We start from the raw sequence: 56,402 nt of genomic DNA on the forward strand, positions 1-56,402 counted from the left end.
GTCGGAGCGGATCGGGGTGCGGGAGGTCACACGCTGCGTCGAACCCGTCGCCGCAGACGGCCTCGGGGCTGGGGTGCCGGCTCCGGCTCGGAAGCCGCGGGCACGGCCGTGCGATCCCCGGAGAGCCAGCGCACCCAGGTGGTCCCCGGATCGCCTTCGAGCACCAGTGCGCGTGCCAGCAGGGTGAGCGGGATCGAGAGGATCGCGCCGAGGGGCCCGATGATGAACGTCCAGAAGATCACCGAGAAGAAACTGAGCGTGAGGCTGAGGTCGACCGCGTCGCTGACGAACTTCGGCTGCACGAGAACCTGGAGCACCACGTTCACGACGCAGTACACGACGACCACACCGAGGAGGAGCGGCCAGCCGCCGACCGCGTACGCGAGGATCGCCGGGGGGACGAGTCCGAGGACGAATCCGATGTTCGGGATGAAGTTCGTCACGAACGCGAGGATCGCCCAGACGACGGGTGCGGGAACGCCCATCCACCACAGCGCCAGGCCATCGATGACCGCGACGATGGCGCCGAAGGTGGCGTTGACGATGTAGTAGCGACGGATTCCGGAACTGAGGTGGGTGATGCGCGCGATCACCGCACCCTTCGAAGCGCCGAAGAGTTCGGGCGCCTGCCGGTATCGTGCCGCGTCGGCCGCCATGAAGATGATGTAGGCGCAGACGAAGAACAGCGCGGTCGCGACGCTGAGCACGGTGCCGCCGATGCTGCGCACGAGGCCGAGCAGAGTGGTGGGATCCAGCACGGAGGCTGCCGCATCCGAGGCCTGCTCGTCCAAGCCCAGGGCCTGCAGCCAGGCGATGAACTCGTCGGCGGTGTTCGCCAGGCCTCCTTCCGAGACGAGATCGCCGACCAGCCGTGCGAACTGCGTACCGGCGAGCCAGAGCAGGGCGCCCATCGCCAGAAGGATCAGGTAGGCGACGACGATGACGACGGTCGTGCTCGCCCACCGTGGCCATCCGCGGCGGTCGAGCGGGCGACGGAGCGGTTCGCAGATGATCACGATCACGATCGCGAGAGCCAGCGGTCCGAAGATGTCGCGCACGAAGTACACGCCCGCCAGCGTGACCACGCTCGCCGCGAGTACCAGGAGCACTCGAAGACTGGGGGAGAGCATCCGATCGGCGGAGCCCCCGGGCGGTGATGAGGTGGTCACGCGGCCAGCGTAGCCGTCGCTCGCGGGTGATCGCGCTCGCCTCGCGGATGGCACCGCCGACGGATGCCGGCGCTCAGTACGGCTCGGGAGGGACGAGGGGCGGCGTGCTCTGCTCCGGTGCCACCACGCTGCGCAGGCCAGCCGCTTCCAGTGCCTCGGCCACTGCGCGCACGGTGTCGGAGACGACCGTGGCGCCGTGCAGGGGGTGATGCCAGATCTGGAGCTCCAACATCCATCGGGTCGGGGAGACTGAGCTGATGCGCACGCCTGGGCGCTCGCGCGTGTGCACACCGTCGACGGTGGCCGCCGCGTCGGTGATGACCCCGATCACCTCGTCCAGGTCGAGGTCGTCGGACCGCGCGATCCTGACGTCCAGCGCGCTTCGACGCGCCCCGTGTCGGGAGTTGTTCACGAGCACGCCGGTGAGCAGCGCGGCATTCGGCACGTGCACCGTGCGCCCGTCCACCGTGGTGAGGATCACCGCGCGTCCGTTGAGCTCCTGCACCTTGCCGCGGATCTCCCCGTCCGGGCCGTCGATCGCGATCTCCTCGCCGATCTTCACCGACTGGCGGGACTGGATCAGGACGCCCGCGGCGAAGTTGTCCGCGACACCTCGCAGTACCAGGATCAGGACGACGACCGCGATGGCCGTCATCGCCAGCAGCGGCTGCACGTTCGCGCCGAGGAAGGCCAGGCCGACCCCGATGCCGACCAGGAGCAGTGCGTACTGGGTGAATCGCGCGGCGAGCTGCGCCACGGAGTCCGAGATGCCCGGTGTCCGGGTCGTGAGTTTGAGAACGCCTTTGCGCGCGAACCGTGACAGCAGCCACCCGACGAGCACCGACAGCACCGCCAGCCCGATCTGCAGGGCGGAGAGGCCGTCGGGGAAAAGGTCCTCCCAGGTCACGATCGCGGCTCCTTCAGGCTCGTCCGGGTCGTCCGCCTCATGCGACAAGGATGCGCCGACCCGGTCGCAGCGCGTGCGCCGCGGTCACCCCGCGCGGGTGAGCCCGTCGGTGCGGTGGCGTGCGACCGCCAGGACACTGGGCCCATGTCCACGACTCCGCCGACACCGGATCTGCTGACGGCCGCACGCTCGCGCGGAGCGACGAGGGAGCGTGCGCGGGAGGCCATCGGGCTCCAGATCTCGATCTTCGCCTTCATCCTCGCGGCACTCGTCGCCCTCCCCGTCTTCGGTCTGCGTTCGGCGCCGATCTCCGGCCCTGACTCGCTCGGCCAGTTCGCCGCACTGATGTCGGCGGTCACGGCGATCGTCGTCTTCGTGCTGGGGCGGATCATCGCGGCCGATCCCGCGCGGGAGAAGCGGCTCGGCGTGCTCGACATCATCGACATCGCGGCTTTCGCGTTCGCCCACGCCATGATCGCGCTGCTCGGATGGACGCTCGCGGCGACGATCATGGAGCAGGGACTCCTCGGAGCCGTGGTGTATCCGATACCCGTGCTGATGCTGGCCGGAGCCGCCGCGGCGCTCACCGCGTACGTGACCTACTACTCCGCGACCCACCTCGATCTGCAGCTGTTGGCGACGGTGCTCGCCGTGTTCCTCGTGCTCGGAGTCCTTGCGAGCATGCTCACCGCGAGCGATCCGCAGTGGTGGAAGGAGAATCTGAGTGCCCTCGGCATGACCGACGATCTTTCGGCGCGCGCCTTCAATCTGACGTTGATCGTCGCCGGCATCCTCGTGACGACGCTGGCCCGCTACGCCACGCGGGGCATCCCGACCACGCATCCACGCGGAGTGGTCGCCGTGCGGACGTGCCTCGTCATCGTGGGAATCTTCCTCGGCCTCGTCGGCGTGTTCCCCGTCGATCAGCACTTCGCGCTGCACACGGGCGTGGCCTCGGGCATGGTCGTCGCGTACGCCGTGCTCGTGGTCGCCATCCGGCGATGGATCCCCGGTGTCTCCCGCACGTTCGTCATCCTCGGCTACGTGTTCATCCTGCTGATCCTGCTGCTCTCGGTGTTCTTCGCCGTCGGCTACTACACGCTCACCGCGGTCGAGCTGGTGGCGGGGACGGTCGTCTTCAGCTGGATCATCCTGTTCATCCGTACGGCGGATGCGCTCAAGCGCGACGCGGAGCGAGAGGCTTCGGACGGCGACACTCGACGAAAGTCACCTTGAAGGGCTAACCGATACGCCAGTACCTTGGTGCCATGTCGCCCCCCGTACGCTCGACGACGCCGGGACCGACGGTGCGTTTCCGACCGCCGGCACCGCAACCAGGCGCCATCCGTCGCGAACGCGTGAGCGACGCGCTCGAGGCGGCAGCGGCGGCGGACTCGCTTGTCGTGGTCAGTGCCCCCAGCGGATTCGGCAAGACCACTGCCGTCGCTGACTGGGCTTCCGGGCTCGAGCAGGTCGCCTGGTTGGGCCTCAGCTCGTTCGACTGCGATCCGTCGCGGCTGACGCAGGGAGTCGTGCACGCCCTGCTGGTCGGGGCCGAGAGAGCAGGGCGGTCGCTCGCCATCTCTCGGGACCTGGACGACCCGAGTCACGCCTACCAGGAGATCTGCAGCGCCTTCGAGGGCGTCGACGACCGCGTGCACCTGATCATCGACGACGCGCAGCGCGCGGGGGAGGACTGGCGTCGGGGTCTCCTCGGCATGCTTGCGGAGCAGGGGCCGGACAACCTGCGGATCATCCTCGTCGGCACGACGCTGCTCGAGGTCACGCTCTCCCGGCATCGGATCACGCATCCGGACGCCTTCGTGGGCGCGGAGACCCTCAGCTTCACGGAGCCGGAGGTGGAGCGTCTGCAGGCGTCGGTGGCGAACGGTCTCGCCGCCGACACGATCTTCGAGGAGACCAGGGGCTGGCCGATTGCCGTCCGCCTGATGATGATCGGTGGAGCTCGACCGGACTCCGTGGCGCAGAGCGCGTCCGGCTTCCTCGGCGCCTACGTCCGCGAACATGTGCTCGGCGCATTGCCACCGGGCGTGGCCGACTTCGTGCTCGACGCGAGTGTCTGCGGAGAGCTGACCCCGGAGCTGGCCGCTGCGGTCACGGAGCGTCCCGACGCGGCCGAACTTCTCGAGACATGCGTGCGGCTCGGTCTCTTCCTCGACCGGTTCGACGGTTCGCACGGGGTCGTGTACCGCTGGCACACCTCGTTCGCACGACAGTGCGCGGAGATCGTACGGCTCGATGCCGCACGCGCCGCCGCCTGTCATCGCCGTGCAGCGAGCGCGCTCGAGGCGACCGATCCCATCGCGTCGGTCGCGCATTCGCTTCGTGCCGGGGAGTCCGTGACGGCGAGAGAAACGTTGCTGCGCCATTGGCTCGGTCTCGTCGTGGGGACGAGTGCCGCCGAGGTCGAGCGCACGTCGGTGGAGATGCTGCATCGAACCCCCGACGACGCGCAGGTCCTCCTCGTCCGCGCCTGCGCGAGTGACGTGTTGGGTGACCATCGTGTGGCCCGCGAGCTGTTCCGCCGCGCCGAGGCGACGGTGGCCCGGACGTGCGAGGGAGCGGAACCCCCGGTCCTGCTCATCGCCCGGCTGTTCATCGCGGATGAACGCACCGAGGTCGCGGAGGCGAGCGCCAGAGTGCGCCGGATGCTCCTCGAGGGGGATTCGACCGAACTCGGCGATCGCGCGGCGCTCAACTATCTCCTCGGCTGGACCGAGATTCGTCATCGCGGCAACCCGATGATTCCGCTGGAGTACTTCTCGGTCGCCGCCAGGGAGGCGCAGACCTCCGGTGACCGCGAACTGGCGAAGCGTTCGCTCGGGCATCTCGCATTCGGTCAGACGTGGGCCGGCCGTTTCACCGACGCACGGGTGTCCCTCGCCGCCGCGTACGACGTTGAAGACGCCACCCTTCCCTGGAGCACCTATGCCGGAGGGAGTGCAGCGACGGCCTCAGGCTATGTCGCGTACTGGTCGGGCGAGTTCGCCGAGGCGATCCGGGAGTTCGGCACGGTGATCGCCAACGGGGGTTCCGACCGATCCTTCACGAGCGTCGCGCGCATGATGACCGCATACGCTGCGGCGGAGACGGGCGACGTCGCTGCGTGCCGTCGCGCGGCGATCGGCATCCAGGACATTCCTCTCGAGGTGATCCACGGCATCTCCTGGCCGGCATTCCGGGAGTCGTCGGTCGCGCTGCTGGAGGAGACGGTCGGGCGTCAGGATCGAGCGATGCGGATCGCCAGGAAGTACATCCAGTGCCCGGATCTCCCCGTCGTCAACGTCGCGCTCGCGGGGGTCTTGCGTCGGGCCGGTGAATACTCCGCGGCGCTGGAGATGCTGCGCTCGCTTCGGCAGTTCAGCGAGATCTCCTACGTGAAGTCGGCGACACTGATCACGGCTGCGGTGCTGCGCCGGCAGGGTGGTCATCACGACGAGGCGCACGATCTGTGCGAGGCGGCGGTCGCCGTCGCCTCCGGCGAGAACATCCGGCTTCCCTTCGGGCCTCGCGAGACGGCGGTGCGCAAACTGCTGGGCGAACACGTCCACTTCGGCACGCAGTTCGAGGATTTCATCGGACGCTGCCTCGCGAACGATGCCGCCGGTTCGCTGGTGGAGACGCTCTCGGAGCGGGAGCGGGATGTCTTCCAGCAGCTGCAGACCGCGCGGACGCTGCACGAGATCGCTCGCGAGCTGGCGGTGTCGATCAACACGGTCAAGACGCACCAGAGGGCGATCTATCGCAAGCTCGGGGTGTCCTCGCGGCGCGAGGCCGTGCGCACCACGGTCTGAGCTCCCACGCACCCGGCGACGCGGGACGCTCAGTGGTGCTGCAGAGCCGTGGCGAGAATCGTGTTCGCGATCGCGGCCGGAATCGGTTGCATCGCCAGGATGCTGTTCCCTCGTCGATCGACGTCGCGGGAGAAGCGCTCGCTCCACGTCGGCTCGATGAGCATCAGCGCCGCGACGGTGCCGACGGGAAGGTGCGAGGCGAAGTGCCGCGCATCGTCGTCGCCGATCAGGCCGGGGGTGTCGAGTCCGAGGCCGGCGAGCGCGAACTCGTCGGCGTCGATCTCGATCAGCCGCCACTCGTCTCCATGCAGTCGATTGAGGATCAGGAAGTCCAGAAGGCGGATGGCTCCGCTCTCCACCTGTCGAAGCAGAGCCTCCAGGATGTTCGGGCTGAGGCGGCCGTCCTCGAGGCGCACGACGACGAACTCGACGTCGCCGAGCGCCTCCAGGGTCACACCGACCGCCTCAGGCACGATTTCAGCTCAGTGCGCGTGCCTTGATGGCAGCGAACTCGTCGGGGGTGATGGTGCCGGCGGCGAGGAGCTTCGACGCTTTGTCGATCTCATCGCTGGGACTGGAACCGGCGACGCTGCGGATGTAGGAGTCGGCAGCCTGCTGCTGCTCCTTGTACGCCGAAGCGCTGCGTTCGCCCATGCCCCTGCCGCGCGCGATCAGGTAGACGAGGGCCGTCAGGAAGGGGACGAAGATGAGGAAGATGATCCAGACGGCCTTCCACCAGCCGTTCAGGGCGTGGTCCCGGAACAGGTCCGCCACGATGTTGAAGAGCACCATCAGGTAGGAGATGAACACGAAGACCCAGAAGAACCACCAGATGATGTCCCAGAAGCTTGTCCAAATCGACACTTCGGACCCCTTTCGTTGAGTTACTGCGTACCGCGATAGTGACAGCGCGACCGGGAGGGCGGGGAGCTCGCTCACCCCTAGCGGGCGACCCTCGCACGGTCACCAGGAACGGGTTAGGCGGTGGGCGCTCCGTCGGAACCTCGCGCGTAACGTGCACCGTGTGGACGAGACGGAGCCGGTGACGCGCACGGAGCGGGAGAGGGGTCGCCCCCTGTCCCGCCTGCAGCTCATGCTCCCGGCGAAGCCGTTGCTGTCGGGGTTCACCGTCGCCGTGGGGGTCCTGCTCGCGATCGCCCTGGCGGCGACGATCGCCGGCGCCTCCACCGTTCTCATCTCGATCTTCCTGGGGATGTTCCTCGCGCTCGGACTGGATCCGGCCGTGCGCGCTCTCGAACGCCGGAGGATGAGCCGTGCGGCCGGTGTCGCGGTGGTCGCCGCCGTGTTCCTGGCCGTCGTCGCCGTGATCCTCCTCGTCCTCGTTCCGATGACGATCCGACAGGTCTCCGCGGCGATCGAGGCGGCACCCGAAACCATCGCGGCAATGCAGCAGAGCGAGTGGTATCTGGCACTGGAGGCGAACCTCGGTGTCGACCTCTCGGCCGTCGTCGCCGAGGGCATCCACTCGATCACCACGCTGTCCTCCTTCCTCGCGATCTCCGGAGGGGTGCTGAAAGCGGGTTTCGGCGTGATCGGAGCGGTGTCGAGCTTCATCATGGTGGTCGTCCTCACGCTGTACTTCGTGTCCTCCTTGCAGAGCATCAAGGGCGCCGTCGTCTCCCTGGTCCCGCTGTACCGGCGGGCTCGATTCGCCGACGTGCTGGAGGAGATCACGCGGTCGGTCGGGGGAGTGGTCGCCGGCGGCGTGACGCTCTCGATCATCAACGCGCTGGTCGTGCTCGTGATCCAGTTCGCGGTCGGCTCGTCCATCCCCGCGGTGATGGCGATCGTCGCGTTCTTCGTCACGCTGGTCCCGATGATCGGGTCTCTGGTCTTCCTGGTCATCGGCAGCGTCGCGACGCTGTTCGTCAGCCCGCTGGCCGCGCTGATCTTCGCGATCGCGTACCTCGTCTACATCCAGGTGGAGGCCTACGTCGTCACGCCACGTGTCATGGGCAAGGCGGCCGCGGTGCCCGGGGTGCTCGTGATCATCGGCGCGATGATCGGCGCCACCCTCCTCGGACTGCTCGGCGCGCTCGTGGCGATCCCGCTGACCGCGTCGATCCTGATCATCGTCCGCAAGGTGTGGATCCCGCGCCAGAACAGTCAGACCGAGCCGCCGGACGGCTGAGCGCTCACCCGGTTGGGGTGAGAAAGCGGACCTCCGCCTCGACAGCGATGCGAGCATGAGCGCACGGTCCGGTTCGTCACCGTGAGAAAGGACAATCCATGAATGACTTCCGATTCGGCCCCGCCGAGTTCTACCTCGTCGGGTTCGAAGGAGAGCGTCCCGACCCGGCGACGTTCCGGGCACTGACCGACCTCATCGACAGCGGTGTCGTCCGGTTGCTCGACTTCGTCGTGTTGTCGAAGTCGGCGAGTGGTGAGGTCGAGATCGTCGAGCTCGACGACGATGACGGCGATCTCGGGCTGGACGACTTCCAGCCGATCGCCGCAGGCCTCGCCGGTGAGGAGGACGTGGAGGCGCTCGCTGCCGCCCTCGATCCGGGGCAGTCCGCCGCCGTCGTCGTCCTGGAACTCACGTTCGCCCGCGCTCTGGCGCAGAGCCTCGCGGCCGCAGGCGGGCAGGTGCTCCGGAGCGAGCGCGTCCCCGCTCCGGTCGTGAACGCCATGATGGACATCCTCGATCAGGAAGGTTAAGACATGCCAATGAGAAGATTCGGCCGCCCCGGACTGATCGGGCTGGCAGCCAGGACAGCCGTCGTGGCAGGAACGGCGTCGGCCGTGGGCGGTGCCATGTCTCGGAACCAGCAGCAGCGGGCCCAGGGACAGTACGAGCAGCAGCAGTACGAAGCCGCCCAGCAACAGGCGCAGATCGATGCGGCTGCGCAGAACGCCGCCGCACAGTACGCCGCTGCACCTGCACCTGCACCTGCACCTGCAGCAGCGGCACCCCCGGCGGCGGCGCCCGACGACATGGTCGCGAAGCTGCAGCAGCTGGCAGCGCTCAAGGACTCGGGTGTCCTCTCGCAGGAGGAGTTCGTCGCGGCGAAGCAGAAGCTGCTGAGCTGACGATCGGGGCGTGCGCCGGACCCGGCACACGAAGGGGCGACACGGAGGAGGACGCCGCGTGAGCGAACTGGAGGATCTGCGCGCCCGCGTTTTTCTGCTTGAGCAGGAGAACGAGGCGCTCAAGAAATCGCCGGCGGAGAAGCAGCGCCGGCGCCCGGTGGCGAGAAGCATCGTCGCGGGGATCGTGCTCGCCGTCGCCGTGTTGATGGCACCGATCGCGGCGATGGGCACGTGGGCGCGCCTCCAGCTCGTCGATGCCGACAGGTTCGTGGCGACGTTCGCGCCTCTGGCCGAGGATCCCGACGTTCAGGATTTCGTCGCCGACCAGGTCAGTGCCGCCATCCACGAGCAGGTCGACCTCGACGCGGTCGTGGGCGAGGTCTTCGACGGCTTGCGGGAGCTGGACCTTCCCCCTCGCGCGTCCTCCGCCCTCAGTCTCCTGGAGGCGCCGGCGGCCAGCGGGCTCACGTCCCTCGTCGACAACGTGATCCATGACGTGGTCGCCTCCGACCAGTTCGCCGACATCTGGGCGCAGTCGCTGCGTTTCAGTCATGAGCGTGCCGTGGCGATCATGCAGAACAGTCCGGACACCGCGCTTCAGCTCGCAGACGACGGCGTGCTGTCGATCGATCTCGGTCTCGTGGTCGAGCGCGTCAAGGCGGTGCTGACGGAACGCGGCGTCGGATTCGCGGACCTGATCCCGCAGATCGATCGCTCGATCCCCATCGCGCAGGCCGATGCTCTGGTGCTGGTGCGGACGGTCTACCAGATCGCGGTCGCCGCGGGCTTCTGGCTGCCGTGGGTCGTGCTCGGCCTGGTGGTCGGGGGGATCCTGATCGCCCGGAACCGCCCGCGTGCGTTGTTCTGGACCAGCGCGGCGCTCGCCGTGGCGTTCCTGCTCCTGTCCGCGGGCATGGGGATCGGCCGGGTGTTCTTCATCGGTGCGGTCAGTCCGTCGATCATGACGGCTGCCGCGGCCGAGTCCCTCTTCGATCAGGTGACGTCCTTGCTCAGTTCGACGATCGCTGCGCTGGCCTTGGTCGGCGTCCTGGTAGCCGTGTGGGCCTGGATCGCCGGGTCGAGCCGCAGTGCCGTCGCGCTTCGGGGCGCGTCGGCGAGCGGGTTCGCCGCGGTACGGAACACCTGGGAACGGCGAGGCGTGTCCACGGGACGCTTCGGCCTTGCGATCGACCGATTCCACGGGCCGATCGTGATCGCCGGCATGGCCGTCGCGCTGCTCATCCTCATCATGACGAGACCGGTCTCGTTCGGTTCGGTGGTCGGAGTATCGGTCGGTCTCGTGGTCTTCCTCATCCTGGTCGAGCTGCTGCGTCGTCCCTCCACCGCGACGGACGTTCTCGGGGCAGAGGGCATCGACGAGGAAGTGGCCGCACCGGATGCCACCGTCTCGACGACCCCCTGAACAACCCCACCGAGAGTTCGGCCCGCAGGCTCAGGATGCCTGCGGGTCGCTCGTCGACGAGGGGAACACGGTCTCCCAGTCGTCCTTCACGCTGACCACGGTGTAGCCCTTGTCCGCAGCGTCCGCGAGCACCCTCTCGGCACCGGTGTCGTAGGGCGTGTCGCCGCGTTCCGGGTCGTCGTGGTGGACAAGGAGCGCGAATCCGGGCCGCGGTCCGCGGCGCGCGAAGTCCATCATCGCGGCGTCGCCGTTGGAGTTTCCGCCGACGAACAGGGGGCGCCGACCGATACGGGTCCAGATCCGGATGGGCTTCTCCGGGCCGTCATCGAAGAAGGCCAGGGACGGCGAGTAACGAACGGTCGCGTCCGTGTCGTCCCAGGCGAGGCCGAACGCCGATCCGACGACGCGTTCCGGTGGGATGCCGTAGTTCGCCTGCGTCATCGGGCGCATGAAGTCACGCTCGCCGCCCGACACGATGTAGCACGTGAAGCCGTGCTGCTCGAGGTAGCGGAGCAGTTCGACCATCGGCTGATAGACGGTCTCGGCGTAGGGACGCTTCAGGGTCGGGTGCTGTGCGACCTCGTAGAACTCGGCGACCGATCGGGCGTAGTCCTCGACGCTCATCCCATCGGTGAGTCCGACGAGAGCCTGGATGATGACCTTCAGGTCGGAGTCGTCTCCTCCGTAGTGCTTGTCGATCGCCGTGCCCAACCAACCGAAGTCGCCGCTCACCGCAGCGAGGTACGGCTGCCGCGCGGCCAACTCGGGATCGCGCTCAGCGGCGGCGCGCCACTGTTCCACCACGTAGTGCAGTTGCGTGATCATCGGCTTCTCGGACCACAGGGTGCCGTCGTTGTCGAACACGGCGACCCGTTCCTCGACCGGCACCGCCCCCGGGCCGTCGGCGACGGAGGCGACGAACGCCTCGATCTCGCGCCGTGTGCGGGTGTCGCGCCACGACGGCAGGGCGGCGTTCTCTGTCATCTCGGATCCTCACGTCTCGATCGATCGGCGGTTCGACGGCTCCATGCTGGCATCCCGCGAAAGCGTGAAGAGGCTGCCGGTCACCCCTGTCGGGTGAGACTCGGCGGTGCAGCGGGAGTCTCCTGCACTGTCGTGGGCGGAAGGGATGAGGTCGGACCGCTGAGCGCGCGGAGCGCGTACAGGATGGTCGCGAGGTCGACGAGTTCCTGGACCAGAGCCCCGGCCACCGCTGGAATCACGCCCGTCATCGCGACGAGCATGAGCCCGACGCTCAGTCCGATGCCGATCCAGATCGCCGTGAGCGCGACGCGCAGGGTGTGGCGGCCGATGGAGAGCGCGTCCACGACTTTCGCCAGAGAATCGACGAGGATCACGACATCGGCGGCGTCGCCGGCGGCCGTCGCTCCTTTCGCTCCCATGGCGATGCCGATGTCGGCGGCGGCGAGCACGGGCGCGTCGTTGACCCCGTCGCCGACCATCATCACCGGCCGCGGGTGGAGTTCGGCGGCCAGACGCACCTTCTCCGGAGGAAGCAGCTCCGCGTGGACCTCGGATATCCCCACCTGATGGGCGACGGATTCCGCCGTCGGACCCACGTCCCCGGTGAGCATCACGATCCGGTCGACGCTGTTCCCGCGCAGCCAGGAGACGACCGATCCCGCCTCCGGTCGCGGATGGTCGGCGAGCACGAGGACGCCGGCGAAGCGACCGTCGACGCACACATACGCGGCGGCCTGGCTCACGTCGAGCGTCGCGCGCACCGTATCGGGCGCGTGGGAGGAGACGTAGGCCGGTTTGCCGACCACCACCACCCGCCCGCCGATACGGGCGACCACACCGTTCGTCGCCTCCTCGCGCGCTTCGTCGGCGGAATGGAGGGGGAGACTGCGCTGCTCGGCCGCCCGTCGGATGCCCTCGGCGAGGACATGTGTCGAGTACTGCTCCGCCGAGGCGGCGAGCTGCAGGAGTTCGTCCGCATCGAAGCCGTTCGTCGGGCGCACGTCGACGAGCTCCGGTCTGCCCTGCGTGAGGGTGCCCGTCTTGTCGAAAGCGGCCGACCGCACGCGCGCGATCTGTTCGAGGACGGCACCGCCCTTCATGATGACTCCGGCCTTCGCCGCGCGCGACAGTCCGCCGAGGAAGGCGACGGGAGCCGCGATCAGGAGCGGGCACGGCGTGGCGAGCACGAGCACCTCGGCGAACCGTGTCGAGTCGCCGGAGATCGCCCATGCGGTGCCGGCGAGCACGAGCGACACCGCCGTGAACGGGATCGCGAAGCGGTCGGCCAAACGCACGACCGGAGCATGGGACGCCTCCGCTTCGTGCACGAGTGCGACGATCTGCTGGTACTGGCTGTCCGCGCTCGTGCGAACGGCTTGAATGCGCACAGCTCGGGTTCCGTTGATCGCCCCGGAGAGCACCTCTCCGCCGGCCTCGCGGGTCACGGGCATGCTCTCGCCGGTCAGCGAGGACTCATCGAAGGTCCCCGTTGTGGTCAGGAGGGTGCCGTCGACCGGGACGATCTCGGACGGTCGCACCAGGAGGACGTCGTCTACGGAGACCTGATCCACGGGAACATCCCGGACATCATCCGATTCCGTGGTCTCCGGATTCACGAGCACGTGGGCGATGCGCGGGGAGCGATCCAGCAGCGCGGACAGGTCGCGTTTCGCGCGGCGTCCGGCGAAGTCCTCGAGAGCCTCTCCTCCCGAGAGCATCAGCACGATGATGAGGGAGGCGATGTACTCGCCGACCGCGAGCGTGGCGACCATCGCGACCACCGCCAGGATGTCGAGTCCGACGTGACCGCGGAGCACGTCGCGCACCATCCCGACCAGCGTCCAGGCGACGAACACCGCCACATAGCCCGTCGCGATCCATCGGCCGAGGTCCGCCGTTCCGCTCGCGTGGAGGACCAGCACGCCGACGAACACGAGGACGGTGATCGTGATGGCCGGATAGCGCCACAGCAGGGGGAGAAACCTCATGCCTCAGCTTCCCGCGAATCGCTGCGCGGTGCCACTGATGGATTCATGTCGAGGGCTCGGCGTCGCGAGGAACGATTTAGCTAACTAAGCTAGCGATTATGGATCGATACGCGCGCTGGCGCTGGCTCGGACTCGTCTTCATCAGCATCGCGGTCTCGCTGATCATCGTCGACTCGACGATCGTCAACGTGGCCATTCCCGCGATCGTCGAGGATCTCGGTATCACCTCGACCGAGGTGCAGTGGGTGCAGGAGTCGTACACCCTCGTGTTCGCGTCGTTGCTGCTCGTGTTCGGCAGTCTCGCCGATCGCTTCGGACGGCGTCGGATGATGATCATCGGGGTCGTGGTCTTCGCGACCGCGTCGGTGTTCGCCGCCCTGTCACCGGGCGGTGGGATCCTGATTCTCTCCCGTCTGGTGCAGGGCGTCGGTGGGGCGATGATCCTGCCGACCACGCTCTCGATCATCAATGCGACGTTCCGCGGGAAGGAACGAGGCATCGCGTTCGCCGTCTGGGGGTCGACGATCGGAGGCATGGCAGCCGTCGGTCCTCTCCTGGGAGGATGGCTGACGACCGCCTACTCGTGGCGTTGGGCGTTCGGCATCAACATCCCCCTCGGCGTCATCATCGTGATCGGCGTGCTGCTGACGGTGGCGGAGTCCCGGGGGGATCGCGTCGCAAAGATCGATGTCGTCGGCGCGCTGTTGTCGATCGTGGCGATGGGCAGCCTCGTGTTCGGTCTCATCGAGGGGCGCTCCTACGGGTGGTGGCTCGTCGACACCCGGCCGCAGGTGGGCGAGTGGGTCTGGCCGTGGGAGTTGTCGCCGATTCCGCTGTTCTTCGCCATGGCCGTGCTCGCCGTGGTCGCGTTCATCCTGTGGGGCCGATACCGCGAACGCACGGGACGCTCGACGCTCCTGGCTTTGCGGCTGTTCTCCATCCCCTCTTTCCGCAACGGGAACATCGCGGCCGCCGTCGTGTCCTTGGGTGAGTTCGGCATCATCCTCGCGCTCCCGCTCTGGCTGCAGTTCGTCCTCGGGTTCGAGGCCGTGCAGACCGGACTGCTCCTGCTCGCGCTGGCGGGCGGATCGTTCCTGGCCAGCGGCGTGGCAGGTGCGTCGAGCGGGAGGATCGCGCCCGTGTGGGTCGTGCGCGTCGGACTCCTCGCGGAGATCGTCGGTGTCGCCGGGGTGGGTTTCGTGATCGGACCCGACGCCACGTGGGGACCGCTCGTCCCGTTCCTGTTCGTTTACGGGCTCGGGGTGGGGCTCGCCACCGCCCAGTTGACCGGGGTCGTGCTCGCCGACGTGCCGGTCGCGGATAGCGGGGCCGCATCGGGCACGCAGTCCACATCCCGGCAGATCGGTGCCGCGCTCGGTGTGGCGGTGCTCGGCACCGTGCTCTTCAGCAGTACCGCGGGCATCCTCGCCTCGTCGCTCGACGAGCGAGGGATCCCCGCCGCGCAGCGGGACCAGATCGTGTCCGCCGTGGTCGACAGCGCCGGGGCGGCGATCAGTGGGCTCGAGTCGAACCCCGCAACCGCGAGTGCCGCGGAGGATGCGAAGGTCGCCTTCTCCGAAGGGACTCGATATGCGGCATGGACGGCGGCGGGCTTCCTTGCCCTCGGACTGTTCGCCACCGTGTCCCTCGGATCGACAGCGGTGCGCAGCCGTCCGGAAGAAGAGAAGGTCTGACGGTCCCGACCTCGCTTGCTATGAGCCCGAGTTCTTCTCGGATGGCGCCTGCGCGCGCAACCGTTCGTGTCGGAGCCGAGACGCGTTTCCGAGACATGCTGCGCCCGTGAGTCCGACACCAACGACCGTCCACCACAGCGTCGGAGCAGCGATTCCGGAGAGGATCAGGATGGCGACGAACGTCGAGTACGCGGCGCAGAACACTCCGAGGCCCGTCGCCCGTCGCTCGCCGCCGCGTGAAGTGCCCATCGCTCCACCCTCGCACGATGAGGAGGGTTGTCCAAGGGGGGCATCACGTCATACGTGATCGTGACGGGGTCGCGGTCGACCGAGTAGTGCTTCTCGCCCCAGCCTCGACGTGAGCAGGCCGCTGCCGTGGCGGCCATCGAAAGCGGTCAAAGAATGTGGCGATCCTGCTCGAGCGCGTGAGGAGGCTGAAGAGGCCGTAGCCGATCATGCCGCCCAGGACATTCGTCATCCAGTCGTTGATGTCTGCGAGGTGACCACCCATGGCGAGTCGAGCGATAGCCATCTGGGCCAGCTCGATCGCGAGGCTCGCACCGGCAACGATTGCCAGCACGTTCCACCACCTCGGACGCGTGGACAACAGTGGAATGAGTCCTCCGAGCGGAATGAACACCACGATGTTGATGAGCGCGTCCTCGAGCCCGTAGTCCACGAAGGGTACGAGGTAGAGCGGCAACGGGCGCGGTCCGTCATAGAACCCCGTCCCGATGCGCAGGAAGATCGGGAATACCGTGTTGGCGAGCACTCCTCCCGCGTAGATCGCGAGAGCACCGGCGACCGATGCGCGGGCGAACGTGACGCGACCGCGAGAGCGAAGGACGCGGATCAGCACGAGGAAGGTCACGATCCCCAGCGGAACGACTATCGGGAGCACGGGGATCTCGATGAACTTCATTGGCTGCTTCCGGTGAGAGGCGTGATCTGGAGTGGGAGCACCCGATTCCGCCACTGCGTCTTGCTCGCGCAGGCGACGACGAGGCCGGAGTTCAGGCATCGCGCACCGATGCATCCCCAACGAGAAGAGCCGCCTGAAACCAGGCGGCTCTTCTCGTACTTGGGGGTTACGCATACGTATTCACATATTATCCGCGTACAACCCGATGTGCCCCCGACAGGAGTCGAACCTGCGACCTACGGTACCGGAAACCGGCGCTCTATCCACTGAGCTACGGAGGCGTACCGATCGACAATATCACTCGTCGGGGGTCGTCTCCGACCCACCCGCCTCGGTGACCGGCGCGGCGCGCATCTCGTCGAGGGCGGCAGAGACCTTTTCGGCCAGGTAGCGGTGTCCGTCGGTCGAAGGGTGCTTGCGTCCCAGATCGACGTCGATCACATCGAGATAGTTCTGCGCGGTGATCCATCCCTGGGCGATGGGGGAGAGGTACCACCAGCCCCGTGCCGCGGCGAGCTCACCCAGATCCGTGTCGATGCGAGCGGTCGTCGCGCCCACGGGGAGTTCGTGCGGTGCCGGGCCGAGCACGACGATCGCCGCCTCCGGATACTTCGCAGCCATCGCGTCCCAGGCTGCGGCGACGGCCTCGCGGTAGCCTGCGACGCCCTGCTTCCGGTCGTTGATGGATCCCTGCATGATCACGAGGTCGGGGGAGAGGGCGGGGTCGAGTGCGGCGATGCGCTCGCCGAAGGCCGGGCCGTCGAGACCGGACTTGAGGTACCCGCTCCCTCGGACGCCGTTCACGATCGTCTGGCCGTCGATCAGGCTCGCCAGGACGTAGGCGTAGCCGAGGGTCGGTACCGTCGCCGCAGAGCCGTAGGTCCAGGAGTCACCGAAGACCAGCACGGTCGGGTGCGCGGGCAGGGTGAGGGGAGCAGGGGCGAGCGCCTCGGACGCGGCGTCTGCACCCTCGATCGCGGCGCCCATCGGTGCCGCCGCGGGAAGGGGGATCCACGGTCGCCATACTCCGAGAACGCCGGCAGTCACGGCGAGGAGGAGGGCGATGGCCACTCCTGCGCGGTGCAGTCGACGGCGCGGGACGGTGGCCTTCATGGGACGAGAGTAGATCACCACGAGCGGATTGCGAATTCCGCACGTCCCGTGCCGTCGGATGCCGACGTGGCGCCCCGTAAACTGAGAAGGCTATGAACCCCGAATCGCTCGCCGCCGCCGTCCTCGCCGTCCTCGCACCCATCGCCGAGGAACGACGCCCCGGCGAGCCTCTGGAACTCACCGCCGCCGACATCGTGCTGGAGCGTCCGCGCAACCGCGACCACGGCGACTGGGCAACGAACATCGCCATGCGCCTGGCCAAGCCCTTCGGCACGAACCCGCGGGAGCTCGCCCAGCAGATCGCCGACGGTCTCGGTGGGGTCGAGGGGATCGCGAGCGCCGAGGTCGCCGGTCCGGGCTTCATCAACATCCGGCTCGATGCGGCCGCCGCCGGTGCCCTGGCGAAGGTCATCGTCGACGCGGGCTCCGCCTACGGCACGAACACGTCGCAGGAAGGCGTCAGCGTCAACGTGGAGTTCGTCTCTGCGAACCCGACGGGGCCGTTGCACATCGCACACACGCGGTGGGCCGCTCTCGGCGACTCGATCGTCCGCCTCCTCCTCGCGAGCGGCGCGAACGCCGTCCGGGAGTACTACATCAACGATGCCGGCGCGCAGATGGAGCGTTTCGCCCTTTCGGTTCTCGCTGCGGCGAAGGGCGAGCCCACCCCCGAGGGCGGCTATCCGGGGGAGTACATCACGACGCTCGCCGGTCGTGTTCTCGAAGCGCGTCCGGATCTGCTCCAGCTGCCCGACGACGAGCAGTCGGAGGTGGCGCTTGAGCTCGCCTACGAGTTCCAGCTCGCCGAGATCCGGTCCTCCCTCGGCCGCTTCAACGTGCCCTTCGACGTGTGGTTCTCCGAGCGCACGCTGCACGCGAAGGACGCATCGGGGTCGAGCCTGATCGATCAGGCCGTCGACCGTCTGCGCGAGCAGGGTCACGTCTTCGACGAAGACGGTGCGGTCTGGGTGCGCACCACCGACTTCGGCGACGACAAGGACCGTGTCATCCGCCGTTCGAACGGCGAGTACACCTACTTCGCCGCCGATGCCGCCTACTACCTGAACAAGGGAGACCGCGGGTTCCAGAACAAGATCTACCTTCTCGGCGCCGACCACCACGGTTACGTGCACCGGCTCAAGGCCGTCGCGGGAGCGGCGGGTGAGGATCCGGAGAAGAACGTCGAGGTGCTGATCGGACAGATGGTGTCGATCAACGGCGCCCGCCTCAGCAAGCGCGCCGGCAACATCATCGAGATGGACGACCTGCTCGATTGGCTCGGCACCGACGCGCTCCGGTATTCCCTGGAGCGCTCGCCTGCGGACTCCCCGCTCGATCTCGATCCCGAGCTGCTGCAGAAGCGCACCAATGACAACCCGGTGTTCTACGTGCAGTATGCCCACGCCCGGACCCACAACGTCGCCCGCAACGCCGCCGACTCCGGCGTCGACCGCTCCGAGTTCGCCCCGGAGACCCTCACGCACGAATCCGAGGCCGCCCTTCTCGGAGCTCTGCAGGAGTTCCCGCGCATCGTTGCGTTCGCCGCCCAGGTGCGTGAGCCCCACCGTGTCGCGCGGTACCTCGAGGAGCTCGCGGGGCTGTACCACCGCTGGTACGACAACTGCCGTGTCATCCCTCAGGGCGATGACCCGGTCGAGACGGTCCACCGCACGCGCCTGTGGCTGAACGATGCCGCCGGTCAGGTGTTCCGCAACGGCCTCGACCTCCTCGGGGTCAGCGCCCCCGAGCGCATGTGATGGTCGCGTCATGAGCGACGACAACCACACCCTCCCGTATCCGGAGGCCGGTGCTGAGCATCCGACGCTCGTGATCCCCGGTTCTTCGCCTGAGCAGTCACCCGAGGGCGCGAACCGGAGACGTCGCTGGCCCTGGGTGCTGCTGGTCGTGGTGATCGTTCTGGCAGCGCTCGTCGTCGCCGCCGAGTTCGTGGCGCGCGCCGTACTGCCGGGCATCGTGCGGTCGATCGTCGTGGAGCAGCTCGATCTGCCCGCCGATCAGCAGCTCGATGTCGAGACGCAGGGCCTGGTGCTTCCGCAACTCATTGGCGGAAACCTGGAGTCCCTGCGTCTGACGACCGATTCGGTCACCCTCGAAGGCGTCACGGGTGCGGCGGAGGTCACGGCGACCGACGTCCCGCTGCGCGGCGGTGAGCTCGGCGGCGCCTCCGGGACGATCCACATCGATCAGGGGCAGTTCACCTCCCTGCTCGCCGGCACAGACCTTCCCATCGAATCCGTCGAGCTCGAGGCTCCGAACGCCACCGTGAGCGGATCGATCACCGTGTTCGGCGCGTCCGTGCCACTCTCCTTGACCGTCACCCCCGGAGTCGTCGACGGCGACCTCGAACTCACACCGGTGGCCGCCAGCATCGGCGGGCTCGACATCGACCTCGATCAGGTCGGTTCGACGCTCGGCTCGCTCGGTCAGGAGGTCACGAAACCGCAGCGGGTGTGCATCGCCGATCAGCTCCCCGCCGGACTCACCCTCACCGGGCTCGAGATCGTCGATGGCGCGGCGGTGATCGACGTCGACGTCGATGGGGCGATCGTCACGGACACGTCGTTGCAGGACAAGGGCGTCTGCCCGAGCTGACGGGAGCGTCGCTAGGGGCGTTCGGCGGTGCGGGCGAGCCAGTCCTCGATCCGCTGTGCCAGCCAGGCCGGACGTTGCAACGGGATTCCGTGGCCGCATCCGTCCACGACCTCGAGCGTGCTCTGTGGGAGGGCCGCGTCGAGTGCGGCGGCAGAGCGTTTCATGAGTGCTTTCTCCGCGGCGCCGACCAGGATCAACGCGTCGCCGGGAAAGGCTCCCCACGCCGTGGGGGGAACGAACCGGAGATTCTCTTCGACGGAGCGCAGGAGGGTCTCTCGGGATATGCCTGCGGAGGTCCGGATGTACTCGGGGAGGAGTTCATCGGGGATGTACAGCTGACGCGCCTGCAGCTTCGCGAACCACCTCTGCCGCGCGAGCCCCGACAGGGCGCCGAGCACCGCGAGCGTCGCGGCGGTACCTCGCATCGGCGTGGCCTGCGCGCTGATGACGACCACGCGGCCCACGAGGTCGGGCCGTTCCGCGGCGAGTCTGACGGCCAGTTGCGCGCCGAGCGAGAACCCGACGACCGTCGCAGAACCTCCCTCCTCCTCGAGGAGCTGCGCGAGTGCGGCGGTGGTCTCTGCGTGCGACACATACGGATCGGCGGCGTTGCGGCCGTGGCCCGGGAGATCCGGAACGAGGAGGCGATGCTCCGCGGTGAGGTGGGAACGCAGCGGATCCCACATCCATCCGGCCACGCCCCCGCCGTGGAGGAGCAGCACCGGGCCGTCGTGGGCCGGAGCGGAGGATTCCCGTTGCATCATCGCTCCGTTTCGAAGGTCGCGGCCATCCGGCCGATGGTGTCGATCGTGTCCTCCAGCAGGGACCGATCGAGCGGACCGAGCAGACGCGCCGCAGAGAGGAGCCCGATCGTCGTGCTCGACAGGGCCAGGGCGAGCGAGCGGGGATCGACGTCGGCGATGATGAGGTGGCGATCCTGCAGTTCCCGGAACCACTCGACCACTCGGTGATGGCGTGTCCGGTAGCGATCGTCGGTCACCTCCATCACGTGGGAGCCGAGCACGCCCCGGTCATCCAGGAAGGCCGCAGTCATCAGCGGATCATCCAGCAGCGCTCGCGCAGTCGCCCGGCAGGCATCGCCGAGACGAGGGTGGTCTCCCAGCTCGCGGTGGACGCGATCGGCCATGCGCGTGTTCCCTCGCATCAGCAGGGCATCGAGGACGTCGCGTTTGCCGGCGAACTCCAGATACACGGCGCCCTTGCCGATGCCTGCACGTGCGGCGACGGACGCGACACTCATGTGGTCGAAGCCCTGAGCGAGCACGAGCTCTTCTGCGGCATCGAGGATGCGTTCTCTCCGGTCAGGGACGCGCGGTCGCGGCATCGTCGCTCCTTCGCAGGTGTTCGATCATCGCGGGGATCACGAGATCGGGCCGGTCGCGTTGGACCCAGTGCCCGGCTTCGGGGACCGTGAGCAGGGCTGCATCCGGCAGCAGCTCCGAGGCCTTCTCGATGCGTGCGAGCGGAACGCCCGAGTCCCGGGTTCCGTGTACGAACAGCGTCGGGGTGCGGATCGACGGCAGCCGTTCCGTGTAGACCGTGCGCAACCGATTCCACTGCACTTGGTCGCGCTGCCACTGACCGAAGGTCGCCAAGCCTGTTCCGTTCGCCGCTTCGACGGCCACGGCGTCCACGAGTTCCGGTGTGCGCGCACGCGGATCGCGGACCAGGTCGCGCAGACCGCGCTCCATCGCCGAGGCGTTGCGCGCGTACGAGCGGGTCATCGCAGCCAGCAGGCCCGAGCGCAGAAGGAGGAAGGAGGCCAGATGGGTCACCCGACCGAGCGGGCCGTCGGCGAGGCGGGGCATCACTCCGTAGCATCCGAGGAGGACAGCAGTGCGCGCCCCGGCGGGGCGGTCGAGCAGATGCCCGATCGTCATCCCGCCGCCGAGGGAGAGGCCGGCGATCGCGTAGTCGCTCAGCTCGAGGGAGTCGACGAGCTCGCCGACGTGGCGGACGAGGTTCTCCTGCGTGAGGGTCCACGCGGCGCTTGGGCTCTGTCCGAAGCCGGGATGATCGGGGGCGAAGACGCGGTGTCCGGCGTCGGCGAGGGCGGAGCCGACCTCGCCCCAGGAGAGAGCGGCACTGTCGGCGCCTCCACCGTGCAACAGCAGCACCGGCCGCCCGGACTCCGTCGACGGCCGCCACTCCAGCGCGGAGACCGTGGCGTGGGGGAGGTCGATCCGCCGTCGTCGAGCGTGCATGGCTTCCTCTCGTTGTGACCAGTATATGCAGAACGGTCACAACGAAGGGTGTGGTGACGTAACGGGGTTGCGGTGACGCTAGGAAGACGTGTCCGCTGCTGCCTCCTGCGCGGCACGCAGCTCCGCCGTCGCGATCCGCACGTCGACCTCGGCCCGCTGCAGGCGCCGCTGAGGGAAGGTGGTCGCGGCATAGCGTGCGTGCACGCGGTCCGAGGCCTCCTCCTCGGCCGTGACGATGTACGCGCAGGCGAACAGCATCACCTGCGCGGAGAAGTTCAACCAGATGAGCAGCGCGAGCAGGGTCGCGAAGGAGGCGAGGAGCGGGTTGCTCGTCGCGCCGCCCACGAACAGGCCGGACAGTTCCTGCAGGACCAGAAGGCCGAAGGCGCCGAGTAGTGCGCCGGGCCACAGGGAGCGCGCGGCCGGGCGCACTCCCGAGAGCACGCGGAAGACGCCGATGATGAGTGCCGTGTCGAGGGCGAACACGACCAGGAGTGAGAGCAGACGCACGCCCCACGTCACCGCAGGGGAATCGGACGGGAGGCCCAGGATGTCGGCGATCCACGTCACGCCGAGCTGACCGACGAACGTTAGTCCTGCCGAGACGACGAACGCCAGACCGATGCCGAGCGCGAGAGCGAGATTGCGCAGGATGACCCAGATCCATAGGATGTCGTCCTGCAGGGTGCCGGCGAGGACCCGCACCGCCGTGCGCAATGAGCCGATGGCACCCAGCGCGGCACCCACGAGTGCGATCAGGGAGATGATGCCGGCGATGGAGAAGGATGCGGGTGCCCGGAGGGCGTCCGGATCGATCACCCCCTCCTCTCCGATCAGTCCCGGCACGGCCGCCTCGACGGCATCGATGATCGCCTGCAACGCTGCCGGATTCCCCGCGAGCCAGAGCGCGGCGATCGAGAAGCCGAGCAATACGCCGGCGAAGACGCTGAACAACGCGCGGTAGGTGACGCTGTCGGCGAGCATCGGCCCGCGTCGCTCGGTGTACAGCAATGCCGCGCGCACCGGGCGCCGTGCCAGAGCCCATGCGATGAGCGGGCCCGTGATGCGCGCGACCAGTCCGGGGCGCGCGGGGGAGTCTGTCGGTGTTTCGGTGTTCGCCACGTCCCCACCCTAGGAGGCGTGAACTGCTCATCACAGGGGGCTTGACGTCGAGTGTCACTCTGACCAGGGTGGCGGGGCCGGTGCCCTAGAATCGGGACAACCTCGATGTGCGCCCGCTCGCCCGAGATCCTTCCCACGATTGGTGATCAGTGCTTCCCCCTGCCGATTCGCTCGCTCCGGAATGGCTCGTCGTCCCCGACGACGCGAACGATCTCGCCGACGGCGTCTGGCCCGAGTCCGCCGCGCGCGACGACGACGGCGCGCTCCTCATCGCCGGCGTCAGCGCCCCCTCGCTCACCCGTACTTACGGCTCGCCGCTGCTGGTCCTGGACGAGGATGAGGTGCGGGGTCGTGCTCGACGATTCCGTGTCGCGTTCGATCGTGCAGCGGCCGAGAACGGGACGACGGCGCAGGTCTACTACGCCGGCAAGGCGTTCCTGTGCACGACCGTGGCGCGCTGGGTGGTCGACGAGGGGCTCCGCATCGACGTCTGCACCGGAGGGGAGCTCGCGGTCGCGCTCGCTGCCGGTGTCGCCCCGGCGTCCCTCGGTTTCCACGGCAACAACAAGTCGGTCGCCGAGCTGGAGCGTGCCGTCGAGGTCGGAGTCGGCACGATCATCGTGGACAGCGCGATCGAGATCGAGCGGCTCGCGGCCATCACCGCCCGCACCGGCGCCACACAGCGCGTCCTGGTGCGTGTGATCAGCGGTGTGCACGCCGAGACCCACGACTTCCTCGCCACGGCCCACGAGGATCAGAAGTTCGGCTTCCCGCTGCCGGACGCCGAGCACGCCGTCTCGCGGATCCGGGAGACGCCCGGGCTGGTGTTCGCGGGCCTGCACTGCCACATCGGCTCACAGATCTTCGGCGTCGCAGGATTCCGCGAGTCGGCGTCGCGCGTGCTCGACCTGCATGCGACCCTGCTCCAGGACGGCCCGGTGCCGCAGCTCAACCTCGGCGGCGGCTTCGGCATCGCCTACACGCGCGTGGACGACCCGACGCCGATCGAGGACCTCGCCGGTGAGATCGTCGACGCGGTGGCGGAGGGGTGTGCCGCGCGCGGAATCCCGATGCCTGCCCTGTCGTTCGAACCCGGCCGTGCGATCGTCGGTACCGCAGGCGTCACCATCTATGAGGTCGGCACCACCAAGGACGTGACGGTGGAGTCGGGTGCCGTGCGCCGCTACGTCAGCGTCGATGGCGGAATGAGCGACAACGCGCGCCCCGCTCTGTACGGCGCGCAATTCTCCGCACGCCTTGCTTCGCGCGTCGGTGCGGGCGAGCCCCGCCTCAGCCGCGTCGTGGGCAAGCACTGCGAATCGGGCGACATCGTGGTCGATCAAGAGTATCTGCCCGACGATCTCGTGCCCGGAGACCTCTTGGCGGTACCGGCGACCGGAGCGTACTGCGTCTCGTTGGCAAGCAACTACAACCACGTTCCGCGTCCACCGGTCGTCGCCGTGCGCGAAGGCCGGTCGACGGTCATCGTCCGTGGCGAGACCCTCGACGATGTGCTGGCCCGTGACACGGGCATCGACGGGGCGCCGGCCGCCGATCGAGACAAATGACCCACCTCCGAAGGAGTAACCATGACTGACTACCGACGACTTCGTGTGGCACTGCTGGGTGCGGGAGCGGTCGGCTCCCAGGTCGCGGCGCTCCTGCTGCGCCACGGTGACGAGCTGGCCGACCGGGCGGGCGCCGAACTGGAGCTCGCCGGCATCGCGGTGCGCGATGTGAACGCGCCCCGCGACGTCGATCTCCCCGCAGAGCTCTTCACCACCGATGCGGAATCGCTGGTCCTCGGCGCGGACATCGTGATCGAACTCATCGGCGGCATCGAGCCGGCCCGCAGCACCATCCTGCAGGCGATCGGCGCCGGTGCGGACGTGGTCACGGCCAACAAGGCGCTGCTGGCGACCCACGGCCCCGAGCTGTTCGAAGCGGCCGACCGCGTCGGTGCCTCCGTGTACTACGAAGCCGCGGCTGCGGGTGCGATCCCGATCATCCGCCCCCTGCGCGACTCGCTGGCGGGCGACCGGGTGGTACGCATCATGGGCATCGTGAACGGCACCACGAACTACATCCTCGATCGGATGGACAGCGAGGGCGCGGACTTCGCCGATGTGCTCGCCGACGCGCAGCGCCTCGGGTACGCCGAGGCCGACCCGACCGCCGATGTCGAGGGCTATGACGCCGCGCAGAAGGCCGCGATCCTCGCGAGCCTCGCCTTCCACACCGCGGTACCGCTCGATGCCGTGTACCGCGAGGGGATCACGTCGATCACTCCGTCGATGATCGAGGAGGCGCGCGCAGCGGGCTTCGTGATCAAGCTGCTCGCCGTGTGCGAGCGGATCGAGGCGAACGGCGCCGAGTCGATCTCGGTGCGCGTGTACCCGGCGCTGGTCCCGAACTCCCACCCCCTCGCTTCGGTGCACGGTGCCAACAACGCGGTGTTCGTCGAGGCGGAGGCCGCCGGATCCCTGATGTTCTACGGTGCGGGTGCCGGTGGCGTCCAGACCGCGTCCGCCGTGCTCGGAGACGTGGTCTCGGCGGCCCGTCGCCACATCGCCGGCGGCGTCGGCGTGGGCGAATCGACTCGCGCGAATCTTCCGGTCGTCCCGATCGGACACGTCACCACGCGCTACCAGATCACGCTCGAGGTCTCGGATGCGCCCGGAGTGCTCGCCACGGTCGCGGGCATCCTCAGCGACGGAGGAGTCTCCGTCGCGACCGTCGTGCAGACCGTCGAAGGCGAGGACGAGCCGACCGCACGGTTGATCATCGGAACCCACCGTGCGACGGAGCAGGCACTCAGCGCCACCGTCGGCGCCCTCGCCGACAGCACCGTCGTGGCGCGGGTCGTGTCGGTGCTCCGCGTGGAAGGCGAGTGACGGTGGCGACAGCGCTGCCCCCGGTCGACGGGGCATCCGCCGAGTGGCGCACCGTCGAGGTGCGGGTGCCCGCGACCAGTGCGAACCTCGGTCCGGGATTCGACACGCTCGGCCTGGCCCTCAGCATCTACGACACGCTCCAGGTCACCGCGCTGCCGGCGGGTGAACTCGACATCGAGGTCACCGGTTCCGGTGCGGCCGAGATTCCGCGCGACGCCTCGAACCTCATCGTCCGGACGATCGCATACGTCTTCGCGGACGCGGGCCGACCGGTGCCCGGACTGCGCATCGTCGCCGAGAACGGCGTGCCGCACGGCCGTGGCCTCGGATCCTCGGGGGCGGCCGTCGCCGCGGGGGTGCTCGCGGCGAAGGGGCTCCTCGCGGGCGACGTCGAGATCGGCGACACCGATCTGCTGCGCCTGGCCACCGAGATCGAGGGCCACCCCGACAACGTCGCTCCTGCGCTCTTCGGCGGATTGACGATCGCCTGGATGGGAGAGCGCGGCCCGCAGCACAAGAAGCTGCTGGTGCACCGCGGTGTCTCGCCGCTCGTCCTCGTCCCGGCCTACACGATGTCCACCTCGCAGGCGCGATCGCTGCAGCCGCCCCATGTGTCCACAGCGGATGCGGTGTTCAACGTCTCCCGCTCGGCGCTGTTGATCGCCGCCCTCATGCAGAGCCCGGAACTGCTCCTCGATGCGACTGCCGATCGGCTCCATCAGGACTACCGGGCCGGGGCCATGCCGGAGACCCAGCGACTCGTGCAGGCGCTGCGCAAGGCGGGCTTCGCGGCGGTCGTCTCCGGTGCCGGGCCGAGCGTTCTCGTCCTCGCGGACGGACCGGGGAGTCGTCAAGACGCGGTGGAGCTGGCCGACCAGGTCACCGACACCCCGTGGGAGGCGCTCCTGCTCGCAGTCGACGTTCGTGGTGGTACAGTGGGGACTCGAGCGGAGGGCTCCACGTAACGACGTGAATCTGGCCCCATTGCAACTCTTGCAAGACCCGCACGCAAACCCTTGAGGCACAAGTGCCGAGGCTGGCTGGCGCTGAGCGCCGGCCCGTGCGATCGTGCGCAGCACCCGTTGTGCGCGTTCAACGCTCATTCCCCATGACATATAAGGGAGTACTCGTGGAGAACCTCTCCGAGACCCAGAACGATTCGTCGGCACCGGCCGCGGAAGCTGCTGCAGCGACCACCGAGACGGCGCCGGCGCGCAAGCGCGCACCGCGTCGTGCGAGCACCGCCACGACCGCGGAGATGGCCGAGAAGGCCGAGAACGCGGAAAAGGTCGAGAGCGCCGAGAAGCCCGCGAAGCCGAAGACGACGAAGGCGAAGACGACGAAGGCGGCTGCCGCCACGACGAGCGAGCCCGCATCTGCGGAGGCGTCCGCCGAGTCGCCCGAGGCGGCGCCGAAGGCGAAGACACCGCGTCGGAGCCGCGCGAAGAAGGCGGACGCCGAGGCTCCCGCCGCGGATACCGCTTCCCCGGAGGCTCCGGCTGCAGACGCCGCCCCGGCCGAAGCCGCTGCGGAATCCGCACCGAAGTCCACGGGACGCGGTCGCCGCGGTGCGCAGAAGTCGACGCCCGACGCCGACGCCTCCGCGCCGGTGAAGGACACGGCAGCAGACGCCGCTCCCGCCGACGCACCTCAGAACGGCGACTCCGGCTCCGACTCCGACAGTGGTGAGGAGCAGGGCGGGCGTGGTCGCAACCGCAACCGCAGCCGCAACCGAGGACGCGGGCAGAACAGCTCCGGGCAGGACCAGCAGGCTCAGCCGGCCGGGGATGACGAGCAGTCGGGCGGCAGCAACCGCAACCGCCAGCGCAACAAGCGCCGCAACGGCGCTCCGACCGACGAGTTCGACACGGAGATCGGCGAGGACGATGTCCTGATCCCGATCGCCGGCATCCTCGACGTCCTCGACAACTACGCGTTCGTCCGCACCACCGGCTACCTCGCGGGTCCGAGCGACGTGTACGTTTCGCTCGGACAGGTCAAGAAGTACAACCTGCGCAAGGGTGACGCCGTCGTCGGCTCGATCAAGCAGCCGCGCGAAGGCGAGCAGCAGGGCCGTCAGAAGTACAACGCGCTGGTCAAGGTCGACTCCATCAACGGTCTGTCGATCGATGACGCCGCCACGCGTGTGGAGTTCGGCAAGCTCACTCCGCTCTACCCGCAGGAGCGTCTGCGTCTGGAGACGGCTCCCGAGAAGCTGACCCAGCGCATCATCGACCTGGTCGCCCCGGTCGGCAAGGGACAGCGCGGCCTCATCGTCGCTCCGCCCAAGGCCGGCAAGACGATCGTGCTGCAGCAGATCGCGAACGCGATCGCGCAGAACAACCCTGAGGTCCACCTCATGGTCGTGCTCGTCGACGAGCGCCCCGAAGAGGTCACCGACATGGAGCGCTCGGTCAAGGGCGAAGTCATCGCCTCCACGTTCGACCGCCCGGCCGAAGACCACACCACCGTGGCGGAGCTCGCGATCGAGCGTGCGAAGCGTCTGGTCGAGCTCGGCCGCGACGTCGTCGTGCTACTCGACTCCATAACGCGCCTCGGCCGTGCCTACAACCTGGCAGCTCCGGCCTCGGGCCGTGTGCTCACCGGTGGTGTCGACGCCTCCGCGCTCTACCCGCCCAAGCGCTTCTTCGGAGCCGCGCGCAACATCGAGAACGGTGGATCCCTCACGATCCTCGCCACCGCCCTGGTCGAGACCGGGTCGAAGATGGACGAGGTCATCTTCGAGGAGTTCAAGGGCACCGGCAACAGCGAGCTGCGCCTGTCGCGTGCGCTCGCGGACAAGCGCATCTTCCCGGCGGTCGACGTGAACGCGTCGAGCACCCGCCGCGAGGAGATGCTGCTGTCGGCCGACGAGGTCAAGATCACGTGGAAGCTGCGTCGCGCCCTCGCCGGCCTCGACCAGCAGCAGGCCCTCGAGGTCGTCCTCGGCAAGCTCAAGGAGACCAACTCGAACGTCGAGTTCCTCGTGCAGATGCAGAAGTCGATCCCCACGCTCCCCTCGGGCGCGCACGGGCACGACAACAACATCCGCTGAGCGGCTGAGCCGTGTTCGAGTCCGTCCAGACTCTGATCGACGAGCATCGCCGGGTGCAGGAGGAGCTCTCCGACCCGGCGGTGCACGCCGACGCCGCCCGCGCGAAGCGTGTCAACCGTCGCTATGCCGAGTTGTCGCGCATCGTCGCCGCCTACGAGGCATGGGTCGCTGCGACCGATGATCTGGAGACGGCTCGCGAGTTCGCTCGGGAAGACGAGTCCATCGCGGCGGAGATCCCCGCGATGGAGGAGGAGCTGCAGGAGTCCCAGGAACGTCTGCGTCGTCTGCTCATCCCGCGTGACCCGGACGATGCGCGTGACGTGATCATGGAGATCAAGGCCGGTGAGGGCGGTGCGGAGTCCGCACTGTTCGCAGCCGACCTGCTGCGCATGTACATCCAGTACGCCGCCTCCAAGGGCTGGAAGACGGAGCTCCTGGAGCGCAACGAGTCCGACCTGGGCGGCTACAAGGACGTGCAGGTCGCGATCAAGGGCTCCTCGTCCGACCCCGCGCAGGGTGTGTGGGCGCATCTCAAGTACGAGGGGGGCGTGCATCGCGTGCAGCGTGTGCCGGCCACCGAGTCGCAGGGACGCATCCACACCTCGACGACGGGCGTGCTGGTCTTCCCCGAGGTGGATGAGCCGGAGGAGATCCACATCGATCAGAACGATCTCAAGATCGATGTCTTCCGCTCGTCCGGCCCCGGCGGGCAGTCGGTGAACACGACGGATTCCGCCGTGCGCATCACCCACGTCCCCACGGGCATCGTCGTGTCGATGCAGAACGAGAAGTCGCAGTTGCAGAACCGCGAGGCCGGAATGCGCGTGCTTCGAGCCCGACTGCTCGCGAGGCAGCAGGAGGAGCTCGACGCGGCCGCGTCCGACGCGCGCCGTTCGCAGATCCGCGGGATGGACCGCTCCGAGCGCATCCGCACGTACAACTTCCCGGAGAATCGGATCGCGGACCACCGCACCGGCTTCAAGGCCTACAACCTCGATCAGGTGATGGACGGCGCGCTGGACCCGCTGATCGAGAGCGCGATCACCGCGGATGAGGAAGCACGGCTCGCCGCACTCGGCGCCGAATCCTGAGGCGCGAAACCACGCTGAGCGCTAGGCTCGGGCCGTGATCACACTCCTGTTCCGCGGTCTGATGTACGTGATATCGGCCGGCCTCGGCTTGATCGTCGCCGATCTCGCTCTCGAAGGGTTCCAGATCGAATGGGACAAGTGGTGGGGCTTCGTCATCTGCATCCTGATCTTCGCGATCCTGCAGAGCGTCCTGGCACCGTGGGTCGGCAAGATGGCGAACCGCTACGCGCCCGTGCTCATGGGCGGCATCGGCATCTTCTCGACCCTGATCTCGCTGATCATCGTGGTGCTGCTTCCCATCGGCGGACTCCGCATCACCGATCTCACCGGCTGGCTTCTCGGATCGGTGATCGTGTGGTTGATCACCGCGCTGGGCAGTGTCCTGCTGCCGCTGATCTTCCTGCGCAAGAAGGTCGAGTCCGTCAAGGGCGCACGACGCTGAGTCGTGCAGCGACGCCCGACGCTCAGATCGCGTAGTCCGGAGCGGTGAGCAGCGCGCGGGTGTCCTCACCGGCGCTGCGCTGTCGTGGTTTCGCGGGAATGCCGACCAACACGCTGTCGGCGGGCGCATCGCGCGTCACCACGGCGTTCGCGCCGACCACGGAGCCGGCCCCGATCGTCACGGGGCCGAGGATCTTCGCGCCGGCGCCCACGGCCACGCCGTCCTCGAGAGTCGGATGGCGTTTCCCTGCGGTGCGAGTCCGTCCGCCGAGGGTGACGCCGTGATACAGCATCACGTCGTCACCGATCTCGCTGGTCTCGCCGATGACCACGCCCATTCCGTGGTCGATGAAGAAGCGACGCCCGATCTTCGCGCCCGGGTGGATCTCTATCCCGGTCATCCAGCGTGACAGCTGCGATCCGGCGCGCGCGAGCAGTCGGAGTCGCCGTCGCCAGAGCGCGTGCGAGACGCGGTGCGCCCAGATCGCGTGGAGTCCCGGGTACAGGAGTGCCACCTCGACGGCGCTGCGTGCGGCCGGATCACGGAGACGGGCTGCCGCGATGTCTTCGCGCATTCGCCCGATGATGCCCATCGGAGATCTCAGTCTTCGCGCAGGTCCTCGAACAGCGCGGTGGAGAGGTAGCGCTCACCGGTGTCCGGGATCACCACGACGATCGTCTTGCCCGCGTTCTCGGCGCGGGCCGCCACCTTCAGCGCCGCGGACACGGCGGCACCGGAGGACATGCCCACGAGCAGACCCTCCGTGGCGGCGAGGTCGCGGGCGACGCGCAGGGACTCGTCGAACTCGGCGGTGATGATCTCGTCGATCACGTCGCGGTCGAGCACGTCCGGGACGAAGTTCGGACCGATGCCCTGGATCTTGTGAGGGCCGGGGTGTCCTTCGCTGAGGACGGGGGAGTCCTTGGGTTCGACGGCGATGACCTGCACACCGGGCTTCGCGGCCTTGAGTGCCTGGCCGGTGCCGGTGACGGTTCCGCCGGTTCCGACCCCGGCGACGAAGATGTCGATCGCGCCGTCTGTGTCGCGGAGGATCTCCTGCGCCGTGGTCTCGCGGTGGATCTGCGGGTTGGCCGGGTTCTCGAACTGACGGATCCAGATAGCGCCCGGCGTCTCGGCCACGATGCGCTTCGTCTCCTCGATCGCACCGCTCATGCCCTTGGTGGGGTCCGTGAGCACGATCTCGGCGCCGAACGCCTTGAGCAGGACCCGGCGCTCCTTCGACATGGAGGCCGGCATCGTGAGGATGACGCGGTAGCCGCGTGCTGCTCCGACCATCGCGAGGGCGATGCCCGTGTTGCCACTGGTCGACTCGACGATCGTGCCACCCGGCTTCAGCTCGCCCGAGGCTTCGGCGGCGTTGATCATCGCGATGCCGATGCGGTCCTTCACGCTGGACGCGGGGTTGTAATACTCGAGCTTGGCGAGCACGGTGGCTCCCAGGCCTTCGGTCACGCGGTTCAGACGAACGAGCGGCGTGTTGCCGAACGCGGTCGTGATGTCGGAGTGGATGCCGGGCATGAGGAGCCTTCCTGTGCGGGATCGCTGCCGGACCAGCCTAGGGGAGAGGGGAGTGGACGGCGCCTATGTGACAGGCGCGTGCACTCTACGCTGGAAGGCATGTCCGACACCTCTCTGGCGGCGCACGTCCGTGCCGCAGCCCAGCGCCTGACCGACGCCGGCGTCCCGGATCCTCTGGTCGACGCCGAACTGCTCGCAGGTCATGTCCTCGGCCGTCGACGTGGCGAGGTGCAGGCCGGTATCGTCCGCGGAGACGGCCTCGACGAGGAGCGGGCGGCGGTGCTGGATGCTCTGGTGACCCGCCGTGCCACACGCGAGCCGTTGCAGCACATCACGGGCTCGGCGCCTTTCCGCCACCTCGAACTGGCCGTCGGCCCCGGTGTCTTCGTGCCGCGTCCGGAGACGGAGACCGTCGTGCAGTACGCGATCGATGCGCTCCTGAACTCCCCGGAGTCGGCACCGATCGGCGTCGACCTCGGGACCGGGAGCGGCGCGATCGCGCTGGCGATGGCGACCGAGGTGCCGCATGCGCGGATCTTCGCTGCGGAGCTCTCCGAGGATGCGCACGAGTGGGCGCGGCGCAACGTCGCGGGCGTCGAGAATCTGACGCTCGTGCTCTCCGATCTGAGAGAGTCCTTCCCCGAGTTGGACGGCACGGCGACGGTCGTGATCTCGAATCCGCCGTACGTTCCTGATGAGGCGATCCCGCGCGACCCCGAGGTGCGGCTCTTCGATCCCGCGCTGGCGCTCTACGGGGGACAGGACGGCCTCGATGTGGTGCGGGCGCTCAGCTCCCGCGCGCTGCGTCTGCTGCATCCCGGGGGACTTCTGGTCATCGAGCACGGAGAGCTGCAGGGGGAGTCGATCCGCGACATCCTGGCTGCGGACGGATGGCGGGCGACGGCGACGCATCGCGATCTCACCCTGCGCGACCGCACCACCACGGCGCTCAGACCCTGATCAGCAGCCTCCGAGCATCCGACATAGCCGCGACGCATAGAATCGAACCGTCATGTCCACCATCTTCGACTGCCGCGACGAATCGCAGCTGCTCGCCGGCATGCGCCATGCGCGCCAGGCGATCGGCCGTGGCGACCTCATCGTGATGCCCACCGATACCGTCTACGGCGTCGCTGCCGACGCCTTCTCGCCGGCCGCCGTGCAGCGGCTCCTCGATGCGAAGGGGAGGGGTCGCGATCAGCCGCCGCCCGTTCTCATCGGCACGAAGGAGACGCTCGCCGCTCTCGCCGAGTCCGTGCCGGAACCCGTTGAGCGGCTGGTGGAGGCGTTCTGGCCCGGTGGGCTCACGATCGTGCTCCCCGCACAGCCCTCGTTGGTGTGGGACCTCGGCGAGACCCAGGGGACCGTCGCCGTCCGCATGCCGGAAGGCCGCGTGGCTTTGGAGCTCCTGGCCGAGACCGGTCCGCTCGCGGTGTCCAGCGCGAACCTCACCGGACGGGCGGCGGCGATCTCGGCGCTCGATGCGGAGAAGATGCTGGGCGACAGCGTCGCCGTGTATCTCGCCGATGGACTGAGCAAGGACGGCATCGCCTCCACGATCGTCGATGCCACTTCCCTCGTGCGCCGGGGTGCGGATGCGGATTCCGGAACGGTGCGCATCCTCCGCGATGGTGCGGTGACGCGTGAACAGCTGCACGACGTGCTGGGTGACCTCCTCGAGCCGGAGGAGCAGCACGAGGGGCACGAGCACGCGGAGGAGCAGCAGGACGCGGATTCGTGAAGCAGTATCTCGCCACGGTCATCCTCACGGCAGCGATCACCTTCGCGCTGACCTGGGCGGTCTGGCGACTGAGCCTTCGCTTCAAGCTGTATCCCGGCATCCGTGAGCGTGATGTGCACACCACGCCCACGCCGCGACTCGGCGGTGTGGCGATCTTCCTCGGCATTGCGGCCGCCTTCGGGTTCTCCGCCATCAATCCGTTCTTCCAGAGCATCTGGATCCCCCCGCAGACGATGTGGTCGATCCTCGGTGCTTCGCTGCTGATCGCGATCATCGGGGTCGTGGACGACCTCTGGGACATCGACTGGATGATCAAGCTCGGTGCGCAGTTCCTGGCCGCCGGCCTCATCACGGTCGGCGGGGGGCTGCAGATCCTGTCCCTGCCCTTCGGCGATCTCATCGTGGTCTCGAGCTGGTTGAGCATCACGATCACGATGTTCGCGATCGTCATCGTCATGAACGCGGTGAACTTCATCGATGGGCTCGACGGTCTCGTCGCGGGCGTGTGCCTCATCTCCAACGGTGTCTTCTTCGCTTACTCCTACATCTTCACGCGTGACTCCGGCGCCTCCAGCTACTTCAATCTGTCGACCTTCCTCGCCGCCGTGCTGATCGGTGCCTGCCTGGGCTTCCTCCCGCTGAACTGGAGCCCGGCGAAGCTCTTCATGGGCGACTCCGGTGCTCTGGTGATCGGGCTGCTGATGGCGACCTCGGCGATCGCCATCACCGGACAGATGGACCCGTCCGCCTTGGACCCCGAGCGTCTCGGACGTTCGCAGCTCGTCGGTGCCTTCCTGCCGATCCTGCTGCCCCTGCTCGTCGTCCTGCTGCCGCTGCTCGACTTCGGTCTCGCGGTGCTCCGTCGCATGAGTGCGGGGCGTTCGCCGTTCTCGCCCGATCGCAAGCACCTGCATCACCGGATGCTCGACCTCGGGCACCGGGACCGCGACGCAGTCCTCATCTTCTACGCGTGGACGGCCGTCATCTCGATCGCCGTCCTCCTGATGTACGTCGGTGCGCGAGAGGACTGGCCGGGACAGTACCTCCCGGGTGTCGGCTTCGGCATCGTGGGCATCGCCGCCTGCCTCGTCGTCACGCTGAGCCCCACCCGCCGCAGGAAGAACCCCGCGGCCGCCGAAACCGACCCGACACCCGTGGAGTCCTGATGAGCCCGAGCCCCGTTTCCAGCACGCCGATCCTCCGGCGCACACTCATCGCATCGGGCGTGGCCACCGCCGTGCTCGCGATCATCGCCGGTGGCGTCGGCTACCTCGTGGCGCAGGGGGAGGGGCTGGTCAGCGGACTGCTGGGCGTGCTGCTCGCCGCACTCTTCCTGGCCATCACCGGGATCAGCATCCTCATCGCCAACCGCTGGTACGGCGATCCGATCTACGTGCAGCTGTTCTTCGCCATCGTCCTCGGGGGGTGGCTGCTCAAGCTGGGTCTGTTCGTGGTGGCGATGATCCTGCTCGCGGGGCAGCCGTGGCTGCACCCGATGGTCTTCTTCCTCTCGATCGTCGCCGGCGTGCTGATGTCGCTCGCGATCGACGTCATCGTCCTCACCCGCATGCGGTTGCCGAACGTAAGCGATATATCGCTTCCGACGGAGGTGCCGGAGGACCGTGCCCCCGGAAGGGCCAACGACATCGGAGAAGGGCCCGTCGACGAGGCCCCACGGTCTTAGGGTCCCCTCAGATTCTGATACTGTTGAACCGTGCCCGCCGCTCGCCCGCGAGCGCTTGCGCTGTGTAGCACACCGACCATCGTCGCCCCGGTTTAGACCGGTGCCCCGAAGCTGGAGCCCGCGCTGTTTAATCTTGCTGCGACCCTGACCCCCCGACTTGCCTCCGACGGTGAGTTCCACGGCCCTTCGATCGACGATTTCTTCCCGGAGATCCTCTTCTACGTCGGCCCCGTCCCCGTGAACCGGATCCACCTGGTCCAGTTGCTCGCGGTGATCGCCGTGGTGCTGATCCTCTGGCTCGGAACCCGCCGCATGAAGGTCGTCCCCGGACGCTTCCAGAGCCTGGTGGAGATGGGCCTCGGCTTCGTCCGCACCAACGTCGCCCACGACATGCTCGGGCGCAAGGACGGCGATCGGTTCCTGCCGATCCTCACCACGATCTTCTTCATGGTGCTGTTCATGAACATCACGGGAATCATCCCGTTCCTGAACATGCCGGGCACCGCCATCATCGCGGTTCCGCTCACGCTCGCGGTGGTCAGCTATGTGACCTTCATCTACGCCGGCATCAAGCGCCATGGCTTCAAGTTCTTCAAGAACTCCCTGTTCCCGCAGGGTGTGCCGGTCGCCGCGATGCCGATCGTCGCGGTCATCGAACTCATCTCGACGTTCATCCTCCGCCCCGTCACGCTGACGCTGCGTCTTCTCATGAACCTCGTCGTGGGGCACATGATCCTGGTCCTCGCGTTCTCCGCGACCCAGTTCTTCTTCTTCACCGCAGGCGGCGGCTGGGCCGCGCTCGGTGTCGGAACCCTCGCCTTCGGAGGCGCCTTCACTCTCTTCGAGATTCTGGTCGCCGTCCTCCAGGCATACGTCTTCACCGTCCTCACCGCGGTCTACATCCAGCTCGCGGTCGCAGAAGAGCACTGAGCGGGCAGGCATCAGCCTTCCCACCCAACGAAAGGAAAAACCCGTGGACGCTACTACGGTTCTCGCTGAAATCAACGGTCACCTCGGAGCGGTCGGCTACGGCCTCGCAGCCATCGGCCCGGCCATCGGCGTCGGCATCGTCGTCGGCAAGACCATCGAGGGTGTCGCCCGTCAGCCCGAGCTGGCCGGTCGTCTCCAGGTCCTCATGTGGATCGGTATCGCCTTCACCGAGGCGCTTGCGTTCGTCGGCATCGCCGTCGCATTCATCCCCTTCCCGTAATCCTCACCGACTTCTGAAGGAGACAGGATGCTGAACGCTCTTGTCACGAACCTCGCAGCAGAGGGTGAGCCGAACAACCCTCTCATCCCTGCGTGGTACGACATCATCTGGTCGGGCCTCTGGTTCATCGTCATCCTCTTCGTCGTCTGGAAGTTCGCGCTTCCGCGTCTGACGGCGATGCTCGACAAGCGGTCCGCCGCGATCGAGGGAAACATCGCGAAGGCCGACGAGGCTCAGAAGCAGGCTGAAGCTGCGCTCGAGGAGTACACGCGTCAGCTCGCTGAGGCGCGCACCGAGGCCGGCGAGATCCGTGAGGCCGCCCGTGAGGACGGCAAGAAGATCGTCGCCGAGGCGAAGGAAGCTGCGGCTTCCGAGGCCGCTCGCATCACCGCCACCGCGCACACGCAGATCGAGGCCGAGCGGCAGACCGCTCTCGTCTCGCTCCGCAGCGAGGTCGGAACGCTCGCCATCGACCTCGCCGGTGGCGTGGTCGGTGAGACGCTCTCCGACGATGCACGTGCGACGGCCGTCGTCGACCGCTTCCTCGCCGAGCTCGAGTCATCCGAGAAGGCGGCTCAGTAATGGGCAGCGCGACCACTCAGGCACTCGCGGCATCCATCAAGACGCTTGCCGCAGCGAAGGACCTCTCTCTCGACACCGCACGGGAGCTGCTGGCTGCCGCGCGTGCAGTGAGCGAGTCGTCCCAGCTGAGCGGCGCGCTTGCTGACCCTTCCGCTCCCGCCGTGGCACGACAGAACGTCGTGACCGCGGTGTTCGGCGGGTTCTCCGCAGGTGCTCAGGACGTTCTGAAGACCGTCGTCGCTGAGCGCTGGTCGAACGCGGGTGAGCTCGTCGACGGTGTCGAAGAGCTCGCGATCCGCGCGGCAGCGATCGCGGAGCCGGGCGTCGACATCGAGGGGGAGCTGTTCGGCTTCTCCCGGGTGATCGCCGCCAACCCCGAGCTCGAACTCGCTCTGGGCAGCCGCGTCGGCGGAGAAGATGCCAAGAGCGCGCTCATCGAGCGTCTCCTGGCCGAGGGCTCCACGAGCGCCGCCTCGACGCTGATCATCACCTCGTTCGTGCGCGAGCCGCGCGGACGCCGGATCCGGCGACTGCTGAACCGGGCGATGAGCATCGTCTCGAGTCAGCGCGGTCGCGTGGTCGCCACGGTGCACACCGCGGCACCTCTCAGCGACGCGCAGCGCACCCGTCTCAGCGACTCGCTCTCGCGTCGCTATGACGGTCAGGTCTCGCTCAACGTCGTCATCGACCCTGCCGTCGTCGGAGGTCTGCGCGTGCAGATCGCCGATGACGTCATCGACGGCAGCATCTCCGCACGACTCGCCGACCTTCGCCAGAAGCTCGCGGGCTAACACGACTTCGCGCGGGGAACCGCGCACCCAGATACAAAGGGAAGACAATGGCAGAACTATCGATCAGCCCCGACGTCATCCGTGACGCGCTGAAGGACTTCGCCGCCGCATACGAGCCCTCCGGGGCCGGGGCGACCGAGGTCGGCACCGTCATCGACGCCGCAGACGGCATCGCGCACGTCGAGGGACTGCCCGGCGTCATGGCGAACGAGCTCGTCATCTTCGCGGACGGCACCAAGGGCCTCGCGCAGAGCCTCAACGAGCACGAGATCGGTGTCGTCGTCCTCGGCGAGTTCACCGGTGTCGAAGCCGGACAGGAAGTCACCCGCACCGGAGAGGTCCTCTCGGTTCCGGTCGGCGATGGCTACCTGGGCCGTGTGGTCGACCCGCTCGGCAACCCGATCGACGGCCTCGGCGCCATCGAGACCGAGGGCGTCCGTGCCCTCGAGCTCCAGGCTCCGGGCGTCATGCAGCGCAAGTCGGTGCACGAGCCGATGCAGACCGGCATCAAGGCCATCGACGCGATGATCCCCGTCGGCCGTGGTCAGCGTCAGCTCATCATCGGCGACCGCCAGACCGGCAAGACGGCGATCGCGATCGACACGATCATCAACCAGAAGGCCAACTGGGAGTCGGGCGACGTCAGCAAGCAGGTTCGCTGCATCTACGTCGCCATCGGCCAGAAGGGTTCGACCATCGCTTCGGTGAAGGGCGCGCTCGAAGAGGCCGGCGCGCTGGAGTACACCACGATCGTGGCCGCTCCGGCTTCCGACCCCGCAGGCTTCAAGTACCTCGCGCCCTACACCGGTTCGGCCATCGGCCAGCACTGGATGTACGGCGGCAAGCACGTGCTGATCATCTTCGATGACCTGTCCAAGCAGGCCGAGGCCTACCGAGCCGTCTCCCTCCTCCTCCGCCGCCCGCCGGGCCGCGAGGCATACCCCGGTGACGTGTTCTACCTGCACTCCCGTCTGCTCGAGCGTTGCGCGAAGCTCTCCGACGAGCTCGGTGCCGGTTCCATGACGGGTCTTCCGATCATCGAGACCAAGGCGAACGACGTCTCCGCGTACATCCCCACCAACGTGATCTCCATCACGGACGGCCAGATCTTCCTCCAGTCCGACCTCTTCAACGCCAACCAGCGTCCGGCGGTCGACGTGGGTATCTCGGTCTCGCGAGTCGGTGGTGACGCGCAGGTCAAGTCGATCAAGAAGGTTTCGGGAACGTTGAAGCTGGAGCTCGCGCAGTACCGCTCCCTCGAGGCGTTCGCGATGTTCGCGTCCGACCTCGACGCGGCTTCGCGTCGTCAGCTCTCCCGCGGTGCGCGTCTGACCGAGCTGCTCAAGCAGCCGCAGTACTCGCCGTACCCCGTCGAAGAGCAGGTCGTCTCGATCTGGGCCGGTACCAACGGCAAGCTCGACACGATCGAGGTCGAAGACGTCCTGCGCTTCGAACGCGAACTCCTGGATTACCTGCGTCGCAACACCAAGGTCCTCGACACTCTGCGCGACACGAATGTCCTCGATGACGCCACAGTCGCCGAGCTCGAGAAGCAGACGGATGCCTTCGTCCTGGAATTCCAGGGTGGCAAGGGTCACGCCATCGGCGCCCCCGGTCACGAGGAATACGCTGCGGCCGAGGCTGAGGACGTCAACCAGGAGAAGATCGTCAAGGGTCGTCGCGCGTAACCGCGTGAGGTACTGACATATGGGCGCTCAACTCAGGGTCTACAAGCAGAAGATCTCTTCTGCTCAGACGACCAAGAAGATCACGAAGGCGATGGAACTCATCGCGGCTTCGCGCATCCAGAAGGCGATGGCACGCGTCAAAGCGTCCACCCCCTTCGCGCGAGCCGTGACGAGGGCCGTATCGGCCGTCGCGACGCACTCGAACGTGGATCACCCGCTGACCCGCGAGTCCGAGAACATCACCCGCTCCGCGGTCGTGATCTTCTCCTCGGACCGCGGTCTCGCCGGAGCCTTCAACTCGCAGATCCTCCGTGAGGGTCTCGAGGTCGCGGAGCTCCTGCGCGAGCAGGGCAAGGAGCCGGTCTTCTACCTCATCGGACGCAAGGCGGTCGGATACTTCCAGTTCCGACGCCTCGCGGCCGCTGCGGAGTGGACCGGTGACACCGACACCCCGTCGTTCCACACCGCCGAGGAGATCTCCGCCTCGCTGCTCGAAGCCTTCGCCCGCGGGGGACAGGACGGCGGCGTCGACGAGATCCACCTCGTGTACAACCGTTTCGTCAGCATGATGACGCAGTCGCCGGAGTCCGTGCGTCTGCTCCCGCTGGAGATCACGGAAGCCGATGAGTCGGAGGCGGGCAACACCGTTTACCCGCTGTACGAGTTCGAGCCGGATGCCGAGACCGTCCTCGACGCCATCCTGCCGGTGTACATCCAGAGCCGCGTCTTCAACGCACTTCTCCAGTCGTCCGCCGCGAAGCAGGCAGCGACGCAGAAGGCGATGAAGTCGGCCAGCGACAACGCCGACAAGCTCATCACCGACTACACCCGTCTGCGCAACAATGCGCGCCAGGCGGAGATCACGCAGCAGATCGCGGAGATCGTCGGCGGCGCCGACGCCCTCTCGAGCAAATAGACCATCAGGAAAGAGACGAAAATGACCCTCACCGCTCCGGCTGACCAGCCGGCGACCGCGGTCGTCGGGCGCGTCGCACGCGTCAACGGTCCGGTTGTCGACATCGAGTTCCCGCACGACTCGATCCCCGACATCTACAACGCCCTGAAGACGACGATCGAGATGGGCGAAGAGTCCACCGAGATCACGCTCGAGGTCGCTCAGCACCTCGGCGACGACCTCGTCCGCGCCATCGCCCTGAACCCGACCGACGGTATCGTCCGCGGTCAGGAGGTTCGCGACACCGGTGAGGCCATCTCGGTTCCCGTCGGTGACGTGACCAAGGGCAAGGTCTTCAACGTCATCGGCGAGGTGCTGAACCTCGAGCCCGGCGAGACCTTCGAGGTCACCGAGCGCTGGCCCATCCACCGCCAGGCTCCGAACTTCGACCAGCTCGAGTCCAAGACTCAGATGTTCGAGACCGGCATCAAGTCGATCGACCTCCTCACGCCGTATGTGCTCGGTGGAAAGATCGGCCTGTTCGGTGGTGCCGGTGTCGGCAAGACCGTGCTCATCCAGGAGATGATCCAGCGCGTCGCGCAGGACCACGGTGGTGTGTCGGTGTTCGCCGGTGTCGGTGAGCGTACCCGTGAGGGTAACGACCTGATCCACGAGATGGAGGAGGCGGGCGTCTTCGACAAGACCGCCCTCGTCTTCGGCCAGATGGACGAGCCGCCGGGGACGCGTCTGCGCGTCGCGCTGTCGGCTCTGACGATGGCGGAGTACTTCCGTGACGTGCAGAAGCAGGACGTGCTGCTCTTCATCGACAACATCTTCCGCTTCACGCAGGCCGGTTCCGAGGTCTCGACGCTGCTGGGCCGCATGCCCTCGGCCGTGGGTTACCAGCCGAACCTCGCCGATGAGATGGGCGTGCTCCAGGAGCGCATCACCTCGACGCGTGGTCACTCGATCACCTCGCTGCAGGCGATCTACGTGCCGGCCGATGACTACACCGACCCGGCTCCGGCGACCACCTTCGCCCACCTCGACGCCACGACCGAGCTGTCTCGTGAGATCGCCTCGAAGGGTCTGTACCCCGCCATCGACCCGCTGACCTCGACGTCGCGCATCATGGACCCCCGCTACTTGGGCGAGGACCACTACCGCGTCGCGACGACCGTCAAGCAGATCCTCCAGAAGAACAAGGAGCTGCAGGAGATCATCGCGATCCTCGGTGTCGACGAGCTCTCCGAGGAAGACAAGATCGTCGTGTCGCGCGCACGTCGTATCCAGCAGTTCCTCTCGCAGAACACCTACATGGCCAAGAAGTTCACGGGTGTCGAGGGTTCGACCGTCCCGCTCAAGGAGACCATCGAGTCGTTCGATGCGATCACCCGCGGTGACTTCGACCACGTCGCCGAGCAGGCCTTCTTCAACGTCGGTGGTATCTCCGACGTCGAAGAGCAGTGGGCGAAGATCCAGAAGGAGAACGGCTGACCATGGCGCTGCATGTCAGCCTCGTCTCCGCGGATGCGGAGGTCTGGACGGGAGAGGCGAGCCTCGTCGTCGCCAAGACCGTCGAGGGTGAGATCGGCTTCATGAGCGGCCACGAGCCGGTGCTGGCCATCCTCGCCGAGGGTCAGGTTCGCATCACGCAGTCGGATGGCACCAAGGTGCTGGCCAACGCGCAGGACGGCTTCCTCTCGATGGAGGGCGACACCCTGACGATCGTGGCCGGCAACGCGGCTCTCATCGCCTAGCTTTCTCCTTTCGACGCGTCCGCCTCGGTACCCGCTCGGGTCCCGAGGCGGACGCGTCTGCATCCACCGAGGTTTCATGAAGATCCTGCTCCCTCCGTCCGAGACGAAGCGCGAAGGGGGCGTCGACGTCCCGCTTGACCTGCCGTCGCTCGCGCTGCCCGGTCTGGCCACGCACCGCGCCGCCGTGCTGGATGCGCTCGTCGACCTCGCAGCCGACGAGCAGGAGTCGCGGCGTGTGCTGAAGCTGAGTGAGCGTCAGGCCGGTGATATCGCCCACAACCGGCGAGTGTGGACGGCACCGACGATGCCTGCCGTCGATCGGTACACGGGCGTCCTGTTCGACGCGCTCGACGCCCCGTCTCTCTCGACGGCGTCCCGCCGGTGGTTGGGCGACCATGTCTGGATCCACAGCGCACCGTTCGGTCCGGTCGGCGCCCTCGATCCGATACCGACCTATCGTCTCGCTGCAGGAACGTCGCTCCCCGGCCTTCCCGCGCTGCGGCGCCATTGGGCCGATGCGACCTCTGCGGCGTTCGTGGATACCGCTGCGTCGTTCGTGCTCGATCTTCGCAGCGAGGCGTATGTCGCTCTGGGGCCGGTTCCGGACAGCGTGCCGTCGGCGTACGTGCGGGTCGTGACCGAGCACGGCAGGGCATTGAACCACTTCAACAAGAAGTCGAAGGGGCTGCTCGTCCGCGCCCTCGCCGAGGATCGGCCCCGAAGCACCTCTCTTCGTGGCTTCCGGACGTGGGCGCAGTCGCGGGGGATCACGCTCCGCGACACCGATCACCGGGGCACCATCGAACTCGTCGTCACGGAGTAGCGGGCGCTTTCGGGCGCTGACGCGCTTCCGCAGACCTCGTTGCCCGGGGATCGCGCGCACCGCTAGTGTGGTGTCGCGGCGTCAATCGCGTCCGTAAATTCAGATCCGGAGGGGATCATGGACTCCTATTACGACTCGGGATACCTCGCCGTAGTTTTCGGCATCGTCATCTTCAGCGTCATCATCGGTCTTGCCGGATACGTGCTGGGCTCTCTCTTCTTGATGAAGATCTTCGACAAAGCAGGTGTCGAGGGCAAGTGGCGTGCGTGGGTTCCCGTCTACAACGCGATGATCTTCTTCAAGCTCGGTGACCTGAGCCCGTGGCTCGTCCTCTACGGAATCGCTGGTGCCGCGCTGCTCAGCTGGATCGGCATCGGCTACGCGTTCTCGCTCGCTCTCGGAGTCTTCTCCGCGATCGCGGCCTGGCGCATCGGCCTCAAGCTTCAGAAGGACGCCGTCTGGGTCGTCCTCTACGTGTTCCTGAGCATCGTGTGGCTCGGTATCAACGCGTTCGACAAGTCTCGCTGGAACCCGAACATCCAGCCGGCATCGTGGGCTTCGAACGGCTTCCTCGGCGACCGGACGGTCTGGAACGGCGTGCCCGTCCAGCCTGCCGCTGCAGCCCCGCAGCCTGGCTACGGTGCGCCGCAGGGATACGCTCCGCCCGCGCAGCCGGGCTATGTGCCGCCGGCCCAGCCCGGGTACGCACCGCCGGCAGGCCCTGCGGCGCCCGCGACCGGAGCCCCGGTTCCCCCGGTTCCCCCGACGACGCCTCCGGCACCTCCCGCGGCACCGCCGGCAGCTCCGCCGGCACCGCCCGCAGCTCCGCCGGCACCTCCTGCGGCTCCGCCCGCAGCTCCGCCGGCACCTCCTGCGGCTCCGCCCGCATCGCCGAACGATCCCACGCAGCCTCCGGCGTGACCGTCTGACAGAGAGCCCCCGACTTCGGTCGGGGGCTCTCTGCTGTGTGTGATCGTCTCCGGTCCCGAGCGGACGCTAACGTGGAGACATGGTCTTGACGCAGCGCCGAGTCGGCGCATCCGGTCTTCTCGTCTCCGCGACCGGCCTCGGCTGCAACAACTTCGGGCGCGCGGGGACGGCCACCGAGACCCTTGCCGGAACGCGAGAGGTGATCGACGCGGCGCTCGCGAACGGCATCACCTTCTTCGACACGGCCGACATGTATGGTGCGGTGGCCGGCGCGAGCGAGACGCTGATGGGCGAAGCGCTCGAAGGGCGGCGCGATCGCGTCGTGCTCGCGACCAAGTTCGGCCACGAGCGGGACATGGGGTACGCGTTCCCCGCCGCCCGCGGCTCCCGTCGGTACATCCGCCGCGCCGTCGAGGAGTCGCTGCGTCGCCTGCGTACCGACTGGATCGATCTCTACCAACTGCACCTGCCTGACCCGGAGACGCCGATCGCGGAAACCACCGACGCGCTCGACGAACTCGTGCGCGAAGGGAAGATCCGCTACTTCGGGCACTCGAACTTCCGCGGATGGGAGATCGCCGAGGCGGAGTTCACGACCCGTGCGCGTTCCTCCGGACGGTTCATCTCCGCGCAGAACCACTTTTCGCTGCTGGCGCGTGCCGCCGAGCGCGAAGTCCTCCCCGCCGTCGAGCGGTACCAGTTGGGTTTCTTCCCCTACTTCCCGCTGCACAACGGTCTCCTCACCGGAAAGTTCACGCGTGACGGTGGGCCTGCGTCGAGCAGGATCATGTCCGCACGAAGGCATGTCTGGGAGGACGCTCCGTGGGAGGAGCTCGAGGACTTCCGGCGGTTCTGCGACGAACGCGGCATCACGATGCTGCAGGCGGCTTTCGGGTGGCTCCTCGCGCACCCGACGGTCTCCAGTGTCATCGCCGGAGCGACATCGGCGGAGCAGGTCGAAGCCAACGCGGCAGCGGGTGATGCCTGGCGTCCGGACGCTGCCGACCTCGAGACCATCGACCGTCTGTTCCCGCTGCCCGCTGACCCGGGTGCACGAGTGTGATCGCAGTGCGGGGGAGTTCTACTACGATGTGTGAGTATCCTGCGGTCGCCCGATCCGTCGCAGGCCCATCGGAGGCAGTACGTGGCTGAGACGAAGACGCATCGCGTCACGGTTGCGCAGCGCCCTCTGCTGCTGTCCTGGGCAGGGGCCACCGACCTCGGTCGCCGCCGCGAGATCAATCAGGACGCGTTCCTCGCCGAGTACCCGCTCTTCATCGTCGCGGACGGCATGGGGGGCCATGCCGGCGGCGAGATCGCGAGCAGCAGCACCGTCGCGCGGCTCCAAGCCGTGGTCGCTGCCGGTGAGGTCAACGGGCCTGCGATCGAGAAAGCACTCGAGTTGGCCGTGGCTGACATCGCCGACCACCCGGAGACGACCGACGAAGGCACCGGGACGACGCTCACGGGTGTCTTCCTGGTCGGTGACGGGGAAGATGCGCACTGGGTGGCGTTGAACATCGGGGACTCGCGGGTGTATCTGCTCCGCGATGACCGGCTCGTGCAGGTGACGACGGATCACTCCGTGGTCCAGGAGCTGATCGCGGCAGGCAAGCTCAGCCCCGAGGAGGCGGAAGGGCATCCGTACAGCAACGTGATCACACGGGCGGTGGGGGCCAGCGAACTCACCGCACCGGACTACGTCACCGTGGACGTGCGCGCGGGGGATCGGTTCGTGATCTGCTCCGACGGGCTCACGAAGGAGCTCACCGACTACGGGATCCAGCACTTCCTCCGGGCCAACAGCGATCCAGCGGCAGGCGTCGATGCCATGCTCGCGGCCGCCTTGGAGAACGGCGGGCGTGACAACGTGACGCTCATCATCGTCCAGATCGAGGACGACAACGACTCCTCCTCCCCACCCGAAGACACCTCGGAATAGTCGCTCAGCGCTGTGGAGAGCGCCGTTCCTCTGACGTCCGTGCGGTCCACTGGGTGGCATGGAATCTCTTCCGATCATTCTCCCGGCGGCCCCCGCGGCCTCTCGCCGCGCTCCGATGCCGTTTCTGGTGGCCGTCGTCCCGGTGGTCGGGGGTGTGGCGATGTGGCTGATCACCGGTTCGCTGTTCGCGCTCTGCTTCGCGGCACTGGGCCCGCTGATGATGGCGGCATCGTTCCTCGATGCGGCACGAAACCGCCGCCGCGAACGTCGGCAGAGTGAGGCTGATGCGGAGCGGAACTGGGCCGCGGCCGACGCAGACCTGATCCGCCGCCATCGGGCTGAGCGTGAAGCGCTGTGGCTCCGTCTGCCCGACGCTTCCGTCTGCCTCACGCAGCCGCCCCTCCGCGGGGCACAGCCTCCCGATGCGGAGACCTCCCTCGTCGTGGGCACCGGCAGCGTCGCGAGCGGGGTCCGTTGCAGCGGGGGAGACGACAGCCGTGGCCGCGAGTTCCGTCAACGTTCCGGCGTCCTCGAAGACGCGCCGATCGTGGTCCGGCTGGGTGGGGGCGTCTGCATACGCGGGGCGCGACCGGTGATCTTCGCCGTCGCGCGGGCATTGGTGGTGCAGCTCGGTCTGCGTTTCGGTGCCGCACAGCTGTCGTTGGTGGGCACCGCTCTCGACGATTGCGGCCTCGCCGCGCTGCCGCATGCGCGACGTTCGCGTCGAAGCGGCTTTCGCCTCGGTGTCGGGACGCCTGATTGCGGTCGCGTGGAGGCGGATGCACTGATCTGGCTCGTCCCCGCCGATGCCGAGGTACCCGAGGGGATCACCACCGTGATCGACGTCATCGAGCCGGGACGGGCGAACCTCCGTACGCCGAACGGGACGTCGACGCTTGCGGTCGAGTGCCTGTCGCTCGCCCAATTGGGTCAGGTCGCCGAAGAACACGCAGCGCGGAGCGACGGCGCCGACGTGCTCCCGGACGTGGTCTCCTTGCGCGAGCTGGAACAGCCGCCCGCCGGCGAAGGTCTGCCCGCGGCGATCGGACGGAGCGCGTACGGCGATGTCATGCTCGACATCGTCGAGGACGGTCCGCATGCCATCGTCACCGGCACCACGGGGACGGGCAAGAGCGAGTTGCTCGTCAGCTGGGTCACCGCGATCGCTGCGCACCACGGCCCCGACAGGGTAACCTTCCTCCTGGCTGACTTCAAGGGTGGCACGGCCTTCGAGCCGCTGAGGGCGCTGCGACAGGTCGCGGCGGTGATCACGGACCTCGATGAGGAAGGCGCACGGCGCGGCGTCTCGAGCCTCACAGCGGAGCTCCGTCGGCGCGAGGCGCTCTTGGCAGCCGCAGGGGCCCGGGATGTGCGTGAGGTCGGGATTCCGCGGTTGGTCATCGTCGTGGACGAGTTCGCGGCGCTGTTGGCCGAGCACCCCGATCTCGGGGCGGTGTTCGTCGATGTGGCGGCCCGAGGACGCGCTTTGGGCATGCATCTCATCCTCGGTACGCAGCGTGCGACCGGTGTGGTGCGAGACGCACTCGCCGCCAATTGTCCGCTTCGTTTCAGTCTGCGTGTGGGTGACGCGGCCGACAGCAGGGCGATGATCGGCACCGATGCTGCGGCCGAGCTTCCCGGCGGTGCTGCTTCCCGCGGGGTCGGGCTCGTGCGGCGACCCTCAGACTCGGATCCGATCGCCGTGCGAGTCGCGCTCACCGGAGCCACCGAGTTGCGCGGCATCGGATTGCGCTGGGCGGAGACCGCGCCACCACGCAGCCCGTGGCTTCCCGCGCTTCCCTCGCGGCTTCTGCTCGGCGATCTGCTCACGGCGCCTGACCGCGCGTCGGGTGACGCGGTGATCCTCGGCCGGGCAGACGAACCGGCACAGCAGATGCAACCGCTGGAGACGTTGCACTGCGGGCAGGAGCGGGGGCTGGTGTTCCTCGGGGCGTCGGGATCGGGACGCACAACGGCCCTGCGAGTTCTCGCGGCGCAGCGCTCCGGCACGGACACCGTCTGGGTGCCGCGGGACCTCGAGGGCGCATGGGATCTCGTCGACGCATGGAGCTCGGGAGAGGAGCGGGTCCCCGCTCTCGTGCTCTGCGACGACCTCGACGCGCTCGTCGCGGGCTTCCCGCCGGACTACGGCCAGCAGTTCGCCCAACGCTGGGAACACCTGCTGCGCTCCGGCGCGGGGACGACTTTCGCCGTGACCGCCGGCCGATCGACGGGAGCGGTGGGACGCGTGCTCGATGCACTTCCGCGCCGCGCGCTCCTGCGCATGGCGACTCGGGTCGAGCACCTCGCGGCCGGAGGCGAGGCATCCGCGTTCCTCCGCGACCGCAGCCCCGGGCGCGCGTGGATCGGTGACCGGGAGGTCCAGCTCGCCTGGGTCGACGACGACGACGGCGTCGGCGAGCCGATCGAGCCGATCGAGCCGCCCGCCATGACGACGTGGTCGCCGTCGTGTGCCGTCACCGCGATCGTCAGCGCCGGCGCGAGGGCGACAGCGTCGCGGTTACGCCATGCGCACGCCGGCTTCGAAGTGGTTCTCGTCGGTGCAGAGCCGACCCTGCCGGACGGTCACCGCATCCTGGTCGCCGATGCCGAGACCTGGCAACGCAACTGGTCGTCGTGGCAGCGCATCCGCGCCGAAGGAGAGGTCGTGATCCGAGCGGAGCAGCCGGCGGACCTGCGGCAGCTCGCGGGGGTCCGCGAACTCCCGCCCTTTGCACGGTCGCATGCAGGACGCGCCTGGTCCGTTCGGGGAGCGGAGCCGCCGCGCCGAGTGGTCCTCGCGGAGCTGACGCCGTGAGGACCAGCGGATCCTCGAGAGCCCGTGAGCCGACCGCTCGCGCCTCAGATGGCGGCGCTCGGGCGGATGGTCCCGACGATCGAGCCACCGCCGGACACGCCCAGGGGCAGAGCCTCCGCCAGCGTCGCGACGTCGGTGTCACTCAGGCCGCCTGAGCGGGCGAGCAGCGTGGCGGCCACGATCGTCGCTGCGCGGGTCGCTCCGTCCAGGACCTTCAGCGCCACCGTCGTGCCGTTCGGGGCGACCATCACCATGATGCCTTCGGCTCCGAACTTGGCGAACACTCCGAGCTTCTCGATCGCGATGGTGTCGGGCCGACCAGGGCCCTCGATCGCCCAGGGGTTCTCCCGCACTGCGCGGACCAGAGAACCCGCCACCCGATGGAGGGCGAAAGGCGAACGGTCGGATGCCGTGCCGATGCGATGGATCGAACGCGCCAGGCCCGTGAGCGTGATCGCGTGCACGGGGGCGCCGCAGCCGTCGATCGCCGTGTGCGCCACCTTCTCGCCCGTCAGGCGCTCGACGACGTCGCGGATGTGCGCCTGGAGAGGATGGGCGGGGTCGAGGTAACCGTCCGTCGGCCAGCCGGTCGCCACGCAGGCGCGCAGCATCGCGGCGTGCTTTCCCGAACAGGGCATCCGTACCCGCGAGGGTTCGCCGTGCTCGCGGACGAGTTCGTCTCGGCTGGCGGAGTCGGTCGGCCACGACGCCGGGCAACCGAGGTGGTCTTCGGTCAGCCCGCCTTCGGTGAGCATGTCGCGCACCACGGACGCGTGCCGATCGGTGCCGACGTGGCTCGCGGTGGAGATGGCGAGCTGCTCGCCCTCCAAGACGGCACCGGCGGTGATGCAGGCGACGGCCTGCAGGGGCTTGAGACTCGAACGAGGGAGGATCAGGGCGTCGACGTTGCCGTGGCGGGCGATGACATCACCGTCGGAGGTCAGCACGACCGCGGCTCCTACGTGACGCGATTCGACGAAACCGCTCCGCTCGACGACGGCGAGTTCCACGGAATCCTGAATGGTGAGAGTCTCCAGCACCCGTCAACTCTATCGCCGCACGCCTGGTCGCTCTCCGCCTCCGTCGCACGGGGCTGGCAGACTGGCGATATGGCACAGTCGACTTCCCGCGCCCTCGGCGAACACCACTACGCACTCACCGCGACGTGGACCGGCAATCTCGGAACAGGCACTTCCGGCTACCGCGACTACCGCCGTGACGTGACCATCGAAGTCAGCGGGAAGCCGGAGCTCCTCGCCTCCGCCGACAAGCCGTTCCGCGGGGACCCTGCACGGTGGAATCCGGAAGATCTGCTGCTGGCATCTCTCTCCGAGTGCCACCTGCTGTCGTACCTGCATGCCTGCGTGACGCTGGGTGTGGTCGTCGTCTCCTACAGCGACGACGCCAGCGGGATGATGCGCGAGGACGGAAAAGGGGGAGGGGCCTTCATGGAGGTGATGCTCCGCCCCGATGTCGTGGTCGCGGAGGCGTCGATGATCGAAGCCGCAGAGCGGGCGCACGAGTTGGCGAACCAATGGTGCTTCATCGCCAACTCGATGAACTTCCCCGTGCGCCACGAGGCGAAGGTCAGCGCGCTCGCGTAGAGATGCGGCGGACCGTCAGCGACGTTCGTGGGGGAGTGCCTGCTTGATCTTCTCGATGGTGCTCTGCGCCGGTGCCTCGTTGTAGGCTCCCGCGAGCTCCTGGCCCGACAATCCGTGGATCGCGGCCATGATCTCATCGGTGGCGAGGCGGCGCGCCCGTCCGCTCGTCGCGGGACCGTGCGGAGACAGATCGAGTGGCTCGCCGAAGCGGACCGTGATGCGCTCCGAGAGCGTCGGGACCTTGGCCCCGACGGGCATCACCTTGTCCGTGCCGATCAGCCCGACCGGGACGACGGGCGCGCCCGTCTGCAAGGCGAGGAAGGCGACGCCGGTGCGGCCCTTGTAGAGTCGACCGTCCGCGGAGCGCGTGCCTTCTGGATACAGCGCCACCGCGAGGCCCTCATCGAGGAGCTGCCGCTGCAGATCCAGCGCGTCCAGTGCTGCTTGGCCGGCCCCGCGTCGCACCGGGATGGCTCCTATGGACTCGAAGAACGTCTTGCTCATCCAGCCTTGGAAGCCGGTGCCCTCGAAGTAGGCGGACTTCGCGAGGAAGTGCACCGGACGGGGCGCGGCGACGGGGATCGCGATCGAGTCGATGAACGAGAGGTGATTGCTCGCGAAGATGACGGGCCCGGTCAGCGGCACCCGATCGCGACCTTCGATACGCGGCCGGTACACGAGGCGGGCGAGCGGGGTGATGAGGCTGCGGCCGAGGGTGTACGCGAAGCCGGCATGGCGTGGTTTCGCGGTCTCAGCGGGCGAGGATCCCTCTGCGGGCGACGATTCGGGCTCGACGAACTGCTCAGAGGTCATCAGAGCAGGTTACTCCCGGATCCATGCTCGTGTGGGAATGAAGAGTTCCGCCGCGCCTCCCAGCCGGGGCAAAGGGGTATGGGGGAGGATGGGGTGTCCCGCCCGCGATCCCGAGGTCCCACTGTGCGCAAGCGTCCGCTCATCGTCCTGTCTACCGTCGCCGCGGCGACCCTGCTGCTGGCGGGCTGTTCCGGCAGTTCCGCGCCGTCGAGCTCCGGCACGCCCGACCCGTCGGCTTCGAGCACGTGTGCTCTGGACGCGCAGCCGGGTGAGACCTCTGATGCCGTCGTCGTCGAGGGAGAGGGTGCCGACACGAAGGTGACCGTCCCGTCCGACGCGGCTTTCGCGGGCGTCGAGCGGACGGTCGTCTCTGCGGGCGACGGGGACGACGTGCTCGTCAACGACCTGGTCTCGGTCCAGTACCAGATCGTGGATGCGACGACCAACGAGGTGCTCGATTCTTCCGCTCGCGGCGAGGGAGGCGTGCTGCCCGTGCTCCTCGACACCAACCAATCCTCGCTCTTCGTCGCCGCTCTCGAGTGCGAGCCGGTCGGCTCACGCGTCGTGCTCTCGCTGCCCGGCAGTGCGCTGGGCGAGGGCGCGAACAACGTGGTCGTCTACGCACAGGCCGTCGAGCAGTTGCCCGAAATCGCCACCGGGACCCCCGTCGACCCGACCCCCGGCATGCCGACCGTCACGCTCGATGATGCCGGCAAGCCCTCGATCAAGATCCCCGAGGGTGACGCACCGAGCGAGACCAAGGTTGCTGTCCTCACGCAGGGCGACGGACCGACCGTCGGAGCCGGCGACCTCGTCGTCGTGCAGTATCTGGGCGTCAAGTGGTCGGACGGTGAGGAGTTCGACTCGAGCTGGAGCCGCGACGCTGCACCGGCACAGTTCCAGACCACCGGCGTCGTCGCGGGCTTCCAGAAGGCTCTCGAAGGGCAGAAGGTCGGCTCGCAGGTCATCGTCGTGATGCCGCCGTCCGACGGCTACGGCGCGAGTGAAGGTCACGAGCTCCAGAAGGAGAGCCTCGTCTTCGTCGTGGACATCCTCGCCACCACGCCCGTCCAGCAGTAGCAGGGGCGGTATCCAGGACGTGTCCTAGGCTGGCGTCATGCGTCGCATCATCGTCCTCGGCTCCACCGGCTCCATCGGCACCCAGGCGCTGGATGTCATCCGCGCCAACCCCCGGCGATTCGAACTCGTCGGTCTCGCCGCAGGATCGAACCGCGAGATGCTGGAGGCGCAGGCTGAGGAATTCCGCGTCGAGCACACGGCGCTCGGAGCCGTCGACGCCGAGCAGCTCGTGCGCGATGTCGAGGCCGACGTCGTTCTCAACGCCATCACGGGTTCGATCGGTCTCGGCTCGACGCTGGCCGCGCTGCACGCGGGGCGCACTCTCGCGCTGGCGAACAAGGAATCCTTGATCGTCGGCGGTGACCTCGTCCTGGCCGCTGCCGCGCCGGGGCAGATCGTCCCGGTCGACTCCGAGCACTCGGCGTTGGCGCAGGCGCTGCTCGCCGGCACCCACGCCGAGGTTCGGCGCCTCGTGGTGACTGCATCCGGCGGCCCGTTCCGAGGGCGCTCCCGCGCAGAACTCACCGAGGTGACCCCCGCCGAGGCTCTGGCGCACCCGACCTGGGACATGGGGCGCATGGTCACGACGAACTCGGCGACCTTGGTGAACAAGGGGCTCGAGGTGATCGAGGCGCACCTGCTGTTCGACATCGCCTACGACGACATCGAGGTCGTCGTGCATCCGCAGTCGATCGTGCACTCGATGGTCGAGTTCATCGACGGTTCGACCATCGCGCAGGCGTCACCGCCCGACATGCGCCTGCCCATCTCCCTGGGGCTGGATTGGCCGCACCGTGTCGGGGGCGTCGGACGGCCGTTGGACTGGACGCAAGCGACGTCGTGGACGTTCGAACCACTCGACAGCGAGGCTTTTCCCTCCGTCGCCCTGGCGAAGGCGGTCGGTCGCGCCGGCGGGACGTTCCCCGCGGTCTACAACGCCGCCAACGAACAGGCCGTCGACGCCTTCCACGAGGGACGGCTGTCGTTCCTCGGCATCGTCGACACGATCGCCCGAGTCATCGACGCTCATGACGCTCCCGACGCCTTGACCGTCGAGACGCTCGCGGCGGCCGAGACCTGGGCGCGCGAAACGGCCGATCGGATCATCGCGGCGGGCTGAGCCCGGGGTCGGAGCGACCGGCGCCGCCCCGACGAGGTCAGTCCTCGGCGGGGTAGGGAACGGGCCAGCGCGGCTCCGGAACCGGCCATCCCGCCGCACGCAATGCGCGACGGGCGAGTTCACGGGCGGAGTAGGGCGTGCGGACGCCGCGGATGTCGCGGTAGTCCTGGTGGCCGGGGCCAGCCCAGAGGATCGCGTCGCCGTCGCCGACCAGTCCGACAGCGGTGATGATCGCGTTCTCGGGCGGTGAGGCTTCGTGGATCTCCGCGTCGGGCCGTGCCTGCCGCGCGCCGGCGATGAGCGTGGCGCGGATGGATGCCGGATCCTCGAACCGCGGATGGTGATCGGTCACCACGAGGATGTCGCTGCCTTCGACCGCCGTGCGTGCCATGTCGAACCGCTTGCTCGCATCGCGGTCTCCGTCGGCGCCGAACAGCATCAGCACTCGGCCCGGTGTCACCCGACGGACGGCGGCGAGCGTCTTCTCGAATGCGTCGGGGGAGTGCCCGAAGTCGACGAACACGGCGGGACCCCGCTCGCCGGACACGAGTTGCGTGCGGCCGGGGAGATACGCGCGGATGCCGTCGTCCTGAGCGAGCGCCGTGACGATGCGGTCCCACGCGTAGCCGCCCTCCAGGAGCATGACGATCGCGAGCGCGGCGTTGGCGGCCATGTGCGGACCGATGACGGGGACCGTCGTCGTGAGTGAACCGGAGGGTCCGGTCATGGTGAACGTGGTGCCGGCCGCTCGCTCGTCGTCGATCACGACGACCCAGTCCGCCGCGGAGGCCGCAGCGGGGTCGGCTGAGATCGACGGCGTTCCGACGGTCACCACGGGGATCTCGGCGCGTTCGACCACGACCGCCCCGGATGGCGAGTCGAGGCAGATGACACCGCGTTTCGCACGGTCGGGTCGGAACAGCGGCAGCTTGGCCTCGAAGTACTCCTCCATGTCGGCGTAGTCGTCGAGGTGATCATGGCTGAGGTTGGTGAAGCCGGCGACGTCGAAACGGAGACCGTCGACGCGGTGCCGGGACAGTGCCTGAGCGCTGACCTCGACGGCCACCGCTTCGACCGCTCGTTCTCGCATGAGGGCGAGGAGGGCATGCATCTCGGATGCCTCGGGCGTCGTCAGTCGGGAGACGATGACCTCCCCGGCGATGTGGCGCTCTGCCGTGGAGGAGAGCCCGGTCACGACCCCGAGCTGGTCGAGGATCCCCTCGAGGAGGTGCGAGACGCTGGTCTTCCCGTTGGTCCCCGTCGTCGCGAACAGCAACGGCAACGGATCATCAGCGCCCGTGCCGTACACCCAGGCGCTCAGGTCGCCGAGGACGGCGCGGGGGTCGTCGACCACGATGATCGGCAGCCCTGCGGACTCCGCGATGGCCGCACCCGGCTCGTCCGTGATGACGGCTACGGCGCCCTTCTCGGCAGCAGCGAGCGCGAAGTCCGCGCCGTGACGGTTGACCCCCTGAATCGCCACGAAGGCCTCACCCGGACGGAGGTCCGCCGTGGCCAAGGTGATGCCGGAGAGGGTGATCCCGTCGATGTCGCCGCGTACGGAACGGGCGAAACGGGAAGCGAGTTCGGACAGCTCACGCCGGGGCGGGTTCGCGGGGCGGAGCACGGGAGGCAGGCTCGGTTGTTGTTCAATCGACATGTCGCATCCATGATCTCATGACGGCGCGGCGAACCCTCCTGCGGCACGACTCCCCGCACGCCCGGAACACAGCGCGCGAGGAGTCGTGCGCGGCGTCAGGCCTTTCGGCGGTAGGCGAGGACCGCGACGACGAGAGCCGCGACACCGGCCACGAGCCCGCCGGCGCCGAGGGCGATGCCCACGGGGTCGCTCGCAGCGGCCTGGGTGCTCTCCTCCGTCGTCTCAGCAGCCTCGTGGTCATCGGCAGCCTCGTGGTCACCGTGACCCGAGGTTGCGGCCTCCGTGACGGACACGACCGGCGCCGGTGCGTCGAGGCTGTGCGGGTCCTCCCCGCTCTCGGCGAGCTGCGTCCACTCGGTCGACCCCTCGACGCACTCCTGCACGACGGGGAACGCCAGAGTGTCGGGGGTGCTCTCGTCGAGCCCGACCGACATGCTCACCGCACCGCGGAGGTCGTTCGGCACCGGCGTGACAGCGGTGTAGGTCACCGCGCTGACGAGTCCGTCGTCGCCGCGCTCCACTCCGATGTTCCAGTCGCCGTCCATCGTCGGCGCGACGGAGGCGAGACCCTCGGGCATCGTGATGCGCAGGGCGGTGGTCGGCGAATTCTCGCAGCCGTGCGAGAACGAGAAGGTCAGGACGCCGTGGTCTCCGGCGACGAGTTCATCGGGGCTGACGCCCACATGGGCGCTGGCCATGGCGGGAACCGCGAGGGCGAGGAGCGCACCGCTGAGGAGGCCGGTGGTGGCGAGGACGGTGCGGCGCGTGCGAGAGGGGGTGTTGCGGGACATGATGTATCTCCTGGTGCTCGATGTGCGGGCGCGCCGGACGGCGCGAATCCGCGAAAGGGTGAGGCCGCTCGGGAACGAGCAGCGGACTCCGTGCGACGGATCGGTGCGGATCAGTCGCGGATGAGCGCGGGTGGACCCCGTCGCGTCACGGCGGCCGCGAAAGCGACTTCGAGGACAGGAAGATCGAGGGAACGCAGTCCGGGCGGCCTGCGGTGGTCGGTCGGGGTGGTCGTGACGGAACGCCGGAGAAGGGCCTCGACCCAACGGGCCACCGCTCGCACGACCGCTTCGCCGTGCCAGATCAGGAGCATGGTGAGGATGGCGGCGACGACGTGGGCGACGAGCATGGGGGCACCGGCGGCCGATGCGGACGGTGTGGAGGCGAGCAGCGCGAGATCGAGGTGGTGCACGTGGCCGAGC

General features: G+C 68.1%; 55 protein-coding genes and 1 tRNA gene (1 of these 56 cut by a window edge). 35 read left to right on the forward strand and 21 right to left on the reverse strand.

Annotated elements, in window-relative coordinates; genetic code table 11:
• Positions 1-26: 26 nt before the first annotated feature.
• The gene (locus tag LRQ07_RS06935; RefSeq protein ID WP_256536235.1) at positions 27-1,169 is read right to left on the reverse strand and encodes an AI-2E family transporter; all 1,143 of its coding nucleotides are present in this window, start codon (positions 1,167-1,169) and stop codon (positions 27-29) included.
• 73 nt (positions 1,170-1,242) lie between these two features.
• Positions 1,243-2,076 (reverse strand): mechanosensitive ion channel family protein, encoded by an 834-nt coding sequence (locus tag LRQ07_RS06940; RefSeq protein ID WP_232762087.1) that lies wholly within the window; start codon positions 2,074-2,076, stop codon positions 1,243-1,245.
• Positions 2,077-2,220: 144 nt separating this feature from the next.
• Between LRQ07_RS06940 and LRQ07_RS06945 the strand changes: the two genes are divergently transcribed.
• Together LRQ07_RS06945 and LRQ07_RS06950 are read left to right on the forward strand one after the other, a co-directional pair.
• On the forward strand, positions 2,221-3,312 hold the full coding sequence (locus LRQ07_RS06945) for a DUF998 domain-containing protein (RefSeq protein WP_256536236.1): 1,092 nt from the start codon (positions 2,221-2,223) through the stop codon (positions 3,310-3,312).
• Positions 3,313-3,344: 32 nt separating this feature from the next.
• Positions 3,345-5,891, forward strand: coding sequence for a LuxR C-terminal-related transcriptional regulator (locus LRQ07_RS06950; RefSeq protein ID WP_256536237.1), 2,547 nt, complete (start codon positions 3,345-3,347; stop codon positions 5,889-5,891).
• A gap of 29 nt (positions 5,892-5,920) precedes the next feature.
• Here the strand turns inward: LRQ07_RS06950 and LRQ07_RS06955 are convergent, their stop codons facing one another.
• Together LRQ07_RS06955 and LRQ07_RS06960 are read right to left on the reverse strand one after the other, a co-directional pair.
• Complete coding sequence (locus tag LRQ07_RS06955) at positions 5,921-6,364, reverse strand: DUF6325 family protein (RefSeq protein ID WP_256536238.1); 444 nt, start codon at positions 6,362-6,364, stop codon at positions 5,921-5,923.
• Between the two features lie 4 nt (positions 6,365-6,368).
• Entirely contained in the window at positions 6,369-6,755 is a 387-nt protein-coding gene (locus tag LRQ07_RS06960) for an SHOCT domain-containing protein (protein ID WP_047520406.1), read from the reverse strand.
• A gap of 160 nt (positions 6,756-6,915) precedes the next feature.
• Between LRQ07_RS06960 and LRQ07_RS06965 the strand changes: the two genes are divergently transcribed.
• The 4 genes from LRQ07_RS06965 (at position 6,916) to LRQ07_RS06980 (ending at position 10,368) form a co-directional block, all read left to right on the forward strand.
• Entirely contained in the window at positions 6,916-8,043 is a 1,128-nt protein-coding gene (locus tag LRQ07_RS06965) for an AI-2E family transporter (RefSeq protein ID WP_256536239.1), read from the forward strand.
• A 98-nt stretch (positions 8,044-8,141) separates the two neighbouring features.
• Positions 8,142-8,573: a DUF6325 family protein gene (locus LRQ07_RS06970; protein WP_131492168.1), complete on the forward strand. Its 432-nt coding sequence runs from the start codon at positions 8,142-8,144 to the stop codon at positions 8,571-8,573.
• A gap of 3 nt (positions 8,574-8,576) precedes the next feature.
• The gene (locus LRQ07_RS06975) at positions 8,577-8,945 is read left to right on the forward strand and encodes an SHOCT domain-containing protein (RefSeq protein WP_256536240.1); all 369 of its coding nucleotides are present in this window, start codon (positions 8,577-8,579) and stop codon (positions 8,943-8,945) included.
• A 58-nt stretch (positions 8,946-9,003) separates the two neighbouring features.
• Positions 9,004-10,368 (forward strand): hypothetical protein, encoded by a 1,365-nt coding sequence (locus LRQ07_RS06980; RefSeq protein WP_256536241.1) that lies wholly within the window; start codon positions 9,004-9,006, stop codon positions 10,366-10,368.
• 30 nt (positions 10,369-10,398) lie between these two features.
• On the opposite strand, the gene LRQ07_RS06985 is transcribed toward LRQ07_RS06980, so the two are convergent.
• Positions 10,399-11,352, reverse strand: coding sequence for an HAD family hydrolase (locus tag LRQ07_RS06985; protein ID WP_256536242.1), 954 nt, complete (start codon positions 11,350-11,352; stop codon positions 10,399-10,401).
• 80 nt (positions 11,353-11,432) lie between these two features.
• Positions 11,433-13,340: a heavy metal translocating P-type ATPase gene (locus LRQ07_RS06990; protein ID WP_232762078.1), complete on the reverse strand. Its 1,908-nt coding sequence runs from the start codon at positions 13,338-13,340 to the stop codon at positions 11,433-11,435.
• A 98-nt stretch (positions 13,341-13,438) separates the two neighbouring features.
• On the opposite strand from LRQ07_RS06990, the gene LRQ07_RS06995 reads away from it, so the two are divergent.
• On the forward strand, positions 13,439-15,034 hold the full coding sequence (locus LRQ07_RS06995; protein WP_256536243.1) for a DHA2 family efflux MFS transporter permease subunit: 1,596 nt from the start codon (positions 13,439-13,441) through the stop codon (positions 15,032-15,034).
• Between the two features lie 18 nt (positions 15,035-15,052).
• Here LRQ07_RS06995 and LRQ07_RS07000 read toward each other — a convergent pair whose 3' ends face one another.
• The 4 genes from LRQ07_RS07000 to LRQ07_RS07015 form a co-directional block, all read right to left on the reverse strand.
• Entirely contained in the window at positions 15,053-15,283 is a 231-nt protein-coding gene (locus tag LRQ07_RS07000) for a hypothetical protein (protein ID WP_256536244.1), read from the reverse strand.
• A 43-nt stretch (positions 15,284-15,326) separates the two neighbouring features.
• The gene (locus LRQ07_RS07005) at positions 15,327-15,956 is read right to left on the reverse strand and encodes a VanZ family protein (RefSeq protein WP_256536245.1); all 630 of its coding nucleotides are present in this window, start codon (positions 15,954-15,956) and stop codon (positions 15,327-15,329) included.
• Positions 15,957-16,164: 208 nt separating this feature from the next.
• Positions 16,165-16,237 (reverse strand) — tRNA-Arg (locus tag LRQ07_RS07010).
• A 16-nt stretch (positions 16,238-16,253) separates the two neighbouring features.
• Positions 16,254-17,069, reverse strand: coding sequence for an SGNH/GDSL hydrolase family protein (locus LRQ07_RS07015; RefSeq protein WP_256536246.1), 816 nt, complete (start codon positions 17,067-17,069; stop codon positions 16,254-16,256).
• 92 nt (positions 17,070-17,161) lie between these two features.
• Here LRQ07_RS07015 and argS point away from each other — a divergent pair, with 92 nt between their 5' ends.
• Complete coding sequence (argS, locus tag LRQ07_RS07020; protein WP_256536247.1) at positions 17,162-18,826, forward strand: arginine--tRNA ligase; 1,665 nt, start codon at positions 17,162-17,164, stop codon at positions 18,824-18,826.
• Positions 18,827-18,836: 10 nt separating this feature from the next.
• Positions 18,837-19,682: a DUF2993 domain-containing protein gene (locus LRQ07_RS07025; protein WP_256536248.1), complete on the forward strand. Its 846-nt coding sequence runs from the start codon at positions 18,837-18,839 to the stop codon at positions 19,680-19,682.
• An 11-nt stretch (positions 19,683-19,693) separates the two neighbouring features.
• Here LRQ07_RS07025 and LRQ07_RS07030 read toward each other — a convergent pair whose 3' ends face one another.
• The 4 genes from LRQ07_RS07030 to LRQ07_RS07045 all read right to left on the reverse strand — a co-directional run bounded on the left by LRQ07_RS07030 (position 19,694) and on the right by LRQ07_RS07045 (position 23,029).
• Positions 19,694-20,446: an alpha/beta fold hydrolase gene (locus tag LRQ07_RS07030; RefSeq protein ID WP_256536249.1), complete on the reverse strand. Its 753-nt coding sequence runs from the start codon at positions 20,444-20,446 to the stop codon at positions 19,694-19,696.
• Positions 20,443-21,027, reverse strand: a complete 585-nt coding sequence (locus tag LRQ07_RS07035) for a TetR/AcrR family transcriptional regulator (RefSeq protein ID WP_256536250.1) — start codon at positions 21,025-21,027, stop codon at positions 20,443-20,445. The genes LRQ07_RS07030 and LRQ07_RS07035 overlap by 4 nt, the downstream gene beginning before the upstream one ends.
• Entirely contained in the window at positions 21,005-21,907 is a 903-nt protein-coding gene (locus LRQ07_RS07040; protein ID WP_256536251.1) for an alpha/beta fold hydrolase, read from the reverse strand. Before LRQ07_RS07040 ends, LRQ07_RS07035 begins: the two co-directional genes overlap by 23 nt.
• A 78-nt stretch (positions 21,908-21,985) precedes the next feature.
• Positions 21,986-23,029 (reverse strand): YihY/virulence factor BrkB family protein, encoded by a 1,044-nt coding sequence (locus tag LRQ07_RS07045; RefSeq protein WP_256536252.1) that lies wholly within the window; start codon positions 23,027-23,029, stop codon positions 21,986-21,988.
• 149 nt (positions 23,030-23,178) lie between these two features.
• On the opposite strand from LRQ07_RS07045, the gene lysA reads away from it, so the two are divergent.
• The 6 genes from lysA to LRQ07_RS07075 all read left to right on the forward strand — a co-directional run bounded on the left by lysA (position 23,179) and on the right by LRQ07_RS07075 (position 30,511).
• On the forward strand, positions 23,179-24,597 hold the full coding sequence (gene lysA / locus LRQ07_RS07050) for a diaminopimelate decarboxylase (protein ID WP_256536253.1): 1,419 nt from the start codon (positions 23,179-23,181) through the stop codon (positions 24,595-24,597).
• Positions 24,598-24,618: 21 nt separating this feature from the next.
• Positions 24,619-25,923: a homoserine dehydrogenase gene (locus LRQ07_RS07055; RefSeq protein ID WP_256536254.1), complete on the forward strand. Its 1,305-nt coding sequence runs from the start codon at positions 24,619-24,621 to the stop codon at positions 25,921-25,923.
• A gap of 2 nt (positions 25,924-25,925) precedes the next feature.
• Positions 25,926-26,888, forward strand: a complete 963-nt coding sequence (gene thrB / locus LRQ07_RS07060; RefSeq protein ID WP_413775534.1) for a homoserine kinase — start codon at positions 25,926-25,928, stop codon at positions 26,886-26,888.
• A 164-nt stretch (positions 26,889-27,052) separates the two neighbouring features.
• Entirely contained in the window at positions 27,053-28,978 is a 1,926-nt protein-coding gene (rho, locus tag LRQ07_RS07065; RefSeq protein ID WP_256536256.1) for a transcription termination factor Rho, read from the forward strand.
• A gap of 11 nt (positions 28,979-28,989) precedes the next feature.
• A complete protein-coding gene (gene prfA / locus LRQ07_RS07070; RefSeq protein WP_047520447.1) occupies positions 28,990-30,069 on the forward strand; it encodes a peptide chain release factor 1 in 1,080 nt (359 codons plus the stop codon).
• A gap of 34 nt (positions 30,070-30,103) precedes the next feature.
• Entirely contained in the window at positions 30,104-30,511 is a 408-nt protein-coding gene (locus LRQ07_RS07075; protein WP_153243921.1) for a phage holin family protein, read from the forward strand.
• A gap of 22 nt (positions 30,512-30,533) precedes the next feature.
• Here LRQ07_RS07075 and epsC read toward each other — a convergent pair whose 3' ends face one another.
• Both epsC and cysK read right to left on the reverse strand, forming a co-directional pair.
• A complete protein-coding gene (gene epsC, locus LRQ07_RS07080; protein ID WP_256536257.1) occupies positions 30,534-31,103 on the reverse strand; it encodes a serine O-acetyltransferase EpsC in 570 nt (189 codons plus the stop codon).
• An 8-nt stretch (positions 31,104-31,111) separates the two neighbouring features.
• Positions 31,112-32,050, reverse strand: a complete 939-nt coding sequence (gene cysK / locus LRQ07_RS07085) for a cysteine synthase A (protein WP_047520456.1) — start codon at positions 32,048-32,050, stop codon at positions 31,112-31,114.
• A gap of 99 nt (positions 32,051-32,149) precedes the next feature.
• On the opposite strand from cysK, the gene prmC reads away from it, so the two are divergent.
• The 17 genes from prmC (at position 32,150) to LRQ07_RS07170 (ending at position 48,914) form a co-directional block, all read left to right on the forward strand.
• Positions 32,150-33,010, forward strand: a complete 861-nt coding sequence (prmC, locus tag LRQ07_RS07090; protein ID WP_256536258.1) for a peptide chain release factor N(5)-glutamine methyltransferase — start codon at positions 32,150-32,152, stop codon at positions 33,008-33,010.
• Between the two features lie 52 nt (positions 33,011-33,062).
• On the forward strand, positions 33,063-33,791 hold the full coding sequence (locus LRQ07_RS07095; protein WP_232762059.1) for an L-threonylcarbamoyladenylate synthase: 729 nt from the start codon (positions 33,063-33,065) through the stop codon (positions 33,789-33,791).
• Positions 33,788-34,957, forward strand: coding sequence for an MraY family glycosyltransferase (locus tag LRQ07_RS07100; protein WP_047520461.1), 1,170 nt, complete (start codon positions 33,788-33,790; stop codon positions 34,955-34,957). Before LRQ07_RS07095 ends, LRQ07_RS07100 begins: the two co-directional genes overlap by 4 nt.
• On the forward strand, positions 34,957-35,475 hold the full coding sequence (locus tag LRQ07_RS07105) for a hypothetical protein (protein WP_047520463.1): 519 nt from the start codon (positions 34,957-34,959) through the stop codon (positions 35,473-35,475). The genes LRQ07_RS07100 and LRQ07_RS07105 overlap by 1 nt, the downstream gene beginning before the upstream one ends.
• Before the next feature lie 237 nt (positions 35,476-35,712).
• Positions 35,713-36,405, forward strand: a complete 693-nt coding sequence (gene atpB / locus LRQ07_RS07110; RefSeq protein WP_227991600.1) for a F0F1 ATP synthase subunit A — start codon at positions 35,713-35,715, stop codon at positions 36,403-36,405.
• Between the two features lie 43 nt (positions 36,406-36,448).
• Positions 36,449-36,685 (forward strand): ATP synthase F0 subunit C, encoded by a 237-nt coding sequence (gene atpE / locus LRQ07_RS07115; RefSeq protein WP_017830994.1) that lies wholly within the window; start codon positions 36,449-36,451, stop codon positions 36,683-36,685.
• Positions 36,686-36,712: 27 nt separating this feature from the next.
• Positions 36,713-37,267: a F0F1 ATP synthase subunit B gene (locus tag LRQ07_RS07120; RefSeq protein ID WP_047520467.1), complete on the forward strand. Its 555-nt coding sequence runs from the start codon at positions 36,713-36,715 to the stop codon at positions 37,265-37,267.
• Entirely contained in the window at positions 37,267-38,058 is a 792-nt protein-coding gene (locus LRQ07_RS07125) for a F0F1 ATP synthase subunit delta (RefSeq protein ID WP_256536259.1), read from the forward strand. Before LRQ07_RS07120 ends, LRQ07_RS07125 begins: the two co-directional genes overlap by 1 nt.
• Before the next feature lie 47 nt (positions 38,059-38,105).
• Positions 38,106-39,746 carry a F0F1 ATP synthase subunit alpha gene (atpA, locus tag LRQ07_RS07130; protein WP_047520471.1) on the forward strand — a complete coding sequence of 547 codons (1,641 nt, stop codon included), beginning with the start codon at positions 38,106-38,108 and terminating at the stop codon, positions 39,744-39,746.
• Positions 39,747-39,765: 19 nt separating this feature from the next.
• Complete coding sequence (locus LRQ07_RS07135) at positions 39,766-40,662, forward strand: F0F1 ATP synthase subunit gamma (RefSeq protein ID WP_047520473.1); 897 nt, start codon at positions 39,766-39,768, stop codon at positions 40,660-40,662.
• 21 nt (positions 40,663-40,683) lie between these two features.
• On the forward strand, positions 40,684-42,138 hold the full coding sequence (atpD, locus tag LRQ07_RS07140; RefSeq protein ID WP_232762058.1) for a F0F1 ATP synthase subunit beta: 1,455 nt from the start codon (positions 40,684-40,686) through the stop codon (positions 42,136-42,138).
• 2 nt (positions 42,139-42,140) lie between these two features.
• Entirely contained in the window at positions 42,141-42,401 is a 261-nt protein-coding gene (locus tag LRQ07_RS07145) for a F0F1 ATP synthase subunit epsilon (RefSeq protein WP_046748245.1), read from the forward strand.
• Positions 42,402-42,477: 76 nt separating this feature from the next.
• Positions 42,478-43,224 carry a YaaA family protein gene (locus LRQ07_RS07150; protein ID WP_256536260.1) on the forward strand — a complete coding sequence of 249 codons (747 nt, stop codon included), beginning with the start codon at positions 42,478-42,480 and terminating at the stop codon, positions 43,222-43,224.
• Positions 43,225-43,341: 117 nt separating this feature from the next.
• A complete protein-coding gene (locus tag LRQ07_RS07155; RefSeq protein WP_256536261.1) occupies positions 43,342-44,145 on the forward strand; it encodes a large exoprotein in 804 nt (267 codons plus the stop codon).
• A gap of 88 nt (positions 44,146-44,233) precedes the next feature.
• Positions 44,234-45,217, forward strand: a complete 984-nt coding sequence (locus LRQ07_RS07160) for an aldo/keto reductase (protein WP_256536262.1) — start codon at positions 44,234-44,236, stop codon at positions 45,215-45,217.
• Between the two features lie 81 nt (positions 45,218-45,298).
• Positions 45,299-46,096: a PP2C family protein-serine/threonine phosphatase gene (locus tag LRQ07_RS07165; RefSeq protein ID WP_131492139.1), complete on the forward strand. Its 798-nt coding sequence runs from the start codon at positions 45,299-45,301 to the stop codon at positions 46,094-46,096.
• Positions 46,097-46,154: 58 nt separating this feature from the next.
• Positions 46,155-48,914, forward strand: a complete 2,760-nt coding sequence (locus LRQ07_RS07170; protein WP_256536263.1) for an FtsK/SpoIIIE domain-containing protein — start codon at positions 46,155-46,157, stop codon at positions 48,912-48,914.
• 44 nt (positions 48,915-48,958) lie between these two features.
• Here the strand turns inward: LRQ07_RS07170 and LRQ07_RS07175 are convergent, their stop codons facing one another.
• Positions 48,959-49,954, reverse strand: coding sequence for an asparaginase (locus LRQ07_RS07175; RefSeq protein ID WP_256536264.1), 996 nt, complete (start codon positions 49,952-49,954; stop codon positions 48,959-48,961).
• A gap of 69 nt (positions 49,955-50,023) precedes the next feature.
• On the opposite strand from LRQ07_RS07175, the gene LRQ07_RS07180 reads away from it, so the two are divergent.
• Positions 50,024-50,518, forward strand: a complete 495-nt coding sequence (locus tag LRQ07_RS07180) for an OsmC family protein (RefSeq protein WP_256536265.1) — start codon at positions 50,024-50,026, stop codon at positions 50,516-50,518.
• A 15-nt stretch (positions 50,519-50,533) separates the two neighbouring features.
• On the opposite strand, the gene LRQ07_RS07185 is transcribed toward LRQ07_RS07180, so the two are convergent.
• A complete protein-coding gene (locus LRQ07_RS07185; protein WP_256536266.1) occupies positions 50,534-51,331 on the reverse strand; it encodes a lysophospholipid acyltransferase family protein in 798 nt (265 codons plus the stop codon).
• Between the two features lie 93 nt (positions 51,332-51,424).
• Between LRQ07_RS07185 and LRQ07_RS07190 the strand changes: the two genes are divergently transcribed.
• Both LRQ07_RS07190 and dxr read left to right on the forward strand, forming a co-directional pair.
• Positions 51,425-52,411, forward strand: a complete 987-nt coding sequence (locus tag LRQ07_RS07190) for an FKBP-type peptidyl-prolyl cis-trans isomerase (protein ID WP_256536267.1) — start codon at positions 51,425-51,427, stop codon at positions 52,409-52,411.
• Between the two features lie 37 nt (positions 52,412-52,448).
• A complete protein-coding gene (gene dxr / locus LRQ07_RS07195) occupies positions 52,449-53,531 on the forward strand; it encodes a 1-deoxy-D-xylulose-5-phosphate reductoisomerase (RefSeq protein ID WP_256536268.1) in 1,083 nt (360 codons plus the stop codon).
• A 37-nt stretch (positions 53,532-53,568) separates the two neighbouring features.
• Here the strand turns inward: dxr and LRQ07_RS07200 are convergent, their stop codons facing one another.
• The 3 genes from LRQ07_RS07200 to LRQ07_RS07210 form a co-directional block, all read right to left on the reverse strand.
• Positions 53,569-55,191, reverse strand: coding sequence for a Mur ligase family protein (locus LRQ07_RS07200; RefSeq protein ID WP_256536269.1), 1,623 nt, complete (start codon positions 55,189-55,191; stop codon positions 53,569-53,571).
• 95 nt (positions 55,192-55,286) lie between these two features.
• Positions 55,287-55,982, reverse strand: a complete 696-nt coding sequence (locus LRQ07_RS07205; protein ID WP_256536270.1) for a YcnI family protein — start codon at positions 55,980-55,982, stop codon at positions 55,287-55,289.
• A 110-nt stretch (positions 55,983-56,092) separates the two neighbouring features.
• A protein-coding gene (locus LRQ07_RS07210; RefSeq protein ID WP_256536271.1) for a hypothetical protein crosses the window boundary here: on the reverse strand, positions 56,093-56,402 show its 3' portion. 275 nt of this gene lie beyond the right edge of the window; the window shows 310 of its 585 coding nt (coding positions 276-585); its start codon lies off the right edge, out of view — the gene reads right to left on this strand; its stop codon occupies positions 56,093-56,095.

This window comes from Microbacterium sp. J1-1 (genome assembly GCF_024498615.1).
In the GTDB taxonomy this organism is placed as follows: domain Bacteria; phylum Actinomycetota; class Actinomycetes; order Actinomycetales; family Microbacteriaceae; genus Microbacterium; species Microbacterium aurugineum.

Bases quoted from the DNA above. Each gene is read 5' to 3' on its own strand.
- LRQ07_RS06945 (WP_256536236.1), top strand. From the start codon at position 2,221: ATGTCCACGACTCCGCCGACACCGGATCTGCTGACGGCCGCACGCTCG.
- LRQ07_RS06950 (WP_256536237.1), top strand. From the start codon at position 3,345: ATGTCGCCCCCCGTACGCTCGACGACGCCGGGACCGACGGTGCGTTTC.
- LRQ07_RS06970 (WP_131492168.1), top strand. From the start codon at position 8,142: ATGAATGACTTCCGATTCGGCCCCGCCGAGTTCTACCTCGTCGGGTTC.
- LRQ07_RS06975 (WP_256536240.1), top strand. From the start codon at position 8,577: ATGCCAATGAGAAGATTCGGCCGCCCCGGACTGATCGGGCTGGCAGCC.
- LRQ07_RS06985 (WP_256536242.1), bottom strand. From the start codon at position 11,352: ATGACAGAGAACGCCGCCCTGCCGTCGTGGCGCGACACCCGCACACGG.
- LRQ07_RS06990 (WP_232762078.1), bottom strand. From the start codon at position 13,340: ATGAGGTTTCTCCCCCTGCTGTGGCGCTATCCGGCCATCACGATCACC.
- LRQ07_RS06995 (WP_256536243.1), top strand. From the start codon at position 13,439: ATGGATCGATACGCGCGCTGGCGCTGGCTCGGACTCGTCTTCATCAGC.
- LRQ07_RS07000 (WP_256536244.1), bottom strand. From the start codon at position 15,283: ATGGGCACTTCACGCGGCGGCGAGCGACGGGCGACGGGCCTCGGAGTG.
- LRQ07_RS07005 (WP_256536245.1), bottom strand. From the start codon at position 15,956: ATGAAGTTCATCGAGATCCCCGTGCTCCCGATAGTCGTTCCGCTGGGG.
- LRQ07_RS07015 (WP_256536246.1), bottom strand. From the start codon at position 17,069: ATGAAGGCCACCGTCCCGCGCCGTCGACTGCACCGCGCAGGAGTGGCC.
- argS (WP_256536247.1), top strand. From the start codon at position 17,162: ATGAACCCCGAATCGCTCGCCGCCGCCGTCCTCGCCGTCCTCGCACCC.
- LRQ07_RS07025 (WP_256536248.1), top strand. From the start codon at position 18,837: ATGAGCGACGACAACCACACCCTCCCGTATCCGGAGGCCGGTGCTGAG.
- LRQ07_RS07030 (WP_256536249.1), bottom strand. From the start codon at position 20,446: ATGATGCAACGGGAATCCTCCGCTCCGGCCCACGACGGCCCGGTGCTG.
- LRQ07_RS07035 (WP_256536250.1), bottom strand. From the start codon at position 21,027: ATGCCGCGACCGCGCGTCCCTGACCGGAGAGAACGCATCCTCGATGCC.
- LRQ07_RS07040 (WP_256536251.1), bottom strand. From the start codon at position 21,907: ATGCACGCTCGACGACGGCGGATCGACCTCCCCCACGCCACGGTCTCC.
- LRQ07_RS07055 (WP_256536254.1), top strand. From the start codon at position 24,619: ATGACTGACTACCGACGACTTCGTGTGGCACTGCTGGGTGCGGGAGCG.
- epsC (WP_256536257.1), bottom strand. From the start codon at position 31,103: ATGGGCATCATCGGGCGAATGCGCGAAGACATCGCGGCAGCCCGTCTC.
- cysK (WP_047520456.1), bottom strand. From the start codon at position 32,050: ATGCCCGGCATCCACTCCGACATCACGACCGCGTTCGGCAACACGCCG.
- prmC (WP_256536258.1), top strand. From the start codon at position 32,150: ATGTCCGACACCTCTCTGGCGGCGCACGTCCGTGCCGCAGCCCAGCGC.
- LRQ07_RS07095 (WP_232762059.1), top strand. From the start codon at position 33,063: ATGTCCACCATCTTCGACTGCCGCGACGAATCGCAGCTGCTCGCCGGC.
- LRQ07_RS07105 (WP_047520463.1), top strand. From the start codon at position 34,957: ATGAGCCCGAGCCCCGTTTCCAGCACGCCGATCCTCCGGCGCACACTC.
- LRQ07_RS07120 (WP_047520467.1), top strand. From the start codon at position 36,713: ATGCTGAACGCTCTTGTCACGAACCTCGCAGCAGAGGGTGAGCCGAAC.
- LRQ07_RS07125 (WP_256536259.1), top strand. From the start codon at position 37,267: ATGGGCAGCGCGACCACTCAGGCACTCGCGGCATCCATCAAGACGCTT.
- atpA (WP_047520471.1), top strand. From the start codon at position 38,106: ATGGCAGAACTATCGATCAGCCCCGACGTCATCCGTGACGCGCTGAAG.
- LRQ07_RS07135 (WP_047520473.1), top strand. From the start codon at position 39,766: ATGGGCGCTCAACTCAGGGTCTACAAGCAGAAGATCTCTTCTGCTCAG.
- atpD (WP_232762058.1), top strand. From the start codon at position 40,684: ATGACCCTCACCGCTCCGGCTGACCAGCCGGCGACCGCGGTCGTCGGG.
- LRQ07_RS07145 (WP_046748245.1), top strand. From the start codon at position 42,141: ATGGCGCTGCATGTCAGCCTCGTCTCCGCGGATGCGGAGGTCTGGACG.
- LRQ07_RS07150 (WP_256536260.1), top strand. From the start codon at position 42,478: ATGAAGATCCTGCTCCCTCCGTCCGAGACGAAGCGCGAAGGGGGCGTC.
- LRQ07_RS07155 (WP_256536261.1), top strand. From the start codon at position 43,342: ATGGACTCCTATTACGACTCGGGATACCTCGCCGTAGTTTTCGGCATC.
- LRQ07_RS07160 (WP_256536262.1), top strand. From the start codon at position 44,234: ATGGTCTTGACGCAGCGCCGAGTCGGCGCATCCGGTCTTCTCGTCTCC.
- LRQ07_RS07170 (WP_256536263.1), top strand. From the start codon at position 46,155: ATGGAATCTCTTCCGATCATTCTCCCGGCGGCCCCCGCGGCCTCTCGC.
- LRQ07_RS07180 (WP_256536265.1), top strand. From the start codon at position 50,024: ATGGCACAGTCGACTTCCCGCGCCCTCGGCGAACACCACTACGCACTC.
- LRQ07_RS07185 (WP_256536266.1), bottom strand. From the start codon at position 51,331: ATGACCTCTGAGCAGTTCGTCGAGCCCGAATCGTCGCCCGCAGAGGGA.
- dxr (WP_256536268.1), top strand. From the start codon at position 52,449: ATGCGTCGCATCATCGTCCTCGGCTCCACCGGCTCCATCGGCACCCAG.
- LRQ07_RS07200 (WP_256536269.1), bottom strand. From the start codon at position 55,191: ATGTCGATTGAACAACAACCGAGCCTGCCTCCCGTGCTCCGCCCCGCG.
- LRQ07_RS07205 (WP_256536270.1), bottom strand. From the start codon at position 55,982: ATGTCCCGCAACACCCCCTCTCGCACGCGCCGCACCGTCCTCGCCACC.